59 protein-coding genes (1 of these 59 only partly in view) are annotated in these 53,985 nt (G+C 68.8%); 17 read left to right on the forward strand and 42 right to left on the reverse strand.

What is annotated here, in order from left to right; translation table 11 throughout:
- Window positions 1-140 precede the first annotated feature (140 nt).
- From ACSVDD_RS24670 to ACSVDD_RS24705, 8 genes are all read right to left on the reverse strand, one after another.
- Entirely contained in the window at window positions 141-713 is a 573-nt protein-coding gene (locus ACSVDD_RS24670) for a hypothetical protein (RefSeq protein WP_448192069.1), read from the reverse strand.
- Between the two features lie 104 nt (window positions 714-817).
- On the reverse strand, window positions 818-1,408 hold the full coding sequence (locus ACSVDD_RS24675; protein ID WP_448192070.1) for a DUF3501 family protein: 591 nt from the start codon (window positions 1,406-1,408) through the stop codon (window positions 818-820).
- A 167-nt stretch (window positions 1,409-1,575) separates the two neighbouring features.
- Window positions 1,576-2,931: a heterodisulfide reductase-related iron-sulfur binding cluster gene (locus ACSVDD_RS24680; protein WP_448192071.1), complete on the reverse strand. Its 1,356-nt coding sequence runs from the start codon at window positions 2,929-2,931 to the stop codon at window positions 1,576-1,578.
- Window positions 2,932-3,027: 96 nt separating this feature from the next.
- A complete protein-coding gene (locus tag ACSVDD_RS24685) occupies window positions 3,028-3,447 on the reverse strand; it encodes a rubrerythrin family protein (protein ID WP_448192072.1) in 420 nt (139 codons plus the stop codon).
- 166 nt (window positions 3,448-3,613) lie between these two features.
- Complete coding sequence (irrA, locus tag ACSVDD_RS24690; RefSeq protein ID WP_448192073.1) at window positions 3,614-4,054, reverse strand: iron response transcriptional regulator IrrA; 441 nt, start codon at window positions 4,052-4,054, stop codon at window positions 3,614-3,616.
- A gap of 161 nt (window positions 4,055-4,215) precedes the next feature.
- Window positions 4,216-4,479, reverse strand: coding sequence for an HVO_A0114 family putative DNA-binding protein (locus ACSVDD_RS24695; protein WP_448192074.1), 264 nt, complete (start codon window positions 4,477-4,479; stop codon window positions 4,216-4,218).
- A 57-nt stretch (window positions 4,480-4,536) separates the two neighbouring features.
- Window positions 4,537-5,934: an NAD(P)H-dependent flavin oxidoreductase gene (locus ACSVDD_RS24700; protein ID WP_448192075.1), complete on the reverse strand. Its 1,398-nt coding sequence runs from the start codon at window positions 5,932-5,934 to the stop codon at window positions 4,537-4,539.
- Between the two features lie 170 nt (window positions 5,935-6,104).
- Complete coding sequence (locus ACSVDD_RS24705; RefSeq protein WP_448192076.1) at window positions 6,105-6,845, reverse strand: glycerophosphoryl diester phosphodiesterase; 741 nt, start codon at window positions 6,843-6,845, stop codon at window positions 6,105-6,107.
- A gap of 65 nt (window positions 6,846-6,910) precedes the next feature.
- Here ACSVDD_RS24705 and ACSVDD_RS24710 point away from each other — a divergent pair, with 65 nt between their 5' ends.
- Window positions 6,911-7,933 carry a lysine-2,3-aminomutase-like protein gene (locus ACSVDD_RS24710; protein ID WP_448192077.1) on the forward strand — a complete coding sequence of 341 codons (1,023 nt, stop codon included), beginning with the start codon at window positions 6,911-6,913 and terminating at the stop codon, window positions 7,931-7,933.
- A gap of 109 nt (window positions 7,934-8,042) precedes the next feature.
- On the opposite strand, the gene ACSVDD_RS24715 is transcribed toward ACSVDD_RS24710, so the two are convergent.
- A complete protein-coding gene (locus ACSVDD_RS24715; RefSeq protein WP_448192078.1) occupies window positions 8,043-8,567 on the reverse strand; it encodes a TspO/MBR family protein in 525 nt (174 codons plus the stop codon).
- A gap of 118 nt (window positions 8,568-8,685) precedes the next feature.
- Between ACSVDD_RS24715 and ypfJ the strand changes: the two genes are divergently transcribed.
- Window positions 8,686-9,600, forward strand: a complete 915-nt coding sequence (ypfJ, locus tag ACSVDD_RS24720; protein WP_448192079.1) for a KPN_02809 family neutral zinc metallopeptidase — start codon at window positions 8,686-8,688, stop codon at window positions 9,598-9,600.
- Between the two features lie 5 nt (window positions 9,601-9,605).
- On the opposite strand, the gene ACSVDD_RS24725 is transcribed toward ypfJ, so the two are convergent.
- The 22 genes from ACSVDD_RS24725 to ACSVDD_RS24830 all read right to left on the reverse strand — a co-directional run bounded on the left by ACSVDD_RS24725 (window position 9,606) and on the right by ACSVDD_RS24830 (window position 32,793).
- Entirely contained in the window at window positions 9,606-9,971 is a 366-nt protein-coding gene (locus ACSVDD_RS24725; RefSeq protein ID WP_448192080.1) for a helix-turn-helix domain-containing protein, read from the reverse strand.
- Window positions 9,940-10,134, reverse strand: a complete 195-nt coding sequence (locus ACSVDD_RS24730) for a BrnT family toxin (RefSeq protein WP_448192081.1) — start codon at window positions 10,132-10,134, stop codon at window positions 9,940-9,942. Before ACSVDD_RS24730 ends, ACSVDD_RS24725 begins: the two co-directional genes overlap by 32 nt.
- Before the next feature lie 118 nt (window positions 10,135-10,252).
- The gene (pnp, locus tag ACSVDD_RS24735) at window positions 10,253-12,466 is read right to left on the reverse strand and encodes a polyribonucleotide nucleotidyltransferase (RefSeq protein WP_448192082.1); all 2,214 of its coding nucleotides are present in this window, start codon (window positions 12,464-12,466) and stop codon (window positions 10,253-10,255) included.
- Window positions 12,467-12,742: 276 nt separating this feature from the next.
- Window positions 12,743-13,012, reverse strand: a complete 270-nt coding sequence (rpsO, locus tag ACSVDD_RS24740; RefSeq protein WP_448192083.1) for a 30S ribosomal protein S15 — start codon at window positions 13,010-13,012, stop codon at window positions 12,743-12,745.
- A gap of 16 nt (window positions 13,013-13,028) precedes the next feature.
- Window positions 13,029-13,967 (reverse strand): tRNA pseudouridine(55) synthase TruB, encoded by a 939-nt coding sequence (gene truB / locus ACSVDD_RS24745; protein ID WP_448192084.1) that lies wholly within the window; start codon window positions 13,965-13,967, stop codon window positions 13,029-13,031.
- Window positions 13,957-14,553: a 30S ribosome-binding factor RbfA gene (gene rbfA, locus ACSVDD_RS24750; protein WP_448192085.1), complete on the reverse strand. Its 597-nt coding sequence runs from the start codon at window positions 14,551-14,553 to the stop codon at window positions 13,957-13,959. Before rbfA ends, truB begins: the two co-directional genes overlap by 11 nt.
- Window positions 14,554-14,831: 278 nt before the next feature.
- A complete protein-coding gene (gene infB / locus ACSVDD_RS24755; protein WP_448192086.1) occupies window positions 14,832-17,600 on the reverse strand; it encodes a translation initiation factor IF-2 in 2,769 nt (922 codons plus the stop codon).
- Window positions 17,601-17,613: 13 nt separating this feature from the next.
- Window positions 17,614-18,309: an RNA-binding protein gene (locus ACSVDD_RS24760; protein WP_448192087.1), complete on the reverse strand. Its 696-nt coding sequence runs from the start codon at window positions 18,307-18,309 to the stop codon at window positions 17,614-17,616.
- Window positions 18,310-18,340: 31 nt separating this feature from the next.
- On the reverse strand, window positions 18,341-19,876 hold the full coding sequence (nusA, locus tag ACSVDD_RS24765) for a transcription termination factor NusA (RefSeq protein WP_448192088.1): 1,536 nt from the start codon (window positions 19,874-19,876) through the stop codon (window positions 18,341-18,343).
- Window positions 19,877-19,931: 55 nt separating this feature from the next.
- On the reverse strand, window positions 19,932-20,423 hold the full coding sequence (rimP, locus tag ACSVDD_RS24770) for a ribosome maturation factor RimP (protein ID WP_448192089.1): 492 nt from the start codon (window positions 20,421-20,423) through the stop codon (window positions 19,932-19,934).
- 221 nt (window positions 20,424-20,644) lie between these two features.
- On the reverse strand, window positions 20,645-21,370 hold the full coding sequence (gene trmB / locus ACSVDD_RS24775; protein ID WP_448192090.1) for a tRNA (guanine(46)-N(7))-methyltransferase TrmB: 726 nt from the start codon (window positions 21,368-21,370) through the stop codon (window positions 20,645-20,647).
- 68 nt (window positions 21,371-21,438) lie between these two features.
- Entirely contained in the window at window positions 21,439-22,608 is a 1,170-nt protein-coding gene (metK, locus tag ACSVDD_RS24780) for a methionine adenosyltransferase (protein WP_448192091.1), read from the reverse strand.
- Window positions 22,609-22,809: 201 nt separating this feature from the next.
- A complete protein-coding gene (locus ACSVDD_RS24785; RefSeq protein WP_448192092.1) occupies window positions 22,810-23,283 on the reverse strand; it encodes a helix-turn-helix domain-containing protein in 474 nt (157 codons plus the stop codon).
- 114 nt (window positions 23,284-23,397) lie between these two features.
- Window positions 23,398-24,942, reverse strand: coding sequence for an apolipoprotein N-acyltransferase (gene lnt / locus ACSVDD_RS24790; protein WP_448192093.1), 1,545 nt, complete (start codon window positions 24,940-24,942; stop codon window positions 23,398-23,400).
- 235 nt (window positions 24,943-25,177) lie between these two features.
- Entirely contained in the window at window positions 25,178-26,095 is a 918-nt protein-coding gene (locus ACSVDD_RS24795) for a hemolysin family protein (protein ID WP_448192094.1), read from the reverse strand.
- Complete coding sequence (ybeY, locus tag ACSVDD_RS24800) at window positions 26,092-26,631, reverse strand: rRNA maturation RNase YbeY (RefSeq protein ID WP_448192204.1); 540 nt, start codon at window positions 26,629-26,631, stop codon at window positions 26,092-26,094. Before ybeY ends, ACSVDD_RS24795 begins: the two co-directional genes overlap by 4 nt.
- Window positions 26,632-26,651: 20 nt before the next feature.
- Complete coding sequence (locus tag ACSVDD_RS24805) at window positions 26,652-27,686, reverse strand: PhoH family protein (protein WP_448192095.1); 1,035 nt, start codon at window positions 27,684-27,686, stop codon at window positions 26,652-26,654.
- Entirely contained in the window at window positions 27,683-29,062 is a 1,380-nt protein-coding gene (gene miaB / locus ACSVDD_RS24810) for a tRNA (N6-isopentenyl adenosine(37)-C2)-methylthiotransferase MiaB (protein WP_448192096.1), read from the reverse strand. Before miaB ends, ACSVDD_RS24805 begins: the two co-directional genes overlap by 4 nt.
- A 439-nt stretch (window positions 29,063-29,501) precedes the next feature.
- Entirely contained in the window at window positions 29,502-30,242 is a 741-nt protein-coding gene (aqpZ, locus tag ACSVDD_RS24815) for an aquaporin Z (RefSeq protein WP_448192097.1), read from the reverse strand.
- Window positions 30,243-30,440: 198 nt separating this feature from the next.
- Window positions 30,441-31,310 (reverse strand): lysophospholipid acyltransferase family protein, encoded by an 870-nt coding sequence (locus tag ACSVDD_RS24820; protein WP_448192098.1) that lies wholly within the window; start codon window positions 31,308-31,310, stop codon window positions 30,441-30,443.
- Between the two features lie 20 nt (window positions 31,311-31,330).
- A complete protein-coding gene (locus tag ACSVDD_RS24825) occupies window positions 31,331-32,164 on the reverse strand; it encodes a GNAT family N-acetyltransferase (RefSeq protein ID WP_448192099.1) in 834 nt (277 codons plus the stop codon).
- Between the two features lie 212 nt (window positions 32,165-32,376).
- Window positions 32,377-32,793: a Ros/MucR family transcriptional regulator gene (locus ACSVDD_RS24830; RefSeq protein WP_448192100.1), complete on the reverse strand. Its 417-nt coding sequence runs from the start codon at window positions 32,791-32,793 to the stop codon at window positions 32,377-32,379.
- 91 nt (window positions 32,794-32,884) lie between these two features.
- On the opposite strand from ACSVDD_RS24830, the gene ACSVDD_RS24835 reads away from it, so the two are divergent.
- Window positions 32,885-33,139 carry a sulfurtransferase TusA family protein gene (locus ACSVDD_RS24835; RefSeq protein ID WP_448192101.1) on the forward strand — a complete coding sequence of 85 codons (255 nt, stop codon included), beginning with the start codon at window positions 32,885-32,887 and terminating at the stop codon, window positions 33,137-33,139.
- Window positions 33,140-33,141: 2 nt separating this feature from the next.
- Here ACSVDD_RS24835 and ACSVDD_RS24840 read toward each other — a convergent pair whose 3' ends face one another.
- On the reverse strand, window positions 33,142-33,603 hold the full coding sequence (locus ACSVDD_RS24840) for a GNAT family N-acetyltransferase (RefSeq protein ID WP_448192102.1): 462 nt from the start codon (window positions 33,601-33,603) through the stop codon (window positions 33,142-33,144).
- Window positions 33,600-34,259 (reverse strand): tRNA (adenosine(37)-N6)-threonylcarbamoyltransferase complex dimerization subunit type 1 TsaB, encoded by a 660-nt coding sequence (gene tsaB / locus ACSVDD_RS24845; protein ID WP_448192103.1) that lies wholly within the window; start codon window positions 34,257-34,259, stop codon window positions 33,600-33,602. The genes ACSVDD_RS24840 and tsaB overlap by 4 nt, the downstream gene beginning before the upstream one ends.
- Before the next feature lie 188 nt (window positions 34,260-34,447).
- Here tsaB and ACSVDD_RS24850 point away from each other — a divergent pair, with 188 nt between their 5' ends.
- On the forward strand, window positions 34,448-35,500 hold the full coding sequence (locus tag ACSVDD_RS24850; RefSeq protein WP_448192104.1) for a polysaccharide deacetylase family protein: 1,053 nt from the start codon (window positions 34,448-34,450) through the stop codon (window positions 35,498-35,500).
- 68 nt (window positions 35,501-35,568) lie between these two features.
- Here ACSVDD_RS24850 and ACSVDD_RS24855 read toward each other — a convergent pair whose 3' ends face one another.
- Complete coding sequence (locus ACSVDD_RS24855) at window positions 35,569-36,120, reverse strand: NifU family protein (protein WP_448192105.1); 552 nt, start codon at window positions 36,118-36,120, stop codon at window positions 35,569-35,571.
- A gap of 180 nt (window positions 36,121-36,300) precedes the next feature.
- Between ACSVDD_RS24855 and ACSVDD_RS24860 the strand changes: the two genes are divergently transcribed.
- Entirely contained in the window at window positions 36,301-37,677 is a 1,377-nt protein-coding gene (locus ACSVDD_RS24860; protein WP_448192106.1) for a fused MFS/spermidine synthase, read from the forward strand.
- Here the strand turns inward: ACSVDD_RS24860 and ACSVDD_RS24865 are convergent, their stop codons facing one another.
- The 4 genes from ACSVDD_RS24865 to ACSVDD_RS24880 all read right to left on the reverse strand — a co-directional run bounded on the left by ACSVDD_RS24865 (window position 37,678) and on the right by ACSVDD_RS24880 (window position 41,015).
- On the reverse strand, window positions 37,678-38,178 hold the full coding sequence (locus tag ACSVDD_RS24865) for a universal stress protein (protein ID WP_448192107.1): 501 nt from the start codon (window positions 38,176-38,178) through the stop codon (window positions 37,678-37,680).
- The gene (locus ACSVDD_RS24870; RefSeq protein WP_448192108.1) at window positions 38,179-38,937 is read right to left on the reverse strand and encodes a TIGR02186 family protein; all 759 of its coding nucleotides are present in this window, start codon (window positions 38,935-38,937) and stop codon (window positions 38,179-38,181) included. It lies immediately after the preceding gene.
- A complete protein-coding gene (locus ACSVDD_RS24875; protein ID WP_448192109.1) occupies window positions 38,934-39,854 on the reverse strand; it encodes a sulfite exporter TauE/SafE family protein in 921 nt (306 codons plus the stop codon). The genes ACSVDD_RS24870 and ACSVDD_RS24875 overlap by 4 nt, the downstream gene beginning before the upstream one ends.
- A gap of 171 nt (window positions 39,855-40,025) precedes the next feature.
- Window positions 40,026-41,015: an adenosine kinase gene (locus tag ACSVDD_RS24880; protein WP_448192110.1), complete on the reverse strand. Its 990-nt coding sequence runs from the start codon at window positions 41,013-41,015 to the stop codon at window positions 40,026-40,028.
- Window positions 41,016-41,159: 144 nt separating this feature from the next.
- Here ACSVDD_RS24880 and ACSVDD_RS24885 point away from each other — a divergent pair, with 144 nt between their 5' ends.
- Together ACSVDD_RS24885 and ACSVDD_RS24890 are read left to right on the forward strand one after the other, a co-directional pair.
- Window positions 41,160-41,843 carry an EI24 domain-containing protein gene (locus ACSVDD_RS24885; RefSeq protein ID WP_448192111.1) on the forward strand — a complete coding sequence of 228 codons (684 nt, stop codon included), beginning with the start codon at window positions 41,160-41,162 and terminating at the stop codon, window positions 41,841-41,843.
- A 90-nt stretch (window positions 41,844-41,933) separates the two neighbouring features.
- Complete coding sequence (locus ACSVDD_RS24890; protein WP_448192112.1) at window positions 41,934-42,764, forward strand: bactofilin family protein; 831 nt, start codon at window positions 41,934-41,936, stop codon at window positions 42,762-42,764.
- Window positions 42,765-42,852: 88 nt separating this feature from the next.
- Here the strand turns inward: ACSVDD_RS24890 and nth are convergent, their stop codons facing one another.
- A complete protein-coding gene (gene nth, locus ACSVDD_RS24895; protein ID WP_448192113.1) occupies window positions 42,853-43,485 on the reverse strand; it encodes an endonuclease III in 633 nt (210 codons plus the stop codon).
- 66 nt (window positions 43,486-43,551) lie between these two features.
- Here nth and ACSVDD_RS24900 point away from each other — a divergent pair, with 66 nt between their 5' ends.
- Both ACSVDD_RS24900 and ACSVDD_RS24905 read left to right on the forward strand, forming a co-directional pair.
- A complete protein-coding gene (locus ACSVDD_RS24900; RefSeq protein WP_448192114.1) occupies window positions 43,552-44,097 on the forward strand; it encodes a DUF2244 domain-containing protein in 546 nt (181 codons plus the stop codon).
- Between the two features lie 73 nt (window positions 44,098-44,170).
- The gene (locus ACSVDD_RS24905) at window positions 44,171-45,040 is read left to right on the forward strand and encodes a methylated-DNA--[protein]-cysteine S-methyltransferase (protein ID WP_448192115.1); all 870 of its coding nucleotides are present in this window, start codon (window positions 44,171-44,173) and stop codon (window positions 45,038-45,040) included.
- 127 nt (window positions 45,041-45,167) lie between these two features.
- Here ACSVDD_RS24905 and dapB read toward each other — a convergent pair whose 3' ends face one another.
- Together dapB and ACSVDD_RS24915 are read right to left on the reverse strand one after the other, a co-directional pair.
- The gene (gene dapB, locus ACSVDD_RS24910; RefSeq protein ID WP_448192116.1) at window positions 45,168-45,965 is read right to left on the reverse strand and encodes a 4-hydroxy-tetrahydrodipicolinate reductase; all 798 of its coding nucleotides are present in this window, start codon (window positions 45,963-45,965) and stop codon (window positions 45,168-45,170) included.
- Window positions 45,966-46,144: 179 nt separating this feature from the next.
- Window positions 46,145-47,077, reverse strand: a complete 933-nt coding sequence (locus tag ACSVDD_RS24915) for a zinc ABC transporter substrate-binding protein (protein ID WP_448192117.1) — start codon at window positions 47,075-47,077, stop codon at window positions 46,145-46,147.
- A 78-nt stretch (window positions 47,078-47,155) separates the two neighbouring features.
- Here ACSVDD_RS24915 and znuC point away from each other — a divergent pair, with 78 nt between their 5' ends.
- A complete protein-coding gene (gene znuC, locus ACSVDD_RS24920; RefSeq protein ID WP_448192118.1) occupies window positions 47,156-47,941 on the forward strand; it encodes a zinc ABC transporter ATP-binding protein ZnuC in 786 nt (261 codons plus the stop codon).
- 2 nt (window positions 47,942-47,943) lie between these two features.
- The gene (gene znuB, locus ACSVDD_RS24925) at window positions 47,944-48,732 is read left to right on the forward strand and encodes a zinc ABC transporter permease subunit ZnuB (protein WP_448192119.1); all 789 of its coding nucleotides are present in this window, start codon (window positions 47,944-47,946) and stop codon (window positions 48,730-48,732) included.
- Between the two features lie 168 nt (window positions 48,733-48,900).
- Here the strand turns inward: znuB and ACSVDD_RS24930 are convergent, their stop codons facing one another.
- Window positions 48,901-49,077, reverse strand: a complete 177-nt coding sequence (locus ACSVDD_RS24930; protein WP_448192120.1) for a hypothetical protein — start codon at window positions 49,075-49,077, stop codon at window positions 48,901-48,903.
- 128 nt (window positions 49,078-49,205) lie between these two features.
- Here ACSVDD_RS24930 and ACSVDD_RS24935 point away from each other — a divergent pair, with 128 nt between their 5' ends.
- The 6 genes from ACSVDD_RS24935 to ACSVDD_RS24960 form a co-directional block, all read left to right on the forward strand.
- A complete protein-coding gene (locus ACSVDD_RS24935; RefSeq protein ID WP_448192121.1) occupies window positions 49,206-49,982 on the forward strand; it encodes a (Fe-S)-binding protein in 777 nt (258 codons plus the stop codon).
- 13 nt (window positions 49,983-49,995) lie between these two features.
- Entirely contained in the window at window positions 49,996-51,423 is a 1,428-nt protein-coding gene (locus ACSVDD_RS24940) for a LutB/LldF family L-lactate oxidation iron-sulfur protein (RefSeq protein ID WP_448192122.1), read from the forward strand.
- A gap of 1 nt (window position 51,424) precedes the next feature.
- Window positions 51,425-52,105 carry a LutC/YkgG family protein gene (locus ACSVDD_RS24945; protein WP_448192123.1) on the forward strand — a complete coding sequence of 227 codons (681 nt, stop codon included), beginning with the start codon at window positions 51,425-51,427 and terminating at the stop codon, window positions 52,103-52,105.
- The gene (locus ACSVDD_RS24950) at window positions 52,102-52,662 is read left to right on the forward strand and encodes a Smr/MutS family protein (protein ID WP_448192124.1); all 561 of its coding nucleotides are present in this window, start codon (window positions 52,102-52,104) and stop codon (window positions 52,660-52,662) included. Before ACSVDD_RS24945 ends, ACSVDD_RS24950 begins: the two co-directional genes overlap by 4 nt.
- A complete protein-coding gene (locus ACSVDD_RS24955) occupies window positions 52,659-53,063 on the forward strand; it encodes a helix-turn-helix domain-containing protein (protein ID WP_448192125.1) in 405 nt (134 codons plus the stop codon). The genes ACSVDD_RS24950 and ACSVDD_RS24955 overlap by 4 nt, the downstream gene beginning before the upstream one ends.
- 129 nt (window positions 53,064-53,192) lie before the next feature.
- Window positions 53,193-53,985: the 5' portion of a PAS domain S-box protein gene (locus ACSVDD_RS24960; protein ID WP_448192126.1), read on the forward strand. Its footprint extends 791 nt past the window's final position; 793 of the gene's 1,584 nt are visible here — the first part of the coding sequence; it begins with the start codon at window positions 53,193-53,195; its stop codon lies beyond the right edge, outside the window.

Genomic DNA, 53,985 nt, shown 5'->3' on the forward strand with positions numbered 1-53,985 from the left:
AACAACGGCGTGAAGATCGAAGGGCAATGGCTACATGGCGGCTGGAGAGTGCGACTTCCTTCTATGTGTGGATGCCGCTACGCGCCGGCACCCCTGTTTGCACCAGAAGTGCGGAAGAACCTCCAATCGTCGTCAGGCGGTCATCGTAATTGGCGGCGTGCAGCGTAACTCATCGTCAACGCCATGGCGATGGGCGCGACAACCAACGGCGCCAGGGTAGGCAGGAAATCAAACGTCACGTTCGACACGTATAAGGTCGTGATCGGCGCAACCACCCCCGTCTGAACCACCAGAATCACTTGGCGGGTTCCAAAGGAAAAGGTCCCGAGAAGGAAAATGAGCATCCATACGCCCGTCATCGCAAACGGCGACACGATCGGTGCCTGGGCGTTGATCAACGGCGCCAGGATGGACAGAAAAAAAGCCCCTACGCCGACCGCACCATGAAAGAAGCGGCCGCTGCGCCGATGGAAGGACAGAGCGAACAGCGCGAGTGCACAGGCAAGCGTGCCGATTCGATACGGAGCGCCGGCGCTGACGGTGTCCGGGTACAGGTTCCATTCGATGAGATTGCGGCTGGATATGGCGAGGAGAAGGAAGATCGTGAAGAAACGCAGCACGATCTTGTCGCGACTTTCCGCCTTTTCCCGGTAGGCCGCCGCGTCCGCCCCGCGGAACCTGACGGGCTTGAGAAAGGTCGAAAACCACGGCATCCGCAGGCACACCTCAACAACCGCCGGCTTCACAAACCCAGCGCACTTATTTCCAATGCGGAAGCCGACGGTGTCAAGCGGCCCAACCCGGTCAGGCGGCCCGGTCAGGCGAAGTCCTTCGCCAACTCCTCGCGCACGCGCTCCGGCATCACCGCCATGTGGCCGTAGTTGGGGTGGGCGAAGGCGATCACCACCTGGGTGCCCGGCGCGCGGAACGCCGTGACCTGCTCCGGCGTGAAGTCGAAGTGCACGAAGTGCACGGACGATGCCTTGCCCGCCTCGTTGGTGCGCTCGACGTCGCCCTCCGGGCGCGCGGTCACGGTGTGGCCGGCGAACTGGAGCTGCATGGTGTCCTCGACGCCGCCCATCTGCGACAGGAAGGTCTGCCGCTGCGCGGGGTTGTCGATCTCGAACATCATGGTGGCGACCAGCTCGCGCCCCTTGGGGATGAGGGGGTTGTAGGCGCGCAGTTCGTCCTCGATCTGCGCCTCGCCGCCCTTTTCGATGTAGAGCATCTCGTGGATCTGCTGCCACATCGTCTCGTAGTTCTCGAAATAGAAGGTGGCGTAGGGGCCGACCGGGACGCGGCGGTGCTTCTTCACCTCGACCAGCGCCTTGCGCCGCGCCGCGCGTTGCGCGCCGTACTCGGCCAGCGGCATGAGGTCGGCGCGGGTGATCTCGGTCTTGTTAGCCATAACGCCAGTCTCCTGATGTGCAACGGTTCGCGGTTCCCGTTTGAAGCCCCTCCCCCCTCGCGGGGGAGGGGTTTGGGGAGAGGGGGCGGGCGAAAGGCTTTTTCCGGCTCTCTGAGCCGTAACCACCCTCTCCCCAACCCCTCTCCCGTCTAGGGAGAGGGGCCTTTTTAAACGGTGAGGCCGTAGGCGCGGGCGAAGATTTCGATGGGGTGCAGGTTCTCCGGCGGGGCGGCCTCGCCGTCCAGGCGTTCGATGCCCTGCATGATGTGCATGCCGGCCAGCGGACACTCGGACGAGACGTAGGTCTTGCCGGCCTTGGCCGCCTGATTCGCCACCGGGCGGCCGATCTTCAGCGCGGTCGGGAAGTTCTCTTTCAGCACCCCCCACGAGCCGCCATGGCCCGAGCAGCGCTCGATCACCTTCACGTCGGCCTCGGGGATCAGGCGCAGCATCTCTGCCGACTTGGCGCCCATGTTCTGCGCCCGCGCGTGGCAGGCCAGATGCATCGCCACCCCGCCGGGCACCGGCTGCATGCCCTCGGGCAAGCCCTGGCGCTTGGCGACGTCCACCACGAACTCGCTGAGGTCGAAGGTGGCCTGCGCCAGCTTTTCGACCTGGGCGCGGTGGGCGGCGTCCTGCGGCACCAGCAGCGGCCATTCCATCTTCAGCATCAAGGCGCAGCTGGGGATCAGCGCCACCACGTCGTAGCCCTTGTCGATCCACGACTCGAGCGCACCGGCCACGTTGGCGGCGTTGCGGTTGACCCGTTCCAGCTCGCCCTGCTCCAGCTGCGGCATGCCGCAGCAGCCGGGATAGGCGACCTCGACCTCGACGCCCATCTTGGCGAGCACCGCGCGCGCCGCCATGCCGATGGAGGGGTTGTTGTAGTTGGCAAAGCAGGTGGCGTAGAGCACCGCCTTGCGCTGGCCATAGGCGGGGGCGGCGGTGTTGACCTCGACCGGCGCGTCGCTGGCGCGGCGCACCAGGGTGTGGCCGTGGAACTTGGGGAGGTGGGCCTCCTGGTGGACGCCGACCACCTTCTCCATGACCGGACGGGTCAGGCTGTTGCCGGTGTCCGACGCCCAGTTGACCACCGGCGCCACCAGACTGGCGAGCTTGCCGTTGCGGTCGGTCTCGACCAGCTGGCGCACCGCGAAGGGCACGCCGCGCTTTTTGGCGTCCACCGCGCGGTAGCGCAGCATCAGGTGCGGGAAGTCCAGGTTCCACTCGTGCGGCGGCACGTAGGGGCACTTGGTCATGAAACACATGTCGCACAGCGTGCAGGCATCGACGACCTGACGGAAATCCTCGGACTTCACGTCGTGCATCTCGCCGGGGCCGGCGTTGTCGACGAGATCGAACAGCCGCGGAAAGCTGTCGCAGAGGTTGAAGCAGCGGCGGCAGCCGTGGCAGATGTCGAAGACGCGGCGCATCTCCGCGTCCAGCTTGGCTTCGTCGTAGAAGTCGGGATTCTGCCAGTCGAGCGGGTGGCGGACCGGCGCCCCGAGGCTGCCTTCGCGCATGATTCCTCCTGCGGCCGGGTTGTTCCCGGTCTACGCGGTATTCTGGAAGCGGCAGGGACCGGGGGCAAACCCCGGTCCCCACATGCCGTGCTTGGATCAGGCCAGCTGATCCAGAGCCTTCTGGAAGCGGCCGGCGTGCGACTTCTCGGCCTTGGCGAGCGTCTCGAACCAGTCGGCGATCTCGTCGAAGCCTTCCTCGCGGGCGCTGCGCGCCATGCCCGGATACATGTCGGTGTACTCGTGCGTCTCGCCGGCGATGGCGGCCTTCAGGTTGTTGCCGGTCTCACCGATCGGCAGACCGGTGGCGGGGTCGCCGACCTCTTCCAGGAATTCCAGGTGGCCGTGCGCGTGCCCGGTCTCGCCCTCGGCGGTCGAGCGGAACACGGAAGCCACGTCGTTGTAGCCCTCGACATCGGCCTTTTGGGCGAAATACAGGTAGCGGCGGTTGGCCTGGCTCTCACCGGCGAAGGCGGCCTTGAGGTTTTCCTCGGTCTTGGTGCCCTTGAGCGACGGCATGGTTAGTTCCCTCCTGAGGTTGCCGGCCAGCACGACGACGCGCGAGCGCGTCGGAAACGTGCCGGCCGTGGCCTAGGCTGCCACCGCCGCGAGCGGACGTCAACGTTTTAGAATTGGTCCAAATTAAGCGGCAAAAGTCTGCCCGCGAAACGCATTGCGTTCGCGTTCAGGGCCGCGTTGCGACCGCTGCCTGCGCCGGAGCCAGACGCACGATGACGTCCACGCGGGCCACCTTGGTCCCCTCGGGCGGGGCGGGCAGGTTCGCCACGACGACATGGTCGCCGGGGATATCCTCCAGCCGGCCGGAGCCTTCCAGGAAGAAGTGGTGATGCTCGGACGTGTTGGTGTCGAAATAGGATTTGCCGGCCTGGACGACAACCTCGCGCAGGAGGCCGGCGGTCGTGAACTGGTTCAGCGTGTTGTAGACGGTGGCGAGCGAGACGCGCAGGTTGGCGCTCATCGCTTCGACGTGCAGTTGCTCGGCGGTGACGTGGCGGTCGCCGGTGTCGAACAGCAGGCGGGCCAGCCCGAGGCGCTGGCGCGTGGGGCGCAGACCGACGGCGTGCAGGCGGTCGAGCGCGCGCTTGTAGGGGCGGGTTCCGGTCATGCGTCCCGTCATCGGTGTGGTGGCTCCACGGCGTTGCCCACCGGGCCGCGACACACCGCCGCAGCCAAAGTTAAGATTAGAACGATTTTATGTCCCAGGCAAGCAATCGGTGTGCGAAGCGTCTGGACCGCCCGTCGAAGCGCGATGCCCGTCAAAGCGCTTCAAAGCGCGATAGTGGTGCGGATTTCATCGTAATCGGCATGCACCCCGTCTTCGGTCCGGTCAATCAACCCGACCTCCGCCAACGCCTCGACATCCTCGCTGACGCGCTCGTAGTCACGCCCGAGAGCACGGGCCAGATCGGCAACGCCGGTTGCCGGACGCCGGTGCAGGTAGCGCAACAGATCAAGCCGCTTGCCGGTCAATGTCTTGGTCAGCGTCTCCCAGCTTTCCGTACGGGAATGGGAGGCAAGTTTGGCGGCCATTCGGTAAGCTTGCCATCGACGGGCCGTGGCGACAAGCGCCACGGCCCGGAGTGGCGGTCAATACCCCGTAGCGATGCGCTCGACGAGCTGCTGCACGGTCGGGATGAAGCCGTCCTTGTAGTAAGGATCGCTGGCGAAGCGGTAGGCGTTGTGCCCGGCGAACATCAGCTGGTTCTCGCAGTCGTCCGAGTGGCTGACCGCCTGGAGCGTCTTCTGGATGCAGTAGGAGCGCGGGTCGGCCTTCTTGCCGGTCGTCCCCTGCTCGCCCTGCGACCAGTTCGAGAACAGGCAGGCCGACAGGCAGCCCATGCAGTCGATCTGGTCCTTCAGAATGTTCTCGGCCCGGTCCGGCGCCACGAAGACGATGGTGCTGTCCGGCGTCTTCAAGCCCACCGTGAAGCCCTGGTCCACCCAGGACTGGGCGCGCTGCCGGTCGGTTTCGGTCAGGAAGATCGGGCGGCCGCGCGGGCCGATGGGGAACTCGGCGGCGTGCTCGCCCACCGGCTTCGGCATGTAGGCCACCTGCCGGTCGGAGCGCGCCATCAGCTCCTGCATGAAGGAATTCTTGACGCCCGACGAGTAGAAGCCGGTCGGCGAGAAGCGGTTCAGCAGCACGTCGCCGTCCTGGAGACCGAGCAGCTTGTTCTTCCACGCCCCGGAAATCGGGCTTTCCTGGGTCAGCAGCGGGCGGGTACCGAACTGGAAGGCCACCGGGCCGAGGTCGGGATTGTCGATCCAGTCCTCCCACTCGCTCAGCCACCAGACGCCGCCGGCCATGATGACCGGCACGTTCTCCAGGCCGAAGCTGTTCATCATCTGGCGCAGCGCCAGGACGCGGGGGAACGGATCCTCGGGGACCCGGGGGTCCTCGGAATTGGACAGGCCGTTGTGGCCGCCGGCCAGCCACGGGTCCTCGTAGACGATGCCGCCGAGGTTGTCGCGGAACTTCTGGTAGGCGCGCAGCCACAGCGCGCGGAAGGCGCGCGCCGACGACACGATCGGGTAGTAGTAGCAGCCGTAGTGCGCGGTGATCTCGGCGATGCGGTAGGGCATGCCGGCGCCGCAGGTGACGCCGTGGATCAGGCCCTTGGCGCCTTCCAGCGCGCCGTGCAGGATCTCCTCGGCGCCGCCCATCTCCCACAGCACGTTCATGTGGATGCGGCCCTGGCCGTTCGAGCGCTCGTGCGCGATCCTGGCCTGGGCGATGGCGCCCTGGATGCCGTAGGCGATCAGCTCGTCGTGCCGCTCGCGCCGGGTCTTGCCGTGGTAGATCTGCGGGATGAGGTTCCCGTTCGCGTCGTAGCTGTCGGCGTTCACGCCGGAGAACGTGCCGATGCCCCCCGCCGCCGCCCAGGCGCCGGAGCTTTCGCCGTTGGAAACCGCAACACCCTTGCCGCCTTCCACGAGGGGCAGCACTTCCCGGCCGGACATGACCAGTGGCTTCAGCGCCTTCAACGAAACCTCCAAACCCATCGAGCACGAAACGAAACGGAGAACATGGTCAACCGAGCGCCCCACCGGAAGCTTGCGATCTCCGGCGGCACCCCCTGCCCGTTCCCGCGGCATTTATAAGAGGAAAAATTGCCAAGGACGAGCGGATTTGCATAGGCCACCACACGAAAGCGTCAGTCAACCCCCAGCGACTCGGCCAGACGGCCGGGCGCGTCGGTGAAAACCGCGCTCACGCCCCAGCCGAACAGGGTCCGGGCGCGCGCCGCGTCGTTGACCGTGTAGGCCAGCACCGGCCGGCCGGTGGCACGGTAGGCGGCGATGCTCCCGGCGCTCTGGCGCCCGTGCTCGACGTTGAGCGTGGCGGCGCCGACGCGGTCGGCGATGGTGGCCCAGTCGGCCGGCGGGTCCCACAGCAGGTAGCCGCGCGGGATCTCCGGCGCCAGCGCCTTGGCCACGTCCAGGCACTCCGGCTCGAAGCTGGAGACCAGCAGGGGGTGCTGGGACGGCAGGCGGCGTTTAAGGGCGTTGAGCGCCGTTTCGGCCGTCTCCACGCCGCGGCCCGGCGTCGGCTTGATCTCGGCGTTGAGGCCCAACCCAAGCTCTAGCACGAGGTCGATCAGCGCGTCGAAGCCCGGCACCCGCTCGCCGGTGAAGCGCGCGTCGAACCAGGACCCGGCGTCGAGCCGTTGCAGGTCGGCCCAGTCGATGTCCGCCAGGGCGCCGGTGCCCGAGGTGGTGCGCTCCAGCGTTTCGTCGTGCAGCACCACCGGCACGCCGTCGCGGGTCAGCGCCACGTCCACCTCGACCCAGGACGCCCCCTGCCGCGCCGCCGCGCGGATCGAGGCGAGCGTGTTTTCCGGCGCGGTCTCCTTGGCGCCGCGGTGGCCGATCAGGCGCGGAAGATTCGACAGCATGGGGCCTGCGGGAGTAAGAGCGGGGCCCTCTATATTGCGCAAACGCCTGCGCGTGGGAACGGGACATGAAGGCAGCGAACAGCGTCTCCGATCTGGTGGCCGCCGGGCTGATGACGCCGGAGGCCGGACAGGCCGTCGCGACGGTGGCCGGGCGCTACGCCGTGGCGCTGACGCCGTACGTGCTGGAGCAGCTGGCCGGCGCCGCGCCCGGCGACGCGCTGTACGCGCAGTACATCCCCACGCCGGAGGAGGCGTACACCGCCCCGTCCGAGCGCGCCGACCCCATCGGCGACGACACCCATTCACCGGTCAGGGGCATCGTTCACCGTTACCCCGACAGGGTTTTGCTGAAGCCGCTGCACGCCTGCGCGGTGTACTGCCGCTTCTGCTTCCGCCGCGAAATGGTCGGGCCGGGCGGCGACGCGCTGTCGCCTGCGGAGTTGGACGCCGCCCTGGCGTACGTGCGCGAGCACCCGGAAGTGTGGGAGGTGGTGGTCACCGGCGGCGACCCGTTCCTGCTGTCCCCGCGCCGCCTGTCCGGCATCGTACAGGCGTTGGCGGAGATTCCGCACGTCGGCGTGGTGCGCTTCCACACCCGCGTGCCGGTCGCCGATCCGGCGCGGGTGACGCCGGAACTGGTGGCGGCGCTGCGGGCCGAGGGAGTGACCAGTTGGGTCGCCGTGCACGCCAACCATGCCGCCGAACTGACCGCGGAGGCTGGCGCGGCGCTGGGGCGGCTGGCCGATGCCGGCATCCCGCTGCTCGGCCAGACGGTGCTGCTGAAGGGGATCAATGACGATTCGGCGACGCTGGAGGCGCTGTTCCGCGCGCTGGTCCGGCACCGGGTCAAGCCCTACTACCTGCACCACCCCGACCTCGCCCCCGGCACCAGCCATTTCCGGCCGGACATCGCGCAGGGGCAAGCCTTGGTGAAGGCGTTGCGCGGCCGGGTGTCCGGCATCTGCCAACCGACCTACGTGCTGGACATCCCCGGCGGCCACGGCAAGGCGCCGGCCGCGCCGTCATGGATCGACGCGGACGGTCTGGTGGAGGACTTCACCGGGGCCAGGCACCGCTACGAGCCCTAAAGCGGATTGTGATCCGCTTTAGATTCATATGGCCTCACACGCCGGCCAGGCTTCGGGCGCACGCGCGCCCGGGACCGCAGTCGCGGTCCAGATCGGATCGCAATCCGATCTAAACGCCGCCAAACACCCGGTCCGGGTTGAGCAGCGCCTGCTGCACGGCGACCACCGAGGCGAAGCCGGTCCACAGGATCAACGGCACCCAGCTCAGGGCGACGGCCCGGTCGTCGCGCCACACCAAGGCGATGCTCAGCGCCGCCAGCACGAAGAACGCGATGGTCCACACCGCCGCCAGGACCGGGCTGCCCAACGTGAAGTAAACGGTGGTAAACGTGGCGAAGATCGCCCACAGCACGCCCTGCAAAACCACCAGCGCCGCCCAATGGCGGATCTCCGCCCGCCGGTTCAGCAGCCGCACGTCGCCCCAGAGCTGAAGGACGTTGAGGGCGAACCACACCACCGGAAACACCCAGGGCGGCGGCTGCAACGGCACCACGACGTAGCCCTCGAACGGCACGCTGGCGTGGCGCGCCACAAAGCCGGGGGCGTTCACCAGCACCCAGAACAGCACGGCGTGCCACCAGCGCACCGGCCCATGGACCCCGGCGCGGTTGGAACTGTGAGCGGTTTCGGCCATGGGATGTCCTCGCTGCAACGGACGGTATACGCGGCCGGACGCCGCGCGGATCGGTGCTCGCGGACGGAACGCGGCTCCGTTTCCGGTTGTTCTCCGTGCATCGGCACAGGAGGGCGGCATGCGGTGGCAGGACGGGCGCGAGAGCGAGAACGTCGAAGACCGGCGCGACGAAGGCGTCGGAGGCGGCCTCGGTGGCGGGTTCGGCGGTGGCCGCATGGGCATCCCGATCCCCATCGGGCGCGGCGGTCTGGGCATCGGCGGCTTGGTGGCGGTGCTGCTCATTTCGTGGGTCCTGGGCATCGACCCGCTGGCGCTGCTGGGCGGCGGCGATCCGACCGTGGGCTCCGGACCGACGGCCAGCGTGACCCGCAACGCCCCGCGCTCCAACGCCGATGATGAGCTGAAGAGCTTCGTCAGCCACGTGCTGGCCGACACCGAGGACACTTGGAACGGCGTCTTCCAGCAGATGGGCCGCACCTACCAGGATCCGCACCTCGTGCTGTTCTCCGGCGCGGTGGACTCGGCCTGCGGCATGGCGCAGTCGGCGGTCGGGCCGTTCTATTGCCCGCTGGACCGCAAGGTCTACATCGACTTGAGCTTCTACCGCGACCTGCGCGACCGCTTCCACGCACCGGGCGACTTCGCCCAGGCCTATGTGGTGGCGCACGAAGTCGGCCACCATGTGCAGAAGCTGCTGGGCATTTCCGACAAGGTCAGCGCGGCGCAGAGCCGAGCCTCGAAGACCGAGGCCAACGCGCTGTCAGTGCGTCTGGAACTGCAAGCGGACTGCTTCGCCGGCCTGTGGGGCAACGCCGCGCAACGCCGCGGCGTTCTGGAGCCCGGCGACGTGGACGAAGCGCTGAACGCGGCGAGCGCCATCGGCGACGACCGCCTGCAACAGCAGGCCCGCGGCCGGGTGGCGCCGGACAGCTTCACCCACGGCAGCTCGGCGCAGCGTGTGGGCTGGTTCAAGCGCGGCTTGGACAGCGGACGGCTGGACGCCTGCGATACGTTCTCGGCGGAGCGGCTGTAGGCGCGTCAGCCGTTGAGGGCACTCAGGGCGAGTTCGGGGGAGCGGTCGATGATGCGCAGCAGCGCGCGGGCGGGGCCTTGCGGGGCACGCTTGCCCTGCTCCCAATTCCGCACGGTGTCGACCGGCACGCCGATTCGTTGCGCGAACTGCGCCTGGGACATCCCGAGCTTCCTGCGGACCTTGCGCGCGTAGGCGGCGGCGTCGCGCCGGGCGTCCGCGTCGTCCTCGGCGGCGTGGCGAGCGATGTCGGCTTCGGTGGTGGCGTCGAGTTTGGCCGTGTCCACCTGCGGAGTTACGGGACGTTCTTCGCCATCCGGCATGATCTGGACCACACTGCCGTCAGGCTTCAGGCGGGTCCTTACGGTTGCCATGCTTGCCGATCTCCCTGGCGTTGGCCTTGCGGGCCGAAATGATGCGGATCACCCGGTAGCGGACGGCGTAGACGAAATCGAAGCCCCGCTCGGGCAGGCATTGGGCGCTCTTCGCCTCGTCCCATTCGAATTCAACGTCCGTCGAGTCAGTATAGTGGGCCATTGGGCTGGTTCAATGGCCTAGCTCAGAAGAAAGAAAAAAGGCGCCTCGCGGCGCCCATTCCCGGTCGGAGCGCTGGGGAGGCCGAAGCCTCCCCTGCCCCTTACCCTATCTCACCTCATCACGCGTCGGTGCGCGGACGGCGCTCGCGGCGCGGACGGTCCTCGCGGGGCTCGCCGGCGTCGGCGGTCTCGCCGCCTTCCGGCTTGTCCTTCTTCGAGATGTCCTCGCCGGTGGCCTGATCGACCTGCTTCATCGACAGCTTGACCTTGCCGCGGTCGTCGAAGCCGATGACCTTGACCTTCACCTCGTCGCCCTGGTTCACCACGTCCGAGACCTTGGCGACGCGGGTCGGCGCCAGCTCGGAGATGTGCACCAGACCGTCACGCGAGCCCAGGAAGTTCACGAAGGCGCCGAAATCGACGACCTTCACGACCTTGCCGGTGTAGATCACGTTCATCTCCGGCTCGGCGACGATGCCCTTGATCCAGTCGATGGCGGCCTGCGCCGCCTTCGAATCGACCGCGGCCACCTTGACCGTGCCGTCGTCCTCGATGTCGATCTTGGCGCCGGTCTGCTCGACGATCTCGCGGATCACCTTGCCGCCGGAACCGATCACGTCGCGGATCTTTTCCTTCGGGATGTTGATGACGGTGATGCGCGGCGCGTTCTGGTTGACCGCCTCGCGCGCCCCGCCAATGGCCTTCGCCATCTCGCCGAGGATGTGGATGCGGCCGTCCTTGGCCTGGGCCAGGGCGACCTTCATGATGTCCTCGGTGATCGAGGTGATCTTGATGTCCATCTGCAAGGCGGTGACGCCGCGCTCGGTGCCGGCCACCTTGAAGTCCATGTCGCCCAGGTGATCCTCGTCGCCGAGAATGTCGGACAGCACGGCGACGCCGGCGTCCTCCTTGATCAGGCCCATAGCGATGCCGGCCACCGGACGGTCGAGCGGAGCGCCCGAGTCCATCAGCGACAGCGAGGTGCCGCACACCGTCGCCATCGACGACGAGCCGTTCGACTCGGTGATCTCCGACACCACGCGGATGGTGTACGGGAACTTCTCCTTGCTCGGCAGCAGCGGACGGATGGCGCGCCACGCCAGCTTGCCGTGGCCGATCTCGCGACGGCCCGGCGAGCCCATGCGGCCGGCCTCGCCCACCGAGTACGGCGGGAAGTTGTAGTGCAGCATGAAGCTCTCGCGGTACTCGCCCTCGAGCGCGTCGATGATCTGCTCGTCCTGGCTGGTGCCCAGCGTGGTGACGACCAGCGCCTGCGTCTCGCCGCGGGTGAACAGCGACGACCCGTGGGCGCGCGGCAGCACGCCGACTTCCGCCACGATCGGGCGGACGGTCTTGGTGTCGCGGCCGTCGATGCGCTTGCCGGTCTTGATGACCGAGCCGCGCAGGATGTCGGCTTCCAGCTTCTTGAACTCGGCACCGACGTGCGACGCCTCGCTGCCCTCGGCGGTCAGGGCTTCGACGGCCTTGGCCTTGGCGGCGCCGATCTTCTCGTAGCGGGTCTGCTTCACCGTCTCGGTGTAGGCGGCTTCCACGTCGGCGCGAACGAGGTCGCTCAGACGGGTGTACAGCGCGGCGCGGTCATAGGCCGGGGCCGGGATTTCCCACGGCTCCTTGGCGCACTGCTCGGCCAGCTCGATGATGGCCTGGATGACCGGCTGGAAGCTCTTGTGGCCGAACATGACGGCGCCGAGCATGACCTCTTCGGACAGCTCCTTGGCTTCCGACTCGACCATCAGCACGCCTTCGGTGGTGCCGGCGACCACGAGGTCGAGCGCCGAGGCCGGCACCTGGTCCTGCGTCGGGTTCAGCACGTACTGGCCGTCGATGTAGGCGACGCGGGCGGCGCCGATCGGGCCCAGGAACGGGATGCCCGAGATCGTCAGCGCGGCGGAGGCGCCGATCATCGCGACGATGTCCGGGTCGTTCTCCAGGTCGTGGCTCAGCACCGTGCAGACGACCTGCGTCTCGTTGCGGTAGCCGCCGGCGAACAGCGGACGGATCGGACGGTCGATCAGGCGGCTGACGAGCGTCTCCTTCTCGGTCGGACGCCCCTCGCGCTTGAAGAAGCCGCCGGGGATCTTGCCGGCCGCGAAGGTCTTTTCCTGGTAGTTGACCGTCAGCGGGAAGAAATCGACGCCGGGCTTCGGCGCCTTGGCGCCCACGGCGGTGCAGAGCACGGTGGTCTCGCCATAGGTGGCGATGACGGCGCCGTCAGCCTGACGGGCGACCTTGCCGGTCTCGAGGGTGAGCGTGCGTCCGCCCCAATCGATTTCTTTGCGGTAAACGTTGAACATGCTGTTCTTTCCTTCCATCCGACACCCCGTCAGGCCGGATTGCCTGCCCGGAGCCGGGGCCACCAGTCGTCTCAGACCCCGTTTAGAAAAGCCGTGTTTAGAAACGGCCGTGTTTAGAAACGACTGGCGGCCGAACCCGGTGAACCCGAGCCGGCCGCCTGACGAGAGCAAACCAACACAAACGGAAAACCCGCCCCGCGCACATCCTGCCCCATGGCGCCCGGTGATGCGGACGCTGCGGCGGGATGAGAAGCGGGGCGGGTTTTCACGGACCTCGTTGCCTGTCGAACCTGCTTAGCGACGCAGGCCCAGACGCTCGATGAGCGTGGCGTAACGGCCCTGGTCCTTCTTCTTCAAGTAGTCCAGCAGGCGGCGGCGCTGGCCGACCATGACCAGCAGACCACGGCGCGAGTGGAAGTCCTTCTTGTGGCCCTGCAGGTGCTCCGTCAGGTTGCGGATGCGCTCCGACAGGATGGCGACCTGCACCTCGGGCGAGCCGGTATCGGCGGCGCCGCGGCTGTATTCCTTGATGACTTCCTGCTTGCGATCGGGCGTAATCGACATCGTGGCTCCTATGGTCTTAAAGGTTGATCACGCGCACCGGACGGACCTCCGCCCCCTCGACCCGGACCAGCGCCACCGGTTTCCCGGCAAAAAGCGCAACAGCGGTACCGTCCCCGCCGACCGAACCCTGGATCGCCTTAAGGCGTTCGAGGTCCTGCCGGGTGAGGAGCGCCACCGCTTGGCCGTGTCTCAGTCGGTGCGCTTCGCTTTCCGTCAGGGCCAGCGCCGGGATGTCGTCCAGCGCGGTCTCGATGGGAAGCAGAAGTCGTTCGACGGCCGCACCATGCTCCATCGCGGCCAATTCGTCCAGGGAAATTGCCGTTTCCAGCGTGAACCGGCCGACCCGCAGCCGGCGCAGCGTCGCCACATGGCCGACCGTGCCCAGCCGTTCGGCGATGTCGCGCGCCAGCGAGCGCACGTAGGTGCCCTTGCCGCAATCCACCTCGAACACGGCATGGTCGGCGTCGGGCGTCTCGACCAGCTCCAGGCGGTCGATGCGCACGCGCCGCGCGGCCAGATCCACCACGTCTCCCTCGCGGGCGATGTCGTAGGCGCGCGCGCCGTCCACCTTCAGCGCGCAGTACTGCGGCGGCACCTGATCGATCTCGCCGAGGAAGGCCGGCAGCGCCGCGCGGATGGCGTCGGCGTCGGGGCGCACGTCCGAGCGGTCGATGATCGCGCCCTCGCGGTCGTCGGTGGCGGAGCGCTCGCCCCAGCGCACGGAGAAGCGATAGGTCTTCGCCCCGTCCATGGCGTAGGAGACGGTCTTCGTCGCCTCGCCCAGCGCTATGGGCAGGATGCCGGTGGCCAGCGGGTCGAGCGTGCCGCCATGCCCGGCCTTCTCGGCGTTCAGGATGCGGCGCACCTTGCTCAGCGCCTGGGTGGAGGTCAGTCCCTCCGGCTTGTCGAGCACCAGCCAGCCATGGATCGGCTCGCCCTTCCGCTTACGCGCCACGACCGCCCCGTCCGCTGCCGTTGGAGGGCGTGGAGGGTTCGTCGTGCACGTCGTCCCTCGGCTCGCCCTCTTCGAAGGCGTCGTCGATGTCGTCGGCTTCCTCGTAACCGAGGTCGTCGGCGCCTTCCTCGTCCTTCTCGTCCCAGGAGTCGTCTTCCTCATCCGTGTCGCGGGGACCGCGGCGGGGTTCGAGGTCGCGGGCGACGTCGGGGCTGTGCAGGATGGCGTCGATGCGGCCGGCGTACTCGAACGAGACGTCCGGCTCGAAGCTCAGCGTCGGGGCGTGGCGCAGATTGACGGCGCGGACGATCTGGCCGCGCAGGAACGGGCCGGCGCGGCGCAGCGCCGCCAGCATCCCGTCCATGTCGCCGCCGCCCAGCGGCGAGACGAAGGCGGTGGCGTTCTTGAGGTCCGGGCTGATGCGCACCTCACTGACGGTGATGAGGTGCCCCTGGAGGTCCGGGTCGTGGAAGTCGCCGCGCTGGAGAACGCCCGCCAGGGCGTGGCGCAGTTCCTCGCCGACGCGGAGCATGCGCTGGGACGGCGCCTTGCCGGCACGGATGGTGGCGTGATTCTTCTTCGCCATGGCGTTGTCTTTCATCTTGCGGCCAAGCAGCCGCCACGGGAAACCGGCGGTGCAGACCACCGCCACGTTTCAACCTGTTTCTTTATCCGTCATTCCCGCAAAGGCTTCCAGCGGATCTCCGATCCGCCTGACGCCGTCAGCCCAAACTTTGTTTGGGCGAGAATCCAGCCCGGTTCGGGCACGCCATCGGAAACCCCTGGATCCCCGCCTTCGCGGGGATGACGGGGAGGTAGGGAGTTGAACGATGGGGGGCCATGGCGAACCATGGCCCCATCCGGTCAAAGTGCCCGTGCGACTTCTTCGATCTCGAAGGCTTCGATGATGTCGCCGGCTTCGATGTTGTCGTAGTTCTCGAAGGCCATGCCGCACTCGTAGCCCTCGCGCACTTCCTTGACCTCGTCCTTGAAGCGCTTGAGGGTCTTGAGCGTGCCTTCGTGGATCACGACGTTGTCGCGCAGCAGGCGGACACCCGCACCGCGCTTGACCGTGCCCTGCGTCACCATACAGCCGGCGACCTTGCCGACCTTGGTGATGTTGAAGACCTCGCGGATCGTCGCGTAGCCGATGAAGCGCTCGCGCAGCGTCGGCGACAGCATGCCGGTGAGGGCCGCCTTCACGTCGTCGATCACGTTGTAGATGATCGAGTAGTAGCGGATCTCGACGCTGTCGCGCTTGGCCATGTCGCGGGCCTGCGGGTTGGCGCGGACGTTGAAGCCGATGACCATCGCGTTGGACGCGTTCGCCAGCGTGATGTCCGACTCGTTGATCGCACCCACCGACGCGTGCAGCACGCGGACCTTGACCTCGGTGTTCTCGGCCGTGAGCTTCTCCAGCGCACCGGAGATCGCCTCGATCGAGCCCTGCACGTCGCCCTTGATGACGACCGGCAGTTCCTTGGCCTCGCCCGCCTGGATGCGGCTGAACATGTCCTGCAGCGAACCGCGGGCGGACGCCGCGTTGGCGACCTCGCGCTTCTTGCGCTGACGGAACTCGGCGATCTCGCGGGAGCGCGCTTCCGACTCGACGACGGTGAAGTCGTCGCCGGCGAGCGGCGTGCCGTTGAGGCCGAGCACCTCGACCGGGCTGGCCGGACCGGCTTCCTCGACGTTCTGGCCGCGGTCGTTGATGAGGGCACGGACGCGTCCCCACTCCGACCCGGTGACGAACACGTCGCCGACCTTCAGCGTGCCGCGCTGGACCAGCACGGTGGCGACCGAACCACGGCCGCGCTCTAGTTTCGCCTCGACGACGACGCCCTCGGCGGTGCGCTCCGGGTTGGCCTTCAGCTCGAGGATTTCCGCCTGCAGGAGGATGGCCTCCTCCAGCTTGTCCAGGTTGAGCTTGGCCTTGGCGGACACCTCGACCGTCTGGATGTCGCCGCCCATCTCCTCGACCACGAGGTCGTGCTGGAGCAGCTCCTGGCGGACCCGGTCCGGCTTGGCGTCGGGCAGGTCGATCTTGTTGATCGCCACGATGATCGGCACCTTGGCCGCCTTCGCGTGATGGATCGCCTCGATGGTCTGCGGCATGACGCCGTCGTTGGCGGCCACCACCAGCACGACCACGTCGGTGACGTTGGCACCGCGCGCGCGCATCTCGGTGAAGGCGGCGTGGCCCGGCGTGTCGATGAAGGTGATCTTCGCACCCGACTCCAGATTCACCTGATAGGCGCCGATGTGCTGGGTGATGCCGCCGGCCTCGCGGCTGACCACGTCGGTCTGGCGCAGCGCGTCCAGCAGCGAGGTCTTGCCGTGGTCGACGTGGCCCATGATGGTGACCACCGGGGGCCGCGCCTGCAGCGCCTCGTCGATGTCCTCGTTGCCGCGCAGGCCGAGTTCGACGTCGGCCTCCGAGACGCGGCGCACGCGGTGGCCGAACTCGGAGATCAGCAGCTCGGCGGTGTCGGCATCGATGGTCTGGTTGATGGTCGCCATCACGCCCATGCGCATCAACGCCTTGATGACGTCGGCGCCACGCTCGGCCATGCGGTTGGCCAGCTCCTGGACGGTGATGACTTCCGGCAGCACGACGTCGCGGGTCACCTTCTGGGTCTCCTGACGGGACAGCTGACGCAGACGCTCCTTCTCGCGGGCACGGCGGACGGCGGCCAGCGAGCGGGTGCGATCGCTGCCGTCGTCGCTGAGCGCCTGCGACACGGTCATCTTGCCACCGCCGCGACGGCGGTCGGCACCCGGAGCGGCACCGCCCGGCTTGCGGGCGGGGGCGGCCGGCGCCTTGGCCGGGCCCTTGCTGCCGGGACGGCCGCGACCGCGGCCGCTGTCCTCCTCCTCCTCCTCGACGCGCGCCGACGGCGCGCCGCCGATCGGCGGACGGGCGGACGGGGTATCGGTGCCGGCACCGGCGGCGACCGGCGGTCGGGCGGCGGGCGCCATGCGGGTGCCCTGCACGCCGCGGTCGTCGGACCGGCGGGCGGTCGGGCCTTCGGCGGGCCGACGGGCCTCCTCGGCGGCCTGACGCTTGGCCTCTTCCTCCTTGCGGCGGCGCTCGGCCTCCTCGGCGACCTGACGCTCGGCCTCCTGGATGCCGCGCAGCTCGGCCAGTTCGCGCTCGCGCAGCGTCTCGGCGTCGAGAATTTGCGGCTCTTCCGGAACGGGCTCCGGCGCGGCCTCGGGGAGCAGCTCCTCCTCATAGACCTCGTCGGGCTCGAAGCGGCGCTGCTCGGCCTCGATGATGGCGCCGCGCAACGCGCGCTCGCGCGCCTCGCGCTCTTCCTTGGTGAGCTGGCGCACCGCACCGCCCATGACGCCGCCGCGCGGACGGTTGCCACCGCCCGGTCCGCCGCGCATGGGAATGCCCTGCGCCGCCTGGCGAGCGGCCGCACCACCGTCGGCGATGCCGGGAACGGCACCCTTCTCGACGGCGCGCTTGCGCTTCACCTCGACGGTCACGGTCTTGGTTCGGCCATGGGAGAAGCTCTGCCGGACCGTACCCTCGACCGGCTTCTTCAACTCCAGCTTGCCCTTCCCCGAGCCGCCGGCGTTGAGGTGCAAGACTTTCTTGTGGTCCTGGTCGTTGCTGTCGGTCATCGGATCCGGTCAGTTAGAAACGTTGCTTGTCATGGCCCGCCGGCACCGTGCCGGCCATCGAGCCCTTGATACCCTTGAGCCGCGCCGCATCGCGGGTAAGCCCATCGGCCAACCGGCCGTGCGCCAGAACGGCGTGCACGGCGTGGTCGCGCCCGAGTGCGGCGGCGAGATCCGCCGACTCGAAGAGATCTATGATCGGCAGCCCCGGCGCCAGCGCCGTCAGCTTGCCGCGCTGGTCGGGCGAGCCGTCGGCCGCCTCCAGCAGGAGTCCGGGGGCCGGGCCGGCGCGGCCCACGTGGCCGCCCTTCAGCGCCTCGCGAACCTTTTCATAACCGGCCAGCACCTGGCCGGCGCGGCGCGCCAGCCCGATCTGGTTGAGACAGCGGCGCTGGAGCAGAAGCTCCAGACGCTCCCTCAGGTCGGCCGGGGCGCGTACGGCGCGGCGGGCGGCCTTGGAAAACAGGGTCTTGGCGATGGCCTTGTCGAGCGCGGCGCGCTCGGCGGTCAGCCACAGGCCGCGGCCCGGCAGACGCTCCTCGAGGTCCGGCACGACTTCCCCGTCCGGCGCGATCACGAAGCGGATCATGCCGTCCTTGGGCTGGACCATGCCGGTGGCGATGCAGCGGCGCAGCGGACCCTTTTCCTCGTCCGCCTCATGCGCCGGCATCGCACCGGGGTCGCTGTGGATCGCGTCGTTCAGACCTGCCATCCGATGCGCTACCGTTCTCTACATTACGCGGTCATTCAGCCGCCGGCTGCGCGTCGCCGCCAGCCGCCGGTTGTTGCGGAACGCCGCCCTCGCCATCGAACCAATGGGCACGGGCCGCCATGATGATCTCGTTCGCCTCGTCCTCGGACGGGCCGTCCTTGCCGAGGATCTCGCGCAGCTCGTCGCCGGCCAGATCGCCCAGATCGTCCAGCGTCTTGACGCCGGCCTCGCCGAGCTTGACCAGCATGGACGGGGTCAGGGCTTCCAGACCGGCCAGGGCATCGTCGACGCCCAGCTCGCGGCGGCGCTCGTCGGCGCGGACCGCCTGCTCTTCCAGGAAGCTCAGCGCGCGCTGCTTCAGCTCGTTCGCCACGTCCTCGTCGAAGCCTTCGATCTCGGCCAGTTCCTCGGTCTCGATGTAGGCGATCTCCTCGATCGTCCCGAAGCCTTCGGCCACAAGGAGATGGGCAATCACGTCGTCCACGTCGAGGCCGTCGATGAACAGCTGCGAGCGGCTGCGGAATTCCTCGGTGCGGCGCTCCGACTCCTCGGCTTCGGTGAGGATGTCGATGTCCCAGCCGGTCAGCATGGTGGCGAGGCGGACGTTCTGGCCGCGGCGGCCGATGGCCAGCGACAGCTGATCGTCGGGCACCACCACCTCGATGCGGCGGCCTTCCTCGTCGAGCACGACCTTGGCCACCTCGGCCGGGGCCAGCGCGTTGACGACGAACGTCGCGGCGTCGTTGTTGAACGGGATGATGTCGATCTTCTCGCCCTGCAACTCGCCGACCACCGCCTGGACGCGGCTGCCGCGCATGCCGACGCAGGCACCCACGGGGTCGATGGAGCTGTCGTGGCTGACCACGGCGATCTTGGCGCGGCTGCCCGGATCGCGCGCCACGGCGCGGATCTCGATGATGCCGTCGTAGATTTCCGGCACTTCCTGCTTGAACAGGTTGGCCATGAACATCGGGTGCGTGCGCGACAGGAAGATCTGCGGGCCGCGGGCTTCCTCGCGCACGTCGTAGATGTAGGCGCGGACGCGGTCGCCGTTCTTGAAGTGCTCGCGCGGCAGCAGCTCGTCGCGGCGCAGGATCGCTTCGGCGCGGCCCAGGTCGACGGTGACGTTGCCGTACTCGACGCGCTTGACCAAGCCGTTGACGACCTCGCCGATGCGGTCTTTGTACTCGTTGAACTGGCGCTTGCGCTCGGCGTCGCGGACCTTCTGGACGATGACCTGCTTGGCGGTCTGCGCGGCGATGCGGCCGAAATCGATGGGCGGCAGCGGATCGATGATCCAGTCGCCGATCTTGGTCTCCGGCTTGCGGCGGATCTGGGACGCGAGGCTGACCTGCGTCGCTTCGTTCTCGACGGTCTCGACGACCTCAAGGTAGCGGGCGAGGTGGATGTCGCCGGTCTTGCGGTCGATGCGGGCGCGGATGTCGTGCTCGTGGCCGTATTTCGACCGCCCGGCCTTCTGAATCGCCTGTTCCATCGCCTCCAGGACTTCGTCCCGGTCGATGTTCTTTTCGCGGGCAACCGCGTCAGCGACTTGCAGCAGTTCCATCCGTCACACTTCCTGGACTGACCGTTGTTCTATCCCGAACCGAGAAAGGTCCGGGTCACCCCTGTTCCTGGCCGCTGGCGGCACGGAGCAATTCGTCCGTGATCACCAGCTTGGCGCGCAGAACGTTGTCGAACGGCACGCGCGTCGGGCCGATTTCGGAGTCGAGGAGAACGTCGTCGCCCTCGATCCCCGTCAGCGTGCCCTTGAAGCGCTTGCGACCGTCGATCGCGAGGCGCGTCTCGAGTTTCGCCGTGAAGCCGGCGAAACGCTCGAAGTCCTTGAGCCGGGTCAGCGGCCGGTCGAGACCGGGCGAGCTGACCTCCAGCGTGTAGGCCCCAGCGATGGGATCCTCGACGTCGAGCAGCGCCGACACGGAGCGGCTGATGTCGGCGCAATCCTCGACCGTCATGGGAGCGCCGTCGGAGCGCTCGGCCATGATCTGCAGGGTCGGGCGTTGCCCGCCCAACAGCAGCACCCTCACGATCTCATAGCCCAGGGCTTCGACCGAAGGTGCGATGATCTGCTCGATCCGACCGGTTGCTTCCATTCCACCAAACCTGCTCCGAAGCGCTGGGCTCCGGGCATTCCACACGCTGATAAAAAAATTGGTGCGCCAAGGCGCACCCTCAAAGCGTCTCGCCGGCCCGTTCGCACGGGCCGCCAAGCCGTATGGGATTTCGGGTCTGAATATAACCGTCTTTCGCTGCGCTGCAAGCCTTTTCCCGACCGCCGCGGCATCCTGTACGCCGGGTACGGTGGAAGCGGAAGTCAGGAGGCCCGAGGCTTCCTGACGAAGCGCAGGAAGACCGGCTTGCGGCCGGCCTCGATGGCCTTCTGCTCGTAGCGGGTGGGCGGCCAGTCCGCGGGGCGCTCGCGCCAGTCGCGCGGGGTCCGGGCGGTCCACTCGAAGTCCGGGTGCTTGACGGTGTGCTCCAGCATCCAGCGCACCAGCCCCATGTCGTCGCTGGCCAGCCGCAGCTCCGCCCCGTCCTTCAGCACGCGCGCCAGACGCAGCAGATTGTCCGGGCCGATGAAACGGCGGTCCCAGTGGCGCTTCTTCGGCCAGGGATCGGCGAACAGCACGAAGGCGCGGCCGACGGAGGCGTCCGGCAGCGCTTCGAGCAGCGGGCGGGCGTCGTCGGGTAGGACGCGGACGTTGTCCAGCTTCGCCTGATCGACCAGCGCCATCAGCCCGGCCACGCCGTTGACGAAGGGCTCGGCGCCGATGAGGCCGACGCTCGGGTTGTGCTCGGCCTGCCACGCGAGGTGGTGGCCGCTGCCGAAGCCGACCTCCAGCCAGACATCGTCCACCGGCCGGCCGAACAGCGCGTACGGATCGACCCGGTCGCCCGGCTGCGGCACGGGGATGGCGAGCGTCGGCAGCAGCGTGTCGATCAGGCTGGACTTGCGCTTGCGCAGCGGACGGCCTTTGCGCCGCCCGTAGAGCCGGTGCGCGGGGTCTTGCGAGGTGTCGGCCGAGGTGTCGTCGGTCATGGTCGGATGCTCAAAAAAAGACGCAGGGACCCGAAGGCCCCTGCGCTCGATACACGGCAATGCGTCGATCAGGAGAACGCGTTGCGCAGGTCGTTGACGAGGTCGGTCTTCTCCCACGAGAAGCCGCCGTCGGCGTCCGGCTCGCGGCCGAAGTGGCCGTAGGCGGCGGTGCGCGCGTAGATCGGCTTGTTGAGGCCGAGGTGCGTGCGGATGCCGCGCGGGCTGAGGTTCACCAGCTGCTGGAGCACGTCCGACAGGCGATCCTCGTCCACCCGGCCGGTGCCGGCGGTGTCGATGTAGACCGACAGCGGCTTCGACACGCCGATGGCGTAGGCGAGCTGGATCGTGCACTTGTCGGCCAGACCGGCGGCGACGACGTTCTTCGCCAGATAGCGCGCCGCGTAGGCGGCCGAGCGGTCGACCTTCGTCGGGTCCTTGCCCGAGAAGGCGCCGCCGCCGTGCGGAGCCGCACCGCCGTAGGTGTCGACGATGATCTTGCGGCCGGTCAGGCCGGCGTCGCCGTCCGGGCCGCCGATGACGAAGCGGCCGGTCGGGTTCACGTAGAACGCCGGCTCCTCGCACATCCAGCCCTGCGGCAGGCAGTTGAGGACGTGCGGGCGGACGATTTCACGGATGGCGTCCTGGTCGAACGCCTCGCCGTGCTGGGTGGAGACGACGACCGAGGTGGCGCGCACCGGCTTGCCGTCGACGTATTGCAGCGTGACCTGGCTCTTGGCGTCCGGGCCGAACTCGATGGCGGCGCCGGAGTGGCGGGCCTCGGCCATCGACTTCAAAATGGCGTGCGCGTAGTAGATCGGCGCCGGCATCAGCGCCGGGGTCTCGTTGCAGGCGTAGCCGAACATGATGCCCTGGTCGCCGGCACCCTCGTCCTTGTTGCCGGCGGCGTCGACGCCCATGGCGATGTCGGCCGACTGGGAGTGGACGAAGCACTTGACGTCCATCTTCTCCCAATGGAAGCCGTCCTGCTCGTAGCCGATGTCCTTCACCGCGTGGCGGGCAACCTGGACCAGCATGTCCGGGGTGATCGTCTCCGGTCCGCGCACTTCGCCGGCCAGGACGACCTGATTGGTGGTGCACAGCGTCTCGACCGCGACACGCGCGTACGGGTCGTGCGACAGGAACAGGTCGACGATGGCGTCGGAAATCCGGTCGCTGACCTTGTCCGGATGGCCCTCGGACACGGATTCGCTGGTGAAGACGTAGTTCTGCTTGGCCACGGCAACCTCGGCTATTTCACAAGAGTGGCTTGAAGATCGGGCTTTCGCCGATCCAAGATCAACGTATAGCCGATTGGACGCGGTGTTTGGCAACATTTTCCGGCACGGTCGAGCGACCTTCACCGGGAAACACCGCATGTCGCAGCAAAGCAAAGGGCGGAGGCGCGGTAAAGACGCGCCCCCTGCCCTGGAAGACTTGGTCTATTCCGCCGCTTCGAACGTGCCGGCGTTGGCCACGGCCTTGGTCAGCTCGAACAGCCGCTTGCGCACCGACGAGTCGTTGATGCGGTAGTAGGCGCGCACCAACTCCAACGTCTCGCGCTTGGCCATGGGGTCCGGCTCGTAGCCGCCCGGCTTTTCACTGCCGAGGGACATCGGCTCGTCCGCCGGCACTTCGACGTCGGCCGGCATGTCGTCGAAGAAGAACGAGACCGGGACGTCGAGCACCCGGCTCAAGTCGAAAAGGCGCGACGCACCGATGCGGTTCGCACCGCGCTCGTACTTCTGCACCTGCTGGAAGGTTAGGCCGATGGCTTCGCCCAGCTTCTCCTGGCTCATGCCCAGGAGAGTCCGGCGCAACCGCACGCGGGAGCCGACATGTACGTCGATCGGATTCGGCTTCCCGGTCTTGGGGCGGCCGGTGATTCCCCGGCGGCCCCGCGCTGCTGTCTGCATACCCTGATTCCCCGAAAACCTGTTCGTACCGTTGTATGACATATCCACGTATGCAGTCAAGTGTGTCCCCGGAACACCGGACATGCGCGTGGGTTGTAGCGATAGTTGGTTACGCTAGCGCTTTTGTCGAGCCGCAAGCGCGAGCGTGGCGGCGCCCAGAAGCAGTACCACGAAGATCCAGTCGCCGGCCCAACCATAAATGGTTGTTCCGGGAATCGCTTTCGGCAAGGCCGCATCCAGCACGCCACGCACGCCGAGGCCGAGTTCGGCCGTCACCCGGCCATAAGAGTCGGCAACACCGGAGATGCCGGTCTGCGCGCTGCGCACCAGCGGCATGCCCTCCTCCACCGCGCGCACCTGGGAGATGGCGAAGTGCTGGTGCGGGCCGGAGGTCTCGCCGTACCACGCGTCGTTGGTGAGGTTGAGCAGCCACTGCGGGCGGTCTGCCCGGTCCACCACCGCGCCGGGGAAGATCACCTCGTAGCAGATCAGCGGGCTGACCGGCGGCAGGCCCGGCAGGTGCAGCGTGCGCGGCCCCGGCCCGGCGGAGAACTCCGCCCCGTTGCCGGCGATGGCGCCCACGGGCAGGTACTGGCGCAGCGGCATGTACTCACCGAAGGGCACGAGGTGCGCCTTGTCGAAGCTGTCGCGCACCGTGCCGTCGCCGTCGATGACCAGCAGGCTGTTGTAATAACGCACACTTCCGTCCGGCTGCCGCACGGCGCGCGGCGCGCCGGTCAGCGTCAGCCCGCCGGGCGGCGTCACCGAGGCCACCGCCATGCGGTTGGCGGCGTCCGTCTCGATGAAGAAGGGGATGGCCGTCTCCGGCCAGATCAGGTGCGTCACCGGCTCGCGCGCCGGGGTGGCGGACAGTTCCAGGTGCGTCTCGAAGACGCGCAGGCGCTCGCCCGGTTCCCATTTGTAGCGCTGCTCGACGCCGGACTGGACGAGGCGCAGCCGCACGCCGGGCACCGTGTCGGTGGAAGCGCCGGCCAGCCGCACGGCGCCCCAGCCGCCGATCGCGGCGAACAGCGCCAGCCCGGCCGCGAGCGCCACCGTCACCCGCCGCCGCGGCTCGGCCGCGTCGCCGAAGGCGGCGGGCAGTGCCGCGACCAGCACGGTCAGCAGGCTCAGCCCGTAGACGCCGACGACCGAGACGCTTTGCAGCACCGGCAGCCAGCCGACCCAGGAATAGCCGATGAGGTTCCACGGGAAGCCGGTGAAGATGTGGCCGCGCAGCCACTCGAACGCCGCCCAGGCGACCGCGAAGGCGATGGCCCGCGCCAAGCCGCGTACCGGCAGCGCCCAGACCGCCAGCGTCGTCAGCCCGGTGAACATGGCCAACAGCATCGGCAGCCCGACGGCGGCGAACGGCACCGCCCACCAGAACTGCGCGATGTCGGTGAACAGCGCGAAGGTCACCCAGTACAGGCCGCAGAGGTGATGGCCGAAGCCGAACCACCAGCCGATGGCGAACGCCGCCTTTTTGGTGGCGGCACCGTCGAGCAGCCACAGCAGGCCGGGGAACGCGATGAGCAGCAGCGGCACCGCGTAGGCCGGCGGCAGCGCGAACGTGGCGAGCCCGCCGAGCGCGGCGGCGGCGGCGTAGCGGCGCCAGCCGGTGAGGGCCGCCAGCCGGTCGGCGGTGCGCGCGGTCAAGCGGTCTTGCGGGAGGGTGTCGGCAACGTGCACGAGCGGTCCTTCTTTGCCCTCCCCCAGCCCCGCTGGGGGAGGGAGGGACCCGCACAGCGGGAGGATGGGGGCAGCGGTTTTCTCAAGGATCAACGGTCCGCAAAGTCAGGATTCTCGGAGAGGCCGCTGCCCCCACCCTTCCCACTTCGTGGGCCCCTTCCCTCCCCCGCCGGGGGCGGGGGAGGGATTTCAGGATTTCAACTTACCCCGTCGCCGCCAGTTCCGAAATGTTGGCCGGCATGTTGCGCACGCGCAGGCGCTTGATCCGCCGGGGGTCCGCCTCGACGATCTCGAACTCCAGGCCGGAGGGGTGCTTCAGCAGCTCGCCGCGGCCCGGCACCCGGCCGGCCAGCGACACCACCAGCCCGCCCAGCGTGTCGATGTCCTCGCGCTGCTCCTCGGTCAGCACCGTGCCGACGCGGGCTTCGAAGTCCTCGATGGAGATGCGGGCGTCGGCGATCAGCGAGCCGTCCGGGCGCTCGACCAGACGCGGCTGCGCCGCCTCGTCGTGTTCGTCCTCAATCTCGCCGACGATCTCCTCGACGAGGTCCTCGATGGTGACGAGGCCGTCGATGCCGCCGAACTCGTCGACCACCAGCGCCATGTGCTGGCGGGTCTGGCGCATCTGCAAAAGCAGGTCGAGCACCGGCATGGACGGCGCCACGATGGACACGTCGCGCACGATGTCCTTGAGTTCCTGCACCTTCTGGCTGGCGACGCAGGCCAGCACGTCCTTGATGTGCACCATGCCGATGACGTCGTCGAGCGTCTCGCGGTACACGGGCAGGCGCGAGTGCGCCTCCTCGGACATGCGCTGGATGAGGGCGGGCAACGTGGTGTCCACGTCGATGGCGACGATGTCGGCGCGCGGCACCATCACATCGACCACGGTGCGGTCGCGCAGCTTCAGGATGTTGGCGAGCAGCGTGCGCTCGCCGGCGTCCATGGAGCCTTCGCTCTCGTCGTCGTCCTCGATCAGCTCCTCGATGGTGTCGCGGAGCGTGGTGTCGCCGCGGCCCCGGATGGCGGAGCGCAGCCACCCGCGAAACAGATGGCCCAGCGAATGTTGGTCTTCGGCCCCGTCGTCACGGGGCGTTCGACTGTCGGAGGTTTCGGTCATCGTCCTGGCGTTGGCGATTGAAGATCTTGGTGGTTTGGCGGCGTCACGGCCGGCTGGGATGTCGCATAGGGGTCGGGCACGCCGAGCGTGCCCAGCACCTCGACTTCCAACTGTTCCATCTCTTCGGCCTCGGCGTCCACCTCGTGATCATACCCAAGCAGATGGAGAACACCATGCACCACAAGGTGGCATAGATGATTCGATAGAGTTTTGCCCTGCTCGGCGGACTCGCGGACCAGCGTTTCCCACGCCAGCACCACGTCGCCCAGCAGCGTCGGCGCGCCCTCGACCTCCGGTTCGTCCGCCTCGGTCAGCGCGAAGGAGAGCACGTTGGTCGGCTTGTCCTTGCCGCGGTAGTCGCGGTTGAGCGTCTGCACCAGCGCGTCGTCGCCCAGCACCACCGACAGCTCGGCCGGGCCGTCCGCCGGGTCCCAGACCGCCGACAGCGCCGCCATGGCGGCGCGCTCGGCCAGCCATTCGGAGTCCTCGGGCCATTCACCGGCCTCGCGGGACACGGCGATGTCCACTTCGATCATGCCCCCGCTCCCCTTGGCGCTCATGGCCGCCCCTCCCCGTTCGCCGGCTTGGCGGCCCTGGCCGACTCGGCGCGGTCGTAGGCCTGGATGATGCGGCTGACCAGCGGGTGGCGCACCACGTCGAGGTGGCTGAAGGTGACGAAGCGCACGCCCTCGACGCCGTTCAGGATCTCCAGCGCCTCGCGCAGGCCGGACTTGGTGCCGGTCGGCAGGTCGATCTGCGTGACGTCGCCGGTGATGACCATGCGCCCGCCCTCGCCCAGCCGGGTGAGGAACATCTTCATCTGCATGGGCGTGGTGTTCTGCGCCTCGTCCAGGATGACGAAGGCGTTGCCCAGAGTGCGGCCGCGCATGAAGGCCAGCGGCGCGATCTCGATCTCGCCCGACTCCAGGCGCTTCTTCACCTGCTCGGCCGGCAGCATGTCGTGCAGCGCGTCGTAGAGCGGGCGGAGGTACGGGTCCACCTTCTCCTTCAGGTCGCCGGGCAGGAAACCCAGCCGCTCGCCGGCCTCGACCGCCGGGCGCGACAGCACGATGCGGTCCACCTGACCGGAGGTCAGCAGCGCCACCGCCTGCGCCACCGCCAGATAGGTTTTGCCGGTGCCCGCCGGCCCCAGGCCGAACACCATCTCGCTCTCGGCCAGCGCCTGGAGATAGGTCGCCTGCATGGGCGAGCGCGGCGTGATGGCGCCGCGGCGGCGCGTGCGCACCTGCACGTCCGGCCGCACGATGGAAGCCAGCGCCTGCCCGCGCGCCGAACCGTCCTCGGGCACGGTCGCCATGCGGATGGCGGCGTCCACTTCGCCGGAACCCACCTCCATGCCGCGCTGAAGCCGTTCGTACAGCGCCTTCAGCGCCGACTGCGCGGAGTCCGCGGCGTCCGGCGGGCCGGCGATGGTCAGCACATTGCCGCGCGAGATCAGCGACACGCCGAGCTGGCGTTCGACCCGCGCCAGATGCTCGTCGTGCTGGCCGTACAGCAGCGGCAGAAGCCGGTTGTCCTCGAAACGAAGGTCGATACGCTGATCTGGGCGCTGGTCCTGCGTGCCGTTCAAGCGGAAATCCCCGCGGGTTGGTCCGTACGCGAGACGTACACGCCCGTCTCCACCGTACCGGTGAGGCTGTTGGCGTACGCCCCTTCGATGCGCACGTCGGCGATGGTGCCGATCAGGCGCTCGGGCGCCTGGACGTACACCGACTGCATGTGCGGGCTGCGCCCCATGATCTGGCCCGGCCGCTTGCCTTGGCGGTCGAACAGCACCGGCACCGTCCGCCCGGCGAATCCCGCGTTGAACGCGTGCGACTGGGCGTCGATGAGCTGCTGGAGCGCCGCGAGGCGGCTTTCCTTCACGTCCTCGGGCACCTGGGCGCCCTCGGATGCCGCCGGCGTGCCGGGGCGCGCGCTGTACTTGAAGGAGTACGCCTGGGCGTACTGGACGTCGCTCACCAGACGCAGCGTCTCGGCAAAGTCCGCGTCGCTCTCGCCGGGAAAGCCGACGATGAAGTCGCCGGACAGCGCCAGAGCGGGGTTGGCGGCGCGCAGCTTTTCCACGACCCGGCGGTAGTGGTCGGCGGTGTGCTTGCGGTTCATCGCCGCCAGGATGCGGTCCGACCCGGACTGCACCGGCAAGTGCAGGTAGGGCATGAGCTGCGGCACCTCGGCGTGCGCCCGGATCAGGTCGTCTTCCAGGTCGCGGGGGTGCGAGGTGGTGTAGCGGATGCGCGCCAGCCCGTCGATCTCCGCCAGCTCGCGGATCACCCGCGCCAGCGACCACGTGGAGCCATCGGGGCCTTCGCCATGGTAGGCGTTGACGTTCTGGCCCAGCAGGTTGATCTCGACGGCGCCGTTGGCGACCATGCGCCGCGCTTCCGCCAGCACCGGGGCGACCGGGCGCGAGAACTCGGCGCCGCGGGTGTACGGCACGACGCAGAAGGTGCAGAACTTGTCGCAGCCCTCCTGCACCGCCAGGAAGGCGGACAGCCCCTGCTTGCCGCCATCGTCCGGCAGATGGTCGAACTTGGATTCCGCCGGGAAGTCGGTGTTGAGCACCGCACCGGCGGCGCGGTGGGCCCTCGCCACCATCTCCGGCAGGGTGTGGTAGGTCTGTGGGCCGAAGACGATGTCGACGAAGGGCGCGCGGGCGACGATCTCCTCGCCCTCGGCCTGGGCGACGCAGCCGGCCACCGCCAGCACCATGCGCTCCCCGCCCGCGGCCTTGCGGTCCTTGAGCTGGCGCAGCCGTCCCAGCTCCGAGAACACCTTTTCGGCGGCCTTTTCGCGGATGTGGCAGGTGTTGAGGATCACCATGTCGGCGCCGTCCGGTTCGTCGGACGGCGTGTAGCCGAGGGGAGCCAGCACGTCCGCCATACGGGCGGAATCGTACACGTTCATCTGGCAGCCCCAGGTCTTGATGAAGAGCTTCTTACTCAACGCGCCCCTGCCGCGGAAATAGCGAAAAGCGCGCCGGGAACACCGCGGCGCGCGAGCTCAAGGTCATATGGTATCGCAAGCCAGAGGAAACGAGTCAACGACCGTGGACTCCCCCACCGTACCGGGCGCCGGCCTGCATGGCCACGCCCTGGGCCTGGATCTAGGGCAGGATGGAGACGACAAGCAGGCCAAGGTAGATGCCGACGAACAGGCCAAGGACAATGCCGTAATCCTCTTCGGTCATCGGATTGGAGTCGGGGTCGAACTGCCGCATGCGGTACGCCTTTCGAGTCGTTTTCCGTCCTGAATAACATTTGACAGGCTGAAAACGTCACGACAACGGCGTGACCTTCGGGGTGCAACCTTTGTGACGCGCCCAGGGCCGCAGCTGGCCGGCTGCGGCCCTGGGATGGACCTGGAGCGAGTGGCGGCGATCCGGTCAGGTGGACGGCTTCGCTTCGCCGGTGATGGCGGGCTTCGCCGGCATCTCCTCGGCCAGCCCCTTGTATGCCAACCCGCCCGCCACCCCGCCGAGCAGCGGCGCGACCCAGAACATCCAGAGCTGCTGCACCGCCCAGCCGCCGACCACCAGCGCCGGACCGGTGCTGCGCGCCGGGTTCACCGAGGTGTTGGTGATCGGGATGCTGATCAGGTGGATCAATGTCAGGGCCAGCCCGATGGCGAGGGGGGCAAAGCCCGCCGGGGCACGACGGTCGGTCGAGCCGAGAATGACGAGGACGAAGAAGAAGGTCAGCAGGACTTCGATCAGCAAGCCCGAGGCCATGGCGTACCCGCCCGGCGAATGCGACCCGTAGCCGTTCGCCGCAAGGCCGTTCACCGCCAGACTGTAGTCCGCCTTGCCGATGGCGACGACGTAGAGCGCGAGCGCAGCGGCAAAGGCGCCCACCACTTGGGAGACGACGTAGGGCAGGATGTCCTTGGCCGGGAACCGCCCACCCGCCCACAGGCCGACCGTCACGGCCGGGTTGAGGTGACAACCGGAAATGTGCCCGATGGAATAGGCCATCGTCAGGACGGTGAGACCGAACGCCAGGGAGACACCGAGCAATCCGATGCCGACCTGCGGGAAGGCCGCTGCGAACACCGCGCTGCCGCAGCCGCCGAAGACCAGCCAGAACGTTCCAAGGAATTCGGCTGACGTGCGCCGGACCATAGTCATGCCCACCTCCCAATGCTGTCGCGGATGCCGCCGGGCCGGCGTTTGCCGGCCCCGTGCAGACCTGGGCAGAATAGACCCGCTCAGGTTTGATCGTGGCACACGCGTGTGGGCAGCGCGCTTGTTCGAAGGAGCAGGTGTTAAGCTGAAAGATCGTCCCCTCTGGCCAGGGCGGCGTCTTCACCACCCGTCTGCGCGGATCTACGACTCTCCCGACGCCGTCAGCGCCGGCGAAGCCTGCGCGGATGGCGCCTTCGGCACCACCCTCTCCCCAGCGGCGAGAGGGATCGGCTCCCGCCCTGTCACCGCGCGGTCCACGCCGTGCGAGACGGCGCGGTGGCAGTGCTCGGCCAGGGCCTTGCGGCTGGAGAAACCGTCCATGGTGACCGGCGCGTGGAACTCGACCTCGACCGTGATGCGGCCGGCGGCGAAGGCCTGCCAGAGGTGCGGCGCCAGGTCCATGTCGCCGTACCACGCGTAGAACGGCCGGAACGCCATCCCCATCGGCAACCCGTCCAGCCGCGTCGCGGTGATGCTGACCGGCTGCACGGTCAGCGGCCGGCCGTCGATGCGGGTGCCGGCCACGGCGAACAGCGCGGTCTTGAACGGCAGCGTGCGGTTGCCGTCGCTGGACGTGCCCTCGGGGAACAGGATCAGCGTGTCGCCGGTCTCCAGCCGCCCTTTCAGGTCGTCGCGCTGGCGGGCGGTGGTGCTGCGCGCCTTGCGCTCGATGAACACGGTCTGCTGGAGCTTGGCGAGGAAACCGAACATCGGCCAGCCCGCCACCTCGCTCTTGGCGACGAAGGAGCCGTGGATCAGCGCCCCCAGCACCGTGATGTCCAGATACGAGGAATGGTTGGAAACCACCAGCACCGGCCCCGTCTGCGCGAGCGCGCCGCGCACCACGATGTCGAGGCCGACGATGCGGGCGCAAACGGCGTGGTAGAGCCTTGGCAGGCGGAAACGCAGCGGCGACTTCAGCGCCAGGACCAGCACCTGCGCCGGCACCAGCAGCGCGGTCCAGCTCAGATAGGCGATGAGGCGGGCAATGCCGAGCACCGGTGATGTCATGGCGTCCGCCCCGCCCGCCGTCAGGCGATCTGCGCGTCGCGGGTGCGCCGCTCGTAGTGCTTGGAATACTTGTCGGTGATCAGGTCGGTCTTCACCACGATGCTGACGTCGGTGGTGTTGAACTGCCGGTCGATCACCGCGCCGTCGCCGATGAAGCCGCCCAGGCGCAGATAGCCCTTGATCAGCGGCGGCAGCTCGACCAGCGCGCGCTTCACGTTGATCTGCTCCCTGGGCATCAGCGCCATGTCGACGCGCAGGCCGGGCAGCGCCACCGGGCGCAGCTCCGGCGGGGCCAGATGGTGGTAGTGCAGGTAGGACAGCGGCTCGGCCAGCGCCTCCACGTCGGTGCCCGGCAGGCTGGCGCAGCCGAACATGATCTCGATGTCGTGATGGAAGACGTAGGCGGCGATGCCGCGCCACAGCAACTGCATGGAACCGCGCGTGCGGTACGCCGCATCGACGCAGGAGCGGCCCAGCTCCAGCACCTGACCCGGATAATCGATGAAGGGGGTGATGTCGTATTCGGCGCTGGAATAGAAGCGGCCGGCCTTTTCGGCGGCGGGGCGGCGGATCAGCCGGTAGGTGCCGACCACCTTCTCCGGCCCGGAGCCGCGGGCATGGTCGATGACCAGCAGATGGTCGCACAGCGCGTCGAAATCGTCGAAGTCACGGCCGCGCGCCGCCATCTCGGGCGAGGGAACCGCCGCCATCTCGTTGTAGAAGACGCGATAGCGCAGGGCCTGCGCCGCCTCGATCTCGGCCGCCGACTCGGCCAACCGAACCTCGAGGGAGCCCATGCGCAGCTCGCTCGAGCCGCCCTGCTCCGTGCTCTGGTCCGTGCTGGTGTCAGACATCGTTCGGATCGCGCTGGTCGCCAAAGGGGCGGAGCGCCCCGGCCCGGCAGCCGGATGCGTCCACCGGTAGGGATACCACGAAGCGGAGCCCAGCGGTCAACCGCTTCGTCTCTGCCACTTCGTCTCTGCACGTGCGGGCCGCCCGCACGGCCGCCAACCGCCCAACCCGTCCCGGGCATCGCCACCGCGCCGCCCGGGAGACGAAAGACCGCTCAGGCGACGCCGCGGCGGGCGCGGGTGCCCAGGCCGATCTGCTTGGCCAGCGAGCTGCGCTGACGCGCGTAGTTCGGCGCCACCATCGGATAGTCGGCCGGCAGGCTCCAGCGCTCGCGGTATTCCTCGGGCGACATGTTGTACGCCGTTTTCAGGTGCCGCTTGAGCATCTTGAGCTTCTTGCCATCTTCCAGGCACACGATGTAGTCGGGCGTCACCGACTTCTTCAGCGGCACGGCGGGCTGCGGACGCTCCTCGACGGCCACCGGCTCCGACCCTACGTTCGAAAGGGACTTGTAGACCTGTTCGATCAGCACCGGAAGATCGCTGAGGGCCACCGAATTGTTAGAGACGTGCGCCGCAACGATCTCCGTTGTCAGAGACAACAGCGCATTGGAAGGGGACCCATTGCTCATGTAAGCTTGCTCCACGGCTTGGCGTTCTCCTATCATATAAAGAGGTTCGCTGCGCCGTGCAATATCCGATGTTTTCCGCAAAGAGGAAACCGTGCACGAACCAAAGACCGCAAATTACTTCCTGGACGTCACGACCGAGGTATGTCCGTTAACCTTCGTGCGTACGAAGTTGATGGTCGAGCGCATGGCGGCCGGCGAGACCCTTGAAGTCCGCTTGAATGCCGGCGAACCCTTGGAGAACGTGCCGCGTTCTCTGACCGAACTCGGTCACGCCATCCTCTCGGTGGAACCCGAAAACAGAGAAGATCTGGCCGGTCCACACCGCCTTTGGGTGCGGAAAGGTTAACGTCAATTCGGAAACGAATGACGTAAAACAAGCGCGGCCAACCGGCCTTGTGGGCGAATGTAATACCCCGGTCGTATCCCGACTTGTGCAAAGCCGCTATGCGCGTAGAGCGCGCGGGCAGCACCGTTGTCTTCGGCAACTTCGAGGAACAGCGCGGTGGCGCCGCGCTGTTGCACTTCCGCGCATACGGCGTCTACCAGCCGACGGCCAAGCCCGCCGCGCCGCGCAGCATGCAGCACACCGATGGCGAGTATTTCGGAATCCTCGGCAACGACGCGGGCCAGCGCGAAGCCAACGGGTTCGCCGTCCCGGTCCACCGCCAGCAGGCCGAAGGTGCCGGGCTGGCCCAGCAGCGTCTCGATGAAGTCCGCCGTCCACGGGTCGTCGGGGAAACACGCCTGCTGGACGGCCGCCAGCACCCGACCTTCCAGCACGCCGGCCGGCTGGATCGACACGGTGCTCATGTCTTGGCCTTTGGCAGGGTGATGTCCGGCGGGCGCAGGTAGAGCGGCTGCGGCGGCAGCCCTTCGGCGCGTTGCGCGCCCAGCGCCGCCACCACAGCGGCGTCGGGCAGGCCCGACCCGGCGGCGTACGCCACCTCCGGCCGCCCCTCCAGCACCGGCTTGAGCAACGCCGCGCCATCGCCGGCGACCAGCAGCGGCCCCCCGATCAGCGCTGGCGGCAGCCACGCCGGCACATCGGCCGGTGCCAGCAGCACCGGTTCGCCGAGCGGCGCCAGATTGGCATCGAATAATTGCAGGAACGGCTCGGCACGGCGGGAGTCCACCGCCACCAGCACCGTGCGGCCCTGCCGCTCCGCCTCGGGCAGGGCGTGCGCCAGCGCCTCGAAGGTGGTGAGGCCGATCACCGGCACCCCCGCTGCCAGCGCGAAGCCGCGCGCCGCCGCCAACGCGATGCGCAGCCCGGTGAAGGCGCCCGGCCCCACCGTCACCGCGATGCGGTCGAGATCGGCGAAGCCCAGGCCGGCATCCGCCAGCACCGCCTCGACCATGGGCACCAGCGCCTCCGCCTGCCCGCGCGCCATCGGTTCGGCGCGGCGCGCGGTGACCCGCCCGTCGTCCCACAGCGCCGCCGAACAGCCCGACGTGGCGGTGTCCAACCCCAGAACCCTCATGCCCCGACCTTTACGCCCGACCGTCCAAGCCTTGCGGCCACAGGCCCTACGATGCCCGCGGCGGCGGCGCGGCGCAACACTGTTGCATCCATGCATCGGCTGGACACGCAGCGCGCGTGCGACCGGGTGCAGGCTTGTTCGCGACGGCCCGGATGTGCCACACCAGCCACACTATGACGCTCCGCCGCGCCGCCATCACCGCAGCCCTCGCCGTCTGGGCCCTGTTCGCCCCGCCGGCCGGCCCTGCCGTGGCCGCGGAGAGCAGCAGCGCCGCCCCTAGCGCGGTGGTGTTCGCCTACAACCGCTTCGGCGAGGATCAGTCTCCCGGCAGCAGCATCCGCATCGACCAGTTCGTCGCGCATCTGGAAGAGCTGACCACCGGCGGCTACGCCGTGCTGCCGCTGCCCGCCATCCTCGACGCGCTGAAGGCCGGCAAGCCGCTGCCCGACCGCGCGGTCGCCATCACCGTCGACGACGCGACGCGCTCGTTCTTCACCGAGGGGTGGCCGCGGCTGAAGGCGGCCGGGCTGCCGTTCACGCTCTTCGTCGCCACCGACCCCATCGACCGCGGCGCCGACACCCACATGACCTGGGCCGAGCTGCGCCAGCTCCAGGCCGCCGGGGTGACCATCGGAGGTCTCGGCGCCACCACCGGTTCGCTGGTCGAGAGCACGCCGGAGGAAGCGCGGGCCGAGCTGCGCCGCATGTCCGACCGCTTGAAGGCCGAGCTGGGCCGCGCGCCGACGCTGTTCGCCTATCCCGAGGGCGAGTCGTCCCGCGCTCTTCAGGAACTGGCGGGCGAGCAGGGCTTCACCGCCGCGTTCGGCCAGCAGTCGGGCGTGCTCTACCCGCGCGCCGATCTGCGCGCCCTGCCGCGCTTCGTGATGAACGAGGCCTACGGCAGCGTCGAGCGCTTCCGGCTGGCCGCCAACGCGCTGCCGCTGCCGGTGTCGGACCTGACGCCGGACGACCCGCTGCTGACCGTCAACCCGCCGCCCCTGGGCTTCACGGTGTCGGGCGAGGTGGGCGACCTGTCGCGTCTGGCCTGCTTCGCCTCCGGCCAGGGCCGCACGCGGCTGGAGCGCATCGCCGAGGATCGCATCGAGGTGCGCATCTCCGACCCCTTCCCGCCCGGCCGCGCCCGCGTGAACTGCACGCTGCCCACCCCCGAGGGCCGCTGGCGCTGGTTCGGCGTGCAGTTCGTCATCCCCGACGACGACGACTGAGAGCACGACGCGAAAAAGGCCCGGCGCGGTGCGCCGGGCCTTTGCCGTTCGTTCCGAAGAAAGGCGCCTCAGCGCAGCGCGCGGACTTCCTGCACTTCCGGGATGTAGTGGCGCAGCATGTTCTCGATGCCGGCCTTCAGTGTGGCGGTCGAGCTGGGGCAGCCCGAGCACGCGCCCTTCATGTGCAGGTAGACGACGCCCTTGTCGAAGCCGTGGAAGGTGATGTCGCCGCCGTCCTGGGCCACCGCCGGGCGCACGCGGGTGTCGAGCAGTTCCTTGATCTGCTGGACGATCTCGTCGTCGTCCTCGCCGATGGCGTTGTCGTCGGCGGCTTCGCTGAGCAGCACCGGGCGGCCGGCGGTGAAGTGCTCCATGATGACGCCGAGGATCGACGGCTTCAGCAGGAACCAGTCCTTGGGGCCGGACTTGGTGATGGTGATGAAGTCGGCGCCGAGGAACACGCCCTCCACCCCGTCGATCTCGAACAGGCGCTGCGCCAGCGGCGAGCGCGCCGAATCCTCGCGGCTGGTGAAGTCGGCGGTGCCACGGCCGAGCACGTCGCGCCCCGGCAGGAACTTGAGGGTGGCCGGATTGGGAGTCTGCTCGGTCTGGATGAACATCGTCGTCTCGTCCTTGTGCACAGGCCGCGCTGGATGATGGTTGGAGGTGGAGGCTGGCGGCGTGTAGGAAACTTGGGCAGAATCGCCCGTTAGATCAACCATGGTGTCGGTGTGGTTATTCGGAAAGACCTAAAAGCATACGCCCTGCCCCTCGCCGCGTTCGCCGGGGGGTGGGCGCTGATGATGCTGGAGATCCTCGGCGGGCGGCTGATGGCGCCGCAGTACGGCTACTCGGTCTACCAGTGGGGCGCGGTGATCGGCGTCGTGCTTGGGTTCATGGCCGCCGGCTATTGGAAGGGCGGGCAGGTCGGCGACGGGCCGGACGCCATCCCGGCGCTGCGCGGCGCGCTGCTGGCCGGGGCTGCGTGGTCGGCCGTCACGCCATGGCTGGGGCCGGCGGCGCTGGCCGGAGTGGTGGCGTCGGGGCCGCAAATGGGGTCGCTGATCGGGGCGGCGCTGCTGCTCGGCGTGCCGTCGTTCGCGCTGGCCATGGTGTCGCCGATCTGCGCCGGAACCATCGCCGCCGAAGGGCGGGCCTCGGCCGCCGGGCGGGTCTACGCCATCGGCACGCTGGGCAGCATCGGCGGCACCTTCTTCGCCGCCTTCTTCGCCATCCCGACCATCGGCGTCTCGGCCGGCTACGCCGTCGCGGCGGCGGTGCTGGCGGCCGCCTGCGCGCTGGTACCCGGCGGGCGGGTGTACGCCGCCGGTGCCGCGGTGCTGGCGCTGGGTGCCTTGGGCGCCATCCACGAGGAGGGGCGCGGCTTCGCGCTGTACCGCGAGACGCCGCACAACACCATCTTCGTGCGCGAGAACGACCAGGAGATCCGCCTGCACCTGAACCTGCTGGCGGCGACGCAGTCGCGGCTGCGCAAGGACGGCAGCCCGACCGGCCTGTACTACGACGCGTTCGCCGCCGCGCCTTTGCTGGCCGGGGGCACGCGCACGCTGATCCTCGGGCTGGCGGGCGGGGTCGGCGCCATGAACATCCGGCGCGCGTGGCCGGACGCCGACATCCTCGGCGTCGAGCTGGACCCCGCGGTGGTCGAGGTGGCGCACGAGAAGTTCGGGCTGACCGGCGTGCGCGTGGCCGTCGCCGACGCCCGCCGCTTCGCCGAGACCTCCACCGAACAACACGACGTGATCATCGTCGACCTGTACCAGGGCGCCAGCATCCCGTTCTTCACCGCGACGCGCGAGTTCTTCGCGGCGCTGGAGCGCCGGCTGGCGCCCGGCGGGGCGGTGATGATGAACGTCGCCTCGCCCGGCGACCGCAACGTGCTGATCGGCCCGCTGGGCGCCACGCTGAAGGCGGTGTTCCCCTCGGTGTTCGTCAGCAGCGTCGGCAGCGGCAACTACTTCCTGATCGCCACCAAGTCGGAACGCACGCTCGCGGACATCCGCGCGCGCCTGGACCGGGCGCCGCCCGCCGCGCAGTCCGCGGCGCGGCGCATCGCCGAGTCGCTGGTTGCAGCGGACACCGCCGGTCATCCCGTGCTGACCGACGACAAGACCGACATCGACCTGCGCAGTCTGGTGGCGCTGTACGGGCGGTGATTACGTGATCGCGTCCAGTTGCTCGTTCGACAGCCCGCCGGGCACGACGGTGACGGGGATCTGCAGCTTCAGCACGCCGCGCCCGGTGAAGTAGGTGATCAGCGGGCCCGGACCCTCCGGCCCGGTGCCGGCGGCCAGGACCAGGATGGAGATGCGCGGCTCCTCCTGGATCAGCGCCATCAGCTCGTCGCGCTCGTCGCCCTCGCGGATGTAGAGGATCGGCATGGTGCCGCCGGTCATCGCGTTGACCTCGCGCGCCAGCTTTTGCAGCTTCTGCTCCGCCTCGCTGCGCTGTTCCTCGCGCATCAGGTTCTCGACGGCCAGCCAGGACTGCGCCTCGGCCGGCTCCAGCACGTACAGCAGCGCCACCCGGCCGCCGGACTTCCTGGCGCGCAGGCAGGCGTAGCGCAGCGCCACCTTCAGCTCGGGGCTGTCGTCCACCACGACGAGGAAGATGCGCTGAGTCTCCGGGGCCGGAGCGGAAGCGGTCGGTTCGGTCATCTACACCCTCCGGAAGATCGAGCCGGCGAACCAGCCGGCGGCGAGTGCGCCCAGCACCGCCGCCAGCCCGTAGCTGAACGGCTGGCTGCGGGCGAATTCGAAGACTTCGGCGCTGAAGCCCACCTTGGACACCACCAGCGGCGTGGTCTGGGCGCTGATCACGTCGCCGTCGCGGATCAGGAACACTTCGACGTTGTAAAGGCCGGTCGGCACATTGGCCGGGAAGTAAATGTTGGTGCGGAACAGCCGCTCGCCAAGGAACGCCACCTGCCCCAGCGTGACGCCGTACAGCCCGCCGCGCTGTTTGGTGCGGATCAGCGCCGCACGGTACTCGGCCAGCGTGCCGGCGGTCGGCGGTTCCTTGGGCTCCATGCGCAGGTGCGCCAGGCCGATCTGGTGGCGCTCCAGGACGGGAGCGCGGACGAACTGCTCCAGCGGCCGGTTGGTCGCCACCACGTAATAGCTGGGCACCTGATCGAAGACGACCTTGTCGCGGTTCACCCAGATGCCGGCGACGCGCGCCTTGCGGCGCACCGTGGCGACGGTCCGCGGCCCGGTCACCACCACGGCCACGTCGCCCGGCCCGTCGGTGGAGCCGAACAGCACCACCTCGGTCCCGGTGAAGCCGGTGGTGATGGCGATGAGGTGGCTGGACAGGTCGGCCACGAGCTGCTGTGCGCGCGCGGTCGTCGCCAGCACGACTGCCAGCACCGCACCGGCCAGCGCCGCGGCCAGGATTGTACTGGTCCGTCGCGTCATCCCGGCAGCCCGGTGATGACGGAGAAGAAGTCCTCGGGCGGCGCCACCAGATCGAAGGCCAGCTTGCCGGCCACCGACACGACGATGACCGCCAGCAGGGTGCGCGCGTACTCGCCGCGGATCCTGGTGCCGGCGCGGGTGCCAAACTGCGCGCCCACCACGCCGCCGACCAGCAGCAGGAACGCCAGCATGACGTCCACCGTCTGGTTGTTGGCGGCTTGCAGCAGCGTCGTCACCGCCGTGGTGAAGATGATCTGGAACAGCGAGGTGCCGGCCACCAGCGCCACCGGCATGTTCAGCAGGTAGATCATGGCCGGCACCAGCAGGAAGCCGCCGCCGATGCCCATGATCGCCACCAGCACGCCGCCCACCGCGCCGATGCCCGCCGGCAGCAGCGCCGAGATGTACAGCTTCGATTTCTGGAAGCGCATCTTCAGCGGCAGGCCGTGCAGCCAGATGTGGTGGTGCAGCTTGCCGCGCGTCAATTGCGGGCTGCGCCGGCGGATCAGCGCCCGCACGCTCTCCACCAGCATCAGCGAGCCGATGACGCCCAGCAGCAGGACATAGGTGAGCGAGATGGTCAGGTCGATCTGGCCCAGCCGCTGCAAGCGGCCGAAGATCCACACGCCGATGGTCGTGCCGACGAGGCCGCCCATCAGCATGACGATGCCCATCTTGACGTCGACGTTGCCGCGCCGCCAGTGGGCGAGCACGCCCGACACGCTGGCGGCGATGAGCTGGTTGGCCTGGGTGCCGACGGCGATGGAGGGCGGCACGCCGAGGAAGATCAGCAGCGGCGTCAGCAGGAACCCGCCGCCGACGCCGAACAGCCCCGACAGGAACCCGACGACCGCCCCCAGCAGGAGGATCACCAGGGCGTCGACCGACATTTCGGCGATGGGCAGATAGACTTGCATGGGGAATCCTAACCCATGCGGCAAAACTAAAAAAGTCCAAGTCCCCTCCCCCAGCCCCGCTGGGGGAGGGTTAGGGTGGGGGCAACGGCTGTTCCGAGAAACCGTAGCCCTCACCCTCCCCACTTCGTGGGTCCCCTCCCTCTCCCACATTGAGTGGGAGAGGGCATGAATTTACACCACGCCCTTCACCAACTCGCTCAGCGACGCTTCCGGCCGCGCGCCCACATGGCTGATGACCTCGGCCGCCGCGACGGCGCCCAGCCGGCCGCACACCGCCGGGGCGAGCCCGCGCGTGTAGCCGTACAGGAAGCCCGCGGCGTACAGATCGCCCGCCCCCGTGGTGTCCACCACCTTGGCGACCGGCTCGGCCTTCACCTCGACCACCTCGCCGCCGGACACGATGACCGCGCCCTTCTCCGAGCGGGTCAGCGCCGCCACCTTGCCCAGGCGCTTCACCGCCGCGAGCGCGTCGTCGAAGTTGTCGGTGCCATACAGCGCGCCGATCTCGTGCTCGTTGGCGAACAGGACGTCCACGTGCGTCTCGACGAGGTCGAGGAACTCCGCATGATGGCGGTGCACGCAGAAGCTGTCGGACAGCGACAGCGAGACCTTGCGGCCGGCGGCGTGCGCGATGCTCGCGGCCTTGCGGAACGCCTCCTTGGCGCGCGCCGGGTCCCACAGATAGCCTTCCATATAGGTCACCTGCGAGTTGCGGATCAGCGCCTCGTCGATGTCCTCCGGCCCCAGCTCGACGCAGGCGCCGAGGAAGGTGTTCATCGAGCGCTGGGCGTCCGGCGTCACCAGGATCAGGCAGCGCGCGGTCGGCGCCCCATTCGTCAGCGCCGCCGTGGCGAAGTGCACGCCGGCCGCACGGATGTCGTGCGCGAACACGGTGCCGAGCTGGTCGGAGGCCACCTTGCCGATGTAGGCGCCCTTGCCGCCCAGCGCCGCGATGCCGGCCATGGTGTTGCCGGCCGAGCCGCCGGAAACCTCGACGCCCGGCCCCATGCGGCCGTACAGCTCCTCGGCGCGGGCGGTGTCGATCAGGGTCATCGCCCCCTTCTCGATGGCGTTGGCGGCGAGGAAGGCGTCGTCGGCATGGGCGATCACGTCGACGATCGCGTTGCCGATGCCGGTGACGTCGAATTCGGCCGAGGCCATGGGGGCTCCTATCAGGTCAAAAGCGGAGGAAAGCGGCGCGAGTATAGCGACGGTACGCCCACCCACAACCCCCCGCCTTACCCCTGGGCTTGCCCGATCCCGCCGCGGGCTTTAGAAAATCAGCGCTCCTTTGACGAGGCCCCCATGCTCCGCGCGCTGCTTCTCGGTTTCTCCCAGTTGTCGGACCCCGGATCGCGCCGCGTGGTGTGGATCAGCGTGGCCGGGGCGGTGCTCGCCTTCATCGCGCTGTTCCTCGGCGTCGAATGGGCGCTGACCAGCACCGCGCTGACCAGCTGGTCATGGGTGGACTGGATCATCCGGACGGCGGGCGGCGTGCTGATCGTCGGGCTGTCGTGGCTGCTGTTCCCGGCGGTGGTCGCCACGCTGGCCAGCTTCCTCCTGGAGGAGGTGGTGCGCGCGGTGGAGCGCCGGCATTACCCGCACCTGCCCGAACCGCTGCGCGCCAGCACCGCCGAGGAGGTAACGACGGCGCTGCGCTTCCTGGCCGTGGTGGTGCTGGTCAATCTGCTGGCGCTGCCGCTGTATCTGCTGCTGCCGGGCATCAATCTGGTGGTCTATTACACGGTCAACGGCTACCTGTTGGGCCGCGAATATTTCGAGCTGGTCGCCAACCGCCGGCTGGGGCGACGCGATGCCGCACTGATGCGGAAGACCCGTCCGCTGAAACCTTTTTTGGCCGGCGTCACCATTGCCTTCCTTTCGACCGTGCCGTTGTTGAACCTTCTGGCGCCGGTGATCGCCAGCGCGTTCATGGTGCACGTCTTCCAGTCCATGAATGGCCCCTTGCGGGCGGCTGGAAGACCATGATACCCCGCTGGATATGGTTCGTCGCGCGGACCATGGCACCGTCACCACGACACGCGTTCTTGACCTGACAGACCTGGGGACCAAAACGTCATGCTGTTCGGACGAAAGACTCTGCCGACCGCGACCCCGAAGCCCGAGGACGCACCCGCCGTCCAGGACGCGCCGCCGGCCGCGCCGGAGGCTGCTGCCGGTGAGCCGGCGGTGCCCGCGTCGCCGCTGACGTCGCCGCCGACCGGTGCCCAGCCCGCGCCCTTCGGCGCCACCTCTTCCGCGGTGCCGCTGCGCCCGCCGTTTTCCGACAAGGGACCCGAGATGAACACCACCCCGCCGAAGCCGCCCGCCGGTCCGTCGCCCGCCTCTTTCAAGCCGAGCGACATTCCGCGCCGCACCGTCGACGTGCCCGGCATGACCCCGCGCAAGCCGGACGGCTACGCCATTCCGGGCGCCACGCCCGCGCCGATCCCGGCCCCGGTCGCGGCCCCCGCCCCGCCCCCCGCCCCGGCGCCGATCGTCGAGCAGCGCCGCCTGATCGTCGGCCGCGACATCTCGCTGTCGGGTGAGATCGGCTCGTGCGACGTGCTGGTGGTCGAAGGCACGGTCGAGGCCAAGCTGCGCGACGGCCGCTCCATCGAGATCACCGAGAACGGCCTGTTCAAGGGTTCGGTGGAGATCGACGAAGCCGACATCGGCGGGCGCTTCGAGGGCGACCTCATCGTGCGCGGCCGCCTGATGGTGCGCTCGACCGGCAAGATCACCGGCTCGATCAAGTACGGCGAGCTGTCGGTGGAAGCCGGCGGCCAGCTGGTCGGCGACATCCAGGTGCACAGCGCCGCGGCGTCCAAGCCCGTCCTGGTCGCGACCCCGGTTGCGGCGCCGATGCCGCTGTCGGTCCCGTCGTTCGCCAGCGCCGACGCCGAATAAGCCGTTTCGGTTTACACAAAAAAGGCGGGGAGCCGGTGCTTCCCGCCTTTTTTGCGTCTGGGTTCTAAACGCCGTTAAACGCCCCCCCTTAAACGCCCTTGTCCGGCGCGTCGCACAGGTCGGCGATGGGGCAGCGCAGGCAATCCGGCTTGCGGGCCTTGCAGATGTAGCGGCCGTGCAGGATCAGCCAGTGGTGGGCATGCCGCAGGTACGGCTTCGGTATCGCCTTCAGCAGTCCCTGCTCCACCTGTTCCGGCGTCTTGCCCGGCGCTAGGCCTAAGCGGTTGGCGACGCGGAAGATGTGCGTGTCGACCGCCATCGTTTCCTCGCCGAACGCCACGTTCAGCACCACGTTCGCCGTCTTGCGCCCGACACCCGGCAGCCGTTCCAGCGCCTCGCGGTCGCGCGGCACGTGGCCGCCGTGCTCGCGCACGAGGATCTCCGACAGCTTGATGACGTTCTTCGCCTTGGTGTTGAACAGGCCGATGGACTTCACGTACTCGCGCAGCCCCTCCTCGCCCAGATCCAGCATCTGCTCGGGCGTGGTGACGCGCTGGAACAGCGGGCCGGTGGCCTTGTTGACGCCCACGTCGGTGGCCTGCGCCGACAGCACCACGGCCACCAGCAGCGTGTACGGGTTGACGTACTCCAACTCGCTTTTCGGCTCGGGGTTGGCGGCCTGGAGCCGGCGAAACATGTCTTCTATGGCGGCGGGTTTCATGGCCGCGACTGTACCGCCGGAGGGCGGCGGTGCGCAAACCTGACGACAACGGATGGGGCATACACCATGCCCATGACGAGCATCGCCAAACAGGGCATCGCCGAACCGGCCTCCGCCGCGCGCGTCTTCTTCGACGCCGTCCTGCACCCGCACCGCAGCCTGGGGCGGCGGGGTTTCTTCATTCTGATGACGGTCTTTGCCGGAGCGAGCACGGCGATCAGCCTTGCCTTCTACCTGCTGGGCGCATGGCCGGTGGTGGGGTTCTTCGGGCTGGACGTGCTGCTGCTGTGGTGGGCGTTCCGCGCCAATTACCGCGCCGCCCGGCTCTATGAACGGGTGCGGCTGACCGAGGACGAGCTGACCGTGCAGCGCGTCGCCTGGAAGCAGCCCGACCGGCGCTGGAGCTTCCAGCCCTACTGGCTGCGCGTCAGCATGGACGACCCGCCGGAGCACGAGAGCCAGGTGACGCTCAGCTCGCACGGGCGGACGCTGACCGTCGGCTCGTTCCTCACCCCCGACGAGCGGCTGGAGTTCGCCAACGCGCTGCGCGGGGCGTTGCGGGTGTGGCGCCGCGCGCCGTGTGCCCCCTGCGCGCCGGAGCCCGTGGGGTGAATCTCGCAAGAATCGGGTTGGTCCGGCCGTCCGGCCACGCCACTCTCGTGGGCGGAACACGGAGTTTGTTGCCATGACCGCCATGACCGTTGACCTCGACGCCCTGCACCACCGCGCGCTGACGTCCGCCATCCGCCACTTGGTGGAGCACTGGCAGGACCAGCCCTCGCTGGAGGAACTGGCCGGCGTCGCGGGGATGAGCCCCTTCCATTTCCAGCGCCTGTTCACCCGCTGGGTCGGCATCAGCCCGAAGCGCTTCGTGCAGTTCCTGACGCTCGGCCACGCCAAGCGCCTGCTGACCGAGAACCACAGCGTGCTGGACACCGCGCTGGACGTCGGGCTGTCCGGCCCATCGCGGCTGCACGACCTGTTCGTCGCCTGCGAGGCGATGACGCCCGGCGAGTACAAGGCGCTGGGCGGCGGCCTGACGATCCGCTGGGGCCTGCACGACTGCCCCTTCGGCCGGGCGCTGGTCGCCACCACCGAGCGCGGGGTGTGCTGGCTGAGCTTCGCCGACGAACCGGACGGCAGCGATGCGATGACGGAGTTCACCGCCGAATGGCCGGCCGCCCGGCTGGTCGAGGACCCGGACGCCACGCGCCCGACCGCGGCGCGCGCCTTCGACTGGGACGGCGGAGGAGCGGAGCCGTTGCGGCTGCTGATGCGCGGGACGAACTTCCAGATCAAGGTGTGGGAGGCGCTGCTGCGCATCCCCACCGGCGCGGTGGTGAGCTATGAGGACGTGGCCCGCGCCATCGGCCAGCCGACCGCCTTGCGCGCGGTGGGGGCGGCGGTGGGCCGCAACCCGGTGTGCATCCTCATCCCCTGCCACCGGGTGATCCAGAAGTCCGGCATCATCCACAATTACCGCTACGGCGTGCCCCGCAAACGCGCGCTGCTGGCCTGGGAACAGGCGAAGGTGACGGGGGACGAGGCTGCGTAGAAACCCTCTCCCCCTGGGGAGAGGGTGGCGCGGAGCGCCGGGTGAGGGGGTTTTCGGGGGACCGGAAACATCCGCATTGCGGGACCCCCTCACCCCAACCCTCTCCCCAGCGGGGAGAGGGAGAGACCTACAGCCCCAGCACGTCCCGCATGGAATACAGCCCCGGCTGCTTGTCGGCGGCCCACAGCGCGGCGCGGACCGCGCCCTTGGCGTAGATCTGCCGGCCAGAGGCCTTGTGGGTCAGTTCGATGCGCTCGCCATCGCCGGCGAACATCACCGTGTGGTCACCAATCACGTCGCCGCCGCGCAGCGTGGCGAAGCCGATCTCGCCGCGCGGGCGCACGCCGGTGATGCCGTCGCGGACCTTCTGCCAAACGTCCGGCAACGCCACCCCGCGCCCGGCCGCCGCGGCGCGGCCGAGGCCAAGCGCGGTGCCGCTGGGCGCGTCCACCTTGTTGCGGTGATGCATCTCCAGCACGTCGATGTCGAAGTCTTCGCCCAGCGTGCGCGCCACCTGCTCGACCAGTGCGAACAGCAGGTTGACACCGACCGACATGTTCGGCGCCTGGACGATGGGCGTGTGCGTCGCCGCCGCCGCCACCGCCGCCTGTTGGGCGGCGTTTAGCCCCGTTGTGCCGAGGATGTACGCCGTCTCGCCCTGGGCGGCGAGCGCGGCGTGCCGCTCGGCGGCCTCAGGGGAACTGAAGTCGATAACGGCATCGGCCTCGGCGAACAGCACCGCCGGGTCGTCCACCACCATCACGCCCAGCGGCGCCAGCCCGGCCAGCGTGCCGATGTCCTTGCCCGTTGCCGGCCCACCAGGGCGCTCGGTGCCGCCGGCCACCGTGCAGCCCGGCGTCGCGGCGATCTCGCGCACCAGCATCTGCCCCATCCGCCCCGCGCACCCAACAACACCAATCTTCATAGCGGCCTCCCGTAGTCTCTTGGCGAAGCAGTATCACACGCGAAGCCGCCGCTAAACCCTCTCCCGCCCCGGGAGAGGGTGGCCGCGACAGCGGCCGGGTGAGGGTCGCGCAAGGATCCTCGGAGTACCCTCACCCGGCGCCTTGCGGCGCCACCCTCTCCCGGGACGGGAGAGGGAATTCAGCCGCCAAGGCACTCCGTCAAACCTTTGGCCAGCCCGCGCATCAGCGTGAAGTACAGGTCCGGCCCTTCCGGGATGGCGGCGCCCTCGGGGTCGAGCACGCCGGTGCGGGCCTGGGTGCCGTCCACCACGGTCTTCACCAGCTTCGGCTCGAATTCCGGCTCGGCAAAGACGCAGGTGGCGCCCAGCGCCTTGACCCGGTCGCGGATCACCGACAGGCGCTTGGCCGACGGCGGGCGATCCGGGCTCACGGTGATCGAACCGGCGGCGTTCAGCCCATAGCGGTTCTCGAAATACTGGTAGGCGTCGTGGAACACCACGAAGCGCTTGTCCACCACCGGCGCCAGCGCCGCCTTCAGCTCGGCGTCCAACGCGTCCAAACGCTGGCCCAACGCCGCGGCGTTGGCCTTGTAGACGGCAGCGTTGGCCTTGTCGCGGGCGGCCAACGCCACCGCGACGGTCTCGCCGATCTCCTTGGCGTTCATGGGGTCGAGCCAGATGTGCAGGTTCAGCTCGCCATGGTCGCCGTGGTGCTGGGAATGGTCGTGCTTATGGCCGTGATTGTGCGCTTCCCAGGCGCCGCCCTCACGCGGCTCCAGCATGGTCAGGCCGGCGGCGAACATCAGTTCGATCTCCTGCGTCTTCTTGGGCAGGTTCGCCACCGGACGCGCCATGAACGACTCCAGCGCCTCACCGACCCAGACGACGATGTCGGCGTCCTTGATCGCCTTGGCGTCCGAGGGCTTGAGCGCGTAGTCGTGCGGCGAGGCGCCGCCGCGCACCAGCAGCGTCGGTTCCCCCACCCCCTGCATCACCGCCGCGACCAGCGAGTGCAGCGGCTTGATGGAGACGACGACCTTGGGCGCCTCGGCCCAGGCCGGCGCGGCCGACAGGCCGAGGAGAAGCGTGAGAGATGCGAGCGCGCGGCGCATGGCAGACCTTTCCCAGTGGACAGACGGATCGTTTGGGGGCATGTACATCGAGCCGCCAATGTGACGTTATAACATAACATGTCAACCCTTCCGATCCACAGGCCACCACTGATCGAAGCACACGGGCTGACGGTCGCCCTGGGCGGCCGGACGGTGCTGAACCGCGTCGATCTGACCGTCCATCCCGGCGAGGTCGTCACACTGATCGGCCCCAACGGCGCCGGCAAGACGACGCTGGTGCGCGCCGTGCTCGGGCTGGTGAGTCCGACGACCGGCGAGGTGCGGCGGATGCCGGGCTTGCGCATCGGCTACATGCCGCAGCGCCTGAACATCGACGCCACGCTGCCGCTGACGGTGCGCCGTTTCCTCGGCCTGTGGCGGCCGGTGCCGCGGGCGCGCATGGACCGGGCATTGGCCGAGGCCGGCGTTACGCACTTGGCGGAGTCGCCGGTGCAGGCGATCTCCGGCGGCGAACTGCAACGGGTGCTGCTGGCCCGCGCGCTGTTGAGCGAGCCGCACCTGCTGGTGCTCGACGAGCCCGACCAGGGCGTCGACGTGCACGGCCAGGCCGAGCTGTTCGACCGCATCGAGGATCTGCGCCGCTCGCACGGCTGTGGCGTGCTGCTGGTCAGCCACGATCTGCACACGGTGATGGCGCGCACCGACAAGGTGGTGTGCCTGAACGGGCACGTCTGCTGCTCCGGCCACCCCGAGGACGTCAGCCGCCACCCGGAATACCACGCGCTGTTCGGCCGCCACGCCGACCAGCTGGCGGTCTATGTGCATCGCCACGACCATACCCACGCCACCGACGGGCACGTCGTGCCCGGCGCCGGAGGGGACTGCTGCGACCATGAGCATTAAACATGGATGACTTCATCGTCCGCGCGCTGGTCGCCGGCTGCGGCATCGCCGCGCTGGCCGGGCCGCTGGGATCGTTCGTCGTGTGGCGGCGCATGGCGTATTTCGGCGACACGCTGGCGCACTCGGCGCTGCTCGGCGTCACGCTGGGGTTCCTGCTGGGCGTCGATCCAACGCTGGGGGTGATGGCCGTGTGCGTGGTGCTGGCGCTGGTGCTCGTCGCCTTGCAGCACCGCCGCGCGCTGGCCTCCGACACGGTGCTCGGCATCCTGTCGCATTCGGCGCTGTCGCTAGGCCTCGTGGCGGTGTCGTTCCTGGAGACGCTGCGGGTGGACCTGATCGGCTATCTGTTCGGCGACCTGCTGTCGGTCAGCACCGACGACCTGCTGCGCATCTACAGCGGCGGCGCCGTGGCGCTGGCGCTGCTGGTGCTGCTGTGGCGGAGGCTGCTGGCGGTGACGGTGGACGAGGATCTGGCGAGGGTCGAGGGCATGCCGGTGATGGCGTTGCGGCTGGCGTTCATGCTGCTGATCGCGCTGGTGATCGCGGTGGCGATGAAGATCGTCGGCGTGTTGCTGATCACCTCGCTGCTGATCATCCCCGCCGCGGCGGCCCGCCGCTTCGCCCGCACGCCCGAGCAGATGGCGATCCTGGCGGCGGCGTTCGGCATGGCGGCGGTGACCGGCGGCATCCTGGCCTCGCTGCGCTGGGACCTGCCGGGCGGACCCAGCGTCGTGGTGGCGGCGTTCGTTCTGTTCCTGGCGAGCAACCTCGTGCCGTTGCGGCGGGGTTAGACGGAATAATTGATTAAACCTTTGAAGATATTTCTTTTCCGTCATCCCCGCGCAGGCGTGGATCCAGGACTTCGCAATGAAGCGGCTGAGATGGCCTGGATCCCCGCCTGCGCGGGGATAACGGTTAGGAGAGCGTGGTCGCTTCCAGCCGGCGCCCATCTCTCGCTCTCACTTGGGCCACGGTTCAGCTCCGAGCAGCGCCGCAACGATGCGCGCTTCCACTTCGACGGCCTTCTTGTCCTCTTCGGTTTCAGCCTTCGCCAAAACAAATTCAACAATGGCGTCTGGGTCCCTCGGGTCCCAGCCACGCTCCAAGATCCATTCCCGGCGGGTCTGACGCGCCATGGCCGCCTCCGCTGCCCCACATCAGGCGTATATCTGGCGTTCGCAGCCCTGTATCCCAAGCCCCCGCCTTGCCGCCACGGATACCACACCGTATCTTGGGCTTGATCAGGGAAGGGATCCATACCGAAATGGTCGAGACACGCACCGGGCCTCGCGTGGGGCTGTTCGTCACCTGTCTGGTCGATTTGTTCCGGCCGACCGTCGGTTTCGCCGCGGTGAAGCTGCTGGAGGATGCCGGCTGCACCGTGGACGTGCCGCGCGGCCAGACCTGCTGCGGCCAGCCCGCCTACAACTCCGGTGACCGCAAGACCGCGCAGGACCTCGCCCGCCAGGTCATCGCCGCCTTCGAGGGGTTCGACTACGTGGTCGTGCCCTCCGGCTCGTGCGGCGGCACGATCAAGAAGCACTACCCCCTGCTGCTCGCCGACGATCCGGCCTGGGCGCCGCGGGCGCAGCACCTGTCGGCGCGCACCTACGAACTGGTGTCCTTCCTGGTGGATGTGCTGAACATCACGTCGGTGAACGCGCGCTACGACGGCAGCATCACCTACCACGACAGCTGTTCCGGCCTGCGCGAGCTGGGCGTCAAGGCGCAGCCGCGCCAACTGCTCGCCTCCGTCCAGGGGCTGGAGATCAAGGAATTGCCGGGCTCCGAGGTGTGCTGCGGCTTCGGCGGCACCTTCTGCGTCAAGTACCCGGACGTGTCGAACCAGATGGTCGAGGACAAGACCGCCGCCATCCAGAGCACCGGCGCCGGCACGCTGCTGGCCGGCGACGTCGGCTGCCTGCTCAACATGGCCGGCAAGCTGAAGCGCCAGGGCTCGGCGGTGAAGGTCCGCCACGTGGCCGAGGTGCTGTCCGGGCTGGCCGACGAGACCCCGCCCATCGGCGACACCGCGCGCTGAGGAGCCCTTGCCCATGCACTCCACCGCCCATTCCTTCCCCGAGAACACCAAGCGCGCGCTGGCCGACGAAACGCTGCAATACATGCTGCGCAAGTCGGGCAAGGGCTTTCAGGAGAAGCGCGCCGCCGCCGCCCAGCGCTTGCCGGAGTTCGAGGATCTCCGCGACCAGGGCCGCGACCTGAAGAACCACGTGCTGGAGCACCTCGACGTCTATCTGGAGATGTTCGAGGCCAAGGTGCTGGAGCGCGGCGGTCGCGTGCACTGGTGCCGCACGGCGCAGGAGGCGCGCGACGCCATCCTCGGCATCTGCAAACAAGCCGGCGCCAAGACCGTCACCAAAGGCAAGTCGATGATCGCCGAGGAAGTCGCGGTCAACGACTATCTGGAAGAGCACGGCCTGATCCCCATCGAGACGGATCTTGGCGAGTACATTATCCAGCTGCGCAAGGAGCCGCCCAGCCATATCATCGCCCCGGCCTTCCACGTCTCGAAGGAGCAGGTCGCCGACGCTTTCCGCGCCGCCCACACCGAACTGCCGCCCGACCGCTCGCTGGTCGAGCCGCGCGAGCTGGTGACCGAGGCGCGCCTGATGCTGCGCCGCAAGTTCCAGGAGGCCGACGTCGGCATCACCGGCGCCAACTTCCTGGTGGCCGAGACCGGCTCCACCATCATCGTCACCAACGAGGGCAACGGCGACCTGACGCAGACTCTGCCCAAGGTGCACGTGGTGATCGGCTCCATCGACAAGGTGATCCCGACGCTGGAGGACGTGTCGACGCTGCTGCGCCTGCTGGCGCGCTCGGCCACGGGGCAGGAGTTCTCGGCCTACACCACCTTCTCCACCGGGCCGCGCCGGCCGGGCGATCTGGACGGGCCGGAGGAGTTCCACGTCGTGCTGCTCGACAACGGGCGCTCGGCGCTGCTGGGCACCGAGTTCCAGGACGTGCTGCGCTGCATCCGTTGCGGCGCCTGCATGAACCACTGCCCGGTCTATGGTGCGGTGGGCGGGCACGCCTATGGCTGGGTCTATCCGGGGCCGATCGGCGCGGTGCTCGACCCGGCGCTGATCGGCATCGAGGAGGCCGGGCATTTGCCCAACGCCTCGACCTTCTGCGGGCGGTGCGAAGCGGTGTGCCCAATGCGCATTCCCCTGCCCAAGATGATGCGCCACTGGCGCGAGAAGGAGTTCGAGCAGGGATTGCAACCCGCCACCATGCGCCGGGGCATCGGCGTGTGGGGCTGGTTCGCCAAGCGGCCGGGCTTCTATCACGCGGCGGCGAAGATGGCGGCGCGGACGTTGCGGCGCTTCGCCGGGTCGGACGGCCGGTTGGGCTCGCTGCCGTTCCCGATGCTCCAGGGCTGGACCGAGCACCGCGACCTGCCCGCCCCGGAAGGCCGCACCTTCCAGGAACTGTGGGCCGAACGCCAGAAGGGCAAATGAGATGAGCGACGCCCGCAATCAAATCTTCGCCGGCATCGGCAAGTCCCTCGGCCGCACGCCCGGCGAGGCGCAGCGCGCCGCCGCCCGCGACCGCATCGCCCGTCACGCCCGCAACCTCGTCCCGGAGCGCGCGCAGATCGAGCATGACGACCAAGTGCGGCTGTTCGAGCAGATGGCGCTGGAGGTCTCCGCCACCGTCGCCCGCTTGCCGAACCTGGAGGCGGTGCCCGAGGCGGTCGCCGAGTACCTCACCGGCCACAATCTGCCGGCCGAGCTGCGCCTCGCCCCCGACCCGGACCTCGACGCCATCCCCTGGGACCGGCGGCCGACCCTGACCATCAGCAAGGGCGTGGCCCGCGACGCCGACGCGGTGTCGCTGACCGCATGCTTCGCGGGGATCGCCGAGACGGGCACGCTGATGCTCGTTTCGGGAGCGGAACGACCGACGACGCTGAACTTCCTGCCCGACACGCACATCGTCGTGCTGAAGAGGGCCCAAGTGGTCGGCGGCTATGAAGACGCCTGGGATCGGCTGCGCGCGCAAGCGGATCGTTTCGAAACCGGAATGCCCCGCACAGTGAACATGGTCACCGGCCCGTCGCGCACCGGCGACATCGAGCAGACCATCCAGCTCGGCGCCCACGGCCCACGCCGCCTGCACATCCTGCTGGTGGAGGAATGACACCGCGCCGTCGCCGCATCGTCACACCGGAAGAGCGCGCGCTGTGGGCCGTCGTCATGCGCGACGCCGTGCCCCTGCCCGGCCGTTCGCTGGCCGAGGCGATGACCTCCGCCCCGCCCGAAGCGCCGCCGGCTCCCCTACCCCCGGCACTCAACCCAAAGCGCACCTACGTGCACGTCACCCCGCCGCCGCTGCAGCCCGGCCACCACCCCAACGTGGACGGCCGCACCGCCGACCGGCTGCGCCGCGGCAAGCTGGAGATCGACGGGCGCATCGACCTGCACGGCATGACCCAGGCGCAGGCGCACACGGCGCTGGCCTCCTTCGTCCACCGGGCGTGGCACGAGGGGCGGCGTTGCGTGCTGGTGATCACCGGCAAGGGCAGCTTCAGCGCCGAGGGCGGCGTGCTGCGGCGTTCCGTGCCGCGCTGGCTGGGCGACGCACCGCTGCGCTCCATGGTGCTGGCGGTGCAGTCCGCCCAACCCAGGGACGGCGGCGATGGGGCCTTGTACGTCTTGATCAAACGGCGCCGGGATCGTAAAGACCCGGCACGATGACACCGTTCGGCGAACGGGTCCGCGCGCTGCGGGATGCCAAGAGCGTGACGCTCAAGCAGATGGCGGCGGACCTGCACATATCCTCGGCCTACCTCTCGGCGCTGGAGCACGGCAAGCGCGGCCAGCCATCGGCCCAGCTGGTGCGGCAGATCTGTGCCTATTTCGGCATCATCTGGGACGAGGCGGAGGAGCTGGAGCGTCTGGCGGCGCTGTCGCACCCGCGCGTCACCGTGGACACCGCGGGCTTGAGCCCCAAGGCCACGGAGTTCGCCAACCGCCTGGCCGAGCGCATCCACGACCTGAACGACGGCACCATCGACGGCATGCTGGCGATCCTCGAAGCCACGCCGTGCTCCCCCGCCTCGGTGGCGCGGCGCAAGCGGGCGGCCCGGCGGCGCTGATAAACGAAGCGCTGACGAACCGGGCCTGCGCCGGGTTGCCGCAGCTTTATTGGACGAATGTATAGCGTCCGATTTAGCCGGAACGGCTATAATCTGAGCCGCAGTCCGTCCAACGCAGCACACCGCCTCGTGCCCAGTCCCAGCCCGCAGATCGCCGCAGCCCCCCGGTTCGAGCCGCCCCATTGCTGGGTGGACAAGCTCCCCTGCTCGCTGTTTCGCGCCCTGTTCGAGCAGTCGTCCATGGGCATGGCGGTGGTCGACCCCTCCTCGGGCCTGCTGCGCTCCGTCAATCTGGCGTTCGCCTCCATGCTCGGCCACGCGCCGGACGACTTGGCCGGCCAGCCGCTGGCCGGCCTGCTGCCGGCCGGGGACGTGGAGGCGCTGACCGCGCTGGCGGCCGAAGCGACCGAGCCGACGCCCTTTGAGCGCGGCCTGCTGCACAAGGACGGCACGGTGGTCCAGGCGCTGGTGCGCCCGTCGCTGGTGCGCGATGCCGATGGCCGGGTCAACGCGATCATGGCGCTGGTCGAGGACGTCACCGCCCGCCGCGCCGCCGAGGACGGCTTGAAGCGCAGCGAAGAGGCGCTGGCCCTGTCGGAGGCGCGCAACCGCGCCATCGTCGAGACGGCGGTGGAGGCGATTCTCACCGTCGACACGCGCGGCACCATCATCGGCGCCAACCCGGCGTCCGAGCCGATGTTCGGCTTCACCCAAGACGAGCTGATCGGCAAGCACATCCACGTGCTGATGCCCAGGAACGAGGCGGATCGGCACGCCGCCTATATGTACCGCTACCTGACCACCCGCGAGAAGCGCGTCATCGGCCTGGGCCGCGAGGTGACGGCACAGCGGCGCGACGGCAGCACCTTCGCGGCGTGGCTGTCGCTGAACGAGATCGACCGGCCCGGCTTCCACGTCTTCG

The sequence above is a fragment of the Azospirillum terrae genome (assembly GCF_053470425.1).

What these genes read in the sequence shown, in the direction of transcription:
- ACSVDD_RS24670 (WP_448192069.1), bottom strand. Translation starts at nt 713, where the DNA reads ATGCCGTGGTTTTCGACCTTTCTCAAGCCCGTCAGGTTCCGCGGGGCG.
- ACSVDD_RS24675 (WP_448192070.1), bottom strand. Translation starts at nt 1,408, where the DNA reads ATGGCTAACAAGACCGAGATCACCCGCGCCGACCTCATGCCGCTGGCC.
- ACSVDD_RS24680 (WP_448192071.1), bottom strand. Translation starts at nt 2,931, where the DNA reads ATGCGCGAAGGCAGCCTCGGGGCGCCGGTCCGCCACCCGCTCGACTGG.
- ACSVDD_RS24685 (WP_448192072.1), bottom strand. Translation starts at nt 3,447, where the DNA reads ATGCCGTCGCTCAAGGGCACCAAGACCGAGGAAAACCTCAAGGCCGCC.
- irrA (WP_448192073.1), bottom strand. Translation starts at nt 4,054, where the DNA reads ATGACCGGAACCCGCCCCTACAAGCGCGCGCTCGACCGCCTGCACGCC.
- ACSVDD_RS24695 (WP_448192074.1), bottom strand. Translation starts at nt 4,479, where the DNA reads ATGGCCGCCAAACTTGCCTCCCATTCCCGTACGGAAAGCTGGGAGACG.
- ACSVDD_RS24705 (WP_448192076.1), bottom strand. Translation starts at nt 6,845, where the DNA reads ATGCTGTCGAATCTTCCGCGCCTGATCGGCCACCGCGGCGCCAAGGAG.
- ACSVDD_RS24710 (WP_448192077.1), top strand. Translation starts at nt 6,911, where the DNA reads ATGAAGGCAGCGAACAGCGTCTCCGATCTGGTGGCCGCCGGGCTGATG.
- ACSVDD_RS24715 (WP_448192078.1), bottom strand. Translation starts at nt 8,567, where the DNA reads ATGGCCGAAACCGCTCACAGTTCCAACCGCGCCGGGGTCCATGGGCCG.
- ypfJ (WP_448192079.1), top strand. Translation starts at nt 8,686, where the DNA reads ATGCGGTGGCAGGACGGGCGCGAGAGCGAGAACGTCGAAGACCGGCGC.
- ACSVDD_RS24725 (WP_448192080.1), bottom strand. Translation starts at nt 9,971, where the DNA reads ATGGCAACCGTAAGGACCCGCCTGAAGCCTGACGGCAGTGTGGTCCAG.
- ACSVDD_RS24730 (WP_448192081.1), bottom strand. Translation starts at nt 10,134, where the DNA reads ATGGCCCACTATACTGACTCGACGGACGTTGAATTCGAATGGGACGAG.
- pnp (WP_448192082.1), bottom strand. Translation starts at nt 12,466, where the DNA reads ATGGAAGGAAAGAACAGCATGTTCAACGTTTACCGCAAAGAAATCGAT.
- rpsO (WP_448192083.1), bottom strand. Translation starts at nt 13,012, where the DNA reads ATGTCGATTACGCCCGATCGCAAGCAGGAAGTCATCAAGGAATACAGC.
- rbfA (WP_448192085.1), bottom strand. Translation starts at nt 14,553, where the DNA reads ATGGCGAAGAAGAATCACGCCACCATCCGTGCCGGCAAGGCGCCGTCC.
- infB (WP_448192086.1), bottom strand. Translation starts at nt 17,600, where the DNA reads ATGACCGACAGCAACGACCAGGACCACAAGAAAGTCTTGCACCTCAAC.
- ACSVDD_RS24760 (WP_448192087.1), bottom strand. Translation starts at nt 18,309, where the DNA reads ATGGCAGGTCTGAACGACGCGATCCACAGCGACCCCGGTGCGATGCCG.
- nusA (WP_448192088.1), bottom strand. Translation starts at nt 19,876, where the DNA reads ATGGAACTGCTGCAAGTCGCTGACGCGGTTGCCCGCGAAAAGAACATC.
- rimP (WP_448192089.1), bottom strand. Translation starts at nt 20,423, where the DNA reads ATGGAAGCAACCGGTCGGATCGAGCAGATCATCGCACCTTCGGTCGAA.
- trmB (WP_448192090.1), bottom strand. Translation starts at nt 21,370, where the DNA reads ATGACCGACGACACCTCGGCCGACACCTCGCAAGACCCCGCGCACCGG.
- ACSVDD_RS24785 (WP_448192092.1), bottom strand. Translation starts at nt 23,283, where the DNA reads ATGCAGACAGCAGCGCGGGGCCGCCGGGGAATCACCGGCCGCCCCAAG.
- ACSVDD_RS24795 (WP_448192094.1), bottom strand. Translation starts at nt 26,095, where the DNA reads ATGACCGAAACCTCCGACAGTCGAACGCCCCGTGACGACGGGGCCGAA.
- ybeY (WP_448192204.1), bottom strand. Translation starts at nt 26,631, where the DNA reads ATGATCGAAGTGGACATCGCCGTGTCCCGCGAGGCCGGTGAATGGCCC.
- aqpZ (WP_448192097.1), bottom strand. Translation starts at nt 30,242, where the DNA reads ATGACTATGGTCCGGCGCACGTCAGCCGAATTCCTTGGAACGTTCTGG.
- ACSVDD_RS24820 (WP_448192098.1), bottom strand. Translation starts at nt 31,310, where the DNA reads ATGACATCACCGGTGCTCGGCATTGCCCGCCTCATCGCCTATCTGAGC.
- ACSVDD_RS24825 (WP_448192099.1), bottom strand. Translation starts at nt 32,164, where the DNA reads ATGTCTGACACCAGCACGGACCAGAGCACGGAGCAGGGCGGCTCGAGC.
- ACSVDD_RS24830 (WP_448192100.1), bottom strand. Translation starts at nt 32,793, where the DNA reads ATGAGCAATGGGTCCCCTTCCAATGCGCTGTTGTCTCTGACAACGGAG.
- ACSVDD_RS24840 (WP_448192102.1), bottom strand. Translation starts at nt 33,603, where the DNA reads ATGAGCACCGTGTCGATCCAGCCGGCCGGCGTGCTGGAAGGTCGGGTG.
- ACSVDD_RS24850 (WP_448192104.1), top strand. Translation starts at nt 34,448, where the DNA reads ATGACGCTCCGCCGCGCCGCCATCACCGCAGCCCTCGCCGTCTGGGCC.
- ACSVDD_RS24855 (WP_448192105.1), bottom strand. Translation starts at nt 36,120, where the DNA reads ATGTTCATCCAGACCGAGCAGACTCCCAATCCGGCCACCCTCAAGTTC.
- ACSVDD_RS24860 (WP_448192106.1), top strand. Translation starts at nt 36,301, where the DNA reads ATGATGCTGGAGATCCTCGGCGGGCGGCTGATGGCGCCGCAGTACGGC.
- ACSVDD_RS24865 (WP_448192107.1), bottom strand. Translation starts at nt 38,178, where the DNA reads ATGACCGAACCGACCGCTTCCGCTCCGGCCCCGGAGACTCAGCGCATC.
- ACSVDD_RS24870 (WP_448192108.1), bottom strand. Translation starts at nt 38,937, where the DNA reads ATGACGCGACGGACCAGTACAATCCTGGCCGCGGCGCTGGCCGGTGCG.
- ACSVDD_RS24875 (WP_448192109.1), bottom strand. Translation starts at nt 39,854, where the DNA reads ATGCAAGTCTATCTGCCCATCGCCGAAATGTCGGTCGACGCCCTGGTG.
- ACSVDD_RS24880 (WP_448192110.1), bottom strand. Translation starts at nt 41,015, where the DNA reads ATGGCCTCGGCCGAATTCGACGTCACCGGCATCGGCAACGCGATCGTC.
- ACSVDD_RS24885 (WP_448192111.1), top strand. Translation starts at nt 41,160, where the DNA reads ATGCTCCGCGCGCTGCTTCTCGGTTTCTCCCAGTTGTCGGACCCCGGA.
- ACSVDD_RS24890 (WP_448192112.1), top strand. Translation starts at nt 41,934, where the DNA reads ATGCTGTTCGGACGAAAGACTCTGCCGACCGCGACCCCGAAGCCCGAG.
- nth (WP_448192113.1), bottom strand. Translation starts at nt 43,485, where the DNA reads ATGAAACCCGCCGCCATAGAAGACATGTTTCGCCGGCTCCAGGCCGCC.
- ACSVDD_RS24900 (WP_448192114.1), top strand. Translation starts at nt 43,552, where the DNA reads ATGCCCATGACGAGCATCGCCAAACAGGGCATCGCCGAACCGGCCTCC.
- ACSVDD_RS24905 (WP_448192115.1), top strand. Translation starts at nt 44,171, where the DNA reads ATGACCGCCATGACCGTTGACCTCGACGCCCTGCACCACCGCGCGCTG.
- dapB (WP_448192116.1), bottom strand. Translation starts at nt 45,965, where the DNA reads ATGAAGATTGGTGTTGTTGGGTGCGCGGGGCGGATGGGGCAGATGCTG.
- ACSVDD_RS24915 (WP_448192117.1), bottom strand. Translation starts at nt 47,077, where the DNA reads ATGCGCCGCGCGCTCGCATCTCTCACGCTTCTCCTCGGCCTGTCGGCC.
- znuC (WP_448192118.1), top strand. Translation starts at nt 47,156, where the DNA reads ATGTCAACCCTTCCGATCCACAGGCCACCACTGATCGAAGCACACGGG.
- znuB (WP_448192119.1), top strand. Translation starts at nt 47,944, where the DNA reads ATGGATGACTTCATCGTCCGCGCGCTGGTCGCCGGCTGCGGCATCGCC.
- ACSVDD_RS24930 (WP_448192120.1), bottom strand. Translation starts at nt 49,077, where the DNA reads ATGGCGCGTCAGACCCGCCGGGAATGGATCTTGGAGCGTGGCTGGGAC.
- ACSVDD_RS24935 (WP_448192121.1), top strand. Translation starts at nt 49,206, where the DNA reads ATGGTCGAGACACGCACCGGGCCTCGCGTGGGGCTGTTCGTCACCTGT.
- ACSVDD_RS24940 (WP_448192122.1), top strand. Translation starts at nt 49,996, where the DNA reads ATGCACTCCACCGCCCATTCCTTCCCCGAGAACACCAAGCGCGCGCTG.
- ACSVDD_RS24945 (WP_448192123.1), top strand. Translation starts at nt 51,425, where the DNA reads ATGAGCGACGCCCGCAATCAAATCTTCGCCGGCATCGGCAAGTCCCTC.
- ACSVDD_RS24950 (WP_448192124.1), top strand. Translation starts at nt 52,102, where the DNA reads ATGACACCGCGCCGTCGCCGCATCGTCACACCGGAAGAGCGCGCGCTG.
- ACSVDD_RS24955 (WP_448192125.1), top strand. Translation starts at nt 52,659, where the DNA reads ATGACACCGTTCGGCGAACGGGTCCGCGCGCTGCGGGATGCCAAGAGC.